At 39.6% G+C, this 47,563-nt stretch carries 47 protein-coding genes, 11 tRNA genes, 1 rRNA gene and 4 pseudogenes; 56 read left to right on the top strand and 7 right to left on the bottom strand.

Annotated features, from left to right (window positions below):
- The first annotated feature begins 24 nt into the window (after positions 1-24).
- The 10 genes from HT728_RS09345 to HT728_RS09300 all read left to right on the top strand — a co-directional run bounded on the left by HT728_RS09345 (position 25) and on the right by HT728_RS09300 (position 974).
- Positions 25-95: transfer RNA gene (locus tag HT728_RS09345), tRNA-Gly, on the top strand.
- Between the two features lie 35 nt (positions 96-130).
- Positions 131-204, top strand: a tRNA-Ile gene (locus HT728_RS09340).
- 87 nt (positions 205-291) lie between these two features.
- Positions 292-381 (top strand) — tRNA-Ser (locus tag HT728_RS09335).
- A gap of 10 nt (positions 382-391) precedes the next feature.
- A tRNA-Met gene (locus tag HT728_RS09330) sits at positions 392-465 on the top strand.
- Positions 466-468: 3 nt separating this feature from the next.
- Positions 469-541: transfer RNA gene (locus HT728_RS09325), tRNA-Phe, on the top strand.
- 12 nt (positions 542-553) lie between these two features.
- Positions 554-634, top strand: a tRNA-Tyr gene (locus HT728_RS09320).
- Between the two features lie 4 nt (positions 635-638).
- Positions 639-709: transfer RNA gene (locus HT728_RS09315), tRNA-Trp, on the top strand.
- A 14-nt stretch (positions 710-723) separates the two neighbouring features.
- Positions 724-796 (top strand) — tRNA-His (locus HT728_RS09310).
- 13 nt (positions 797-809) lie between these two features.
- A tRNA-Gln gene (locus tag HT728_RS09305) sits at positions 810-881 on the top strand.
- A 9-nt stretch (positions 882-890) separates the two neighbouring features.
- Positions 891-974, top strand: a tRNA-Leu gene (locus tag HT728_RS09300).
- A gap of 72 nt (positions 975-1,046) precedes the next feature.
- On the opposite strand, the pseudogene HT728_RS09295 reads toward HT728_RS09300, so the two are convergent.
- From HT728_RS09295 to HT728_RS09275, 5 genes and pseudogenes are all read right to left on the bottom strand, one after another.
- Positions 1,047-2,179, bottom strand: a pseudogene (locus HT728_RS09295) (tyrosine-type recombinase/integrase).
- 3 nt (positions 2,180-2,182) lie between these two features.
- On the bottom strand, positions 2,183-2,377 hold the full coding sequence (locus HT728_RS09290) for a DUF3173 domain-containing protein (RefSeq protein WP_000598356.1): 195 nt from the start codon (positions 2,375-2,377) through the stop codon (positions 2,183-2,185).
- 59 nt (positions 2,378-2,436) lie between these two features.
- Positions 2,437-2,823 (bottom strand): hypothetical protein, encoded by a 387-nt coding sequence (locus HT728_RS09285; protein ID WP_164226432.1) that lies wholly within the window; start codon positions 2,821-2,823, stop codon positions 2,437-2,439.
- Between the two features lie 2 nt (positions 2,824-2,825).
- Positions 2,826-4,028 carry a replication initiation factor domain-containing protein gene (locus HT728_RS09280; RefSeq protein WP_164226431.1) on the bottom strand — a complete coding sequence of 401 codons (1,203 nt, stop codon included), beginning with the start codon at positions 4,026-4,028 and terminating at the stop codon, positions 2,826-2,828.
- 40 nt (positions 4,029-4,068) lie between these two features.
- Positions 4,069-4,541 (bottom strand): annotated as a pseudogene (locus tag HT728_RS09275) (hypothetical protein).
- 320 nt (positions 4,542-4,861) lie between these two features.
- Between HT728_RS09275 and HT728_RS09270 the strand changes: the two are divergent.
- The 11 genes and pseudogenes from HT728_RS09270 to pcp all read left to right on the top strand — a co-directional run bounded on the left by HT728_RS09270 (position 4,862) and on the right by pcp (position 14,486).
- Positions 4,862-5,314 (top strand): helix-turn-helix domain-containing protein, encoded by a 453-nt coding sequence (locus HT728_RS09270; RefSeq protein ID WP_164226430.1) that lies wholly within the window; start codon positions 4,862-4,864, stop codon positions 5,312-5,314.
- Between the two features lie 63 nt (positions 5,315-5,377).
- A pseudogene (locus tag HT728_RS09265) lies at positions 5,378-5,596 on the top strand (tetratricopeptide repeat protein); the annotation flags it as partial.
- A gap of 196 nt (positions 5,597-5,792) precedes the next feature.
- Positions 5,793-6,215 (top strand): annotated as a pseudogene (locus tag HT728_RS09260) (transposase); the annotation flags it as partial.
- Between the two features lie 366 nt (positions 6,216-6,581).
- The gene (locus HT728_RS09255) at positions 6,582-7,859 is read left to right on the top strand and encodes a gamma-glutamylcysteine synthetase (RefSeq protein ID WP_173234910.1); all 1,278 of its coding nucleotides are present in this window, start codon (positions 6,582-6,584) and stop codon (positions 7,857-7,859) included.
- A 75-nt stretch (positions 7,860-7,934) separates the two neighbouring features.
- A complete protein-coding gene (thrC, locus tag HT728_RS09250; RefSeq protein ID WP_173234909.1) occupies positions 7,935-9,419 on the top strand; it encodes a threonine synthase in 1,485 nt (494 codons plus the stop codon).
- 60 nt (positions 9,420-9,479) lie between these two features.
- Entirely contained in the window at positions 9,480-10,760 is a 1,281-nt protein-coding gene (locus tag HT728_RS09245) for an MATE family efflux transporter (RefSeq protein WP_000473974.1), read from the top strand.
- Positions 10,761-10,763: 3 nt separating this feature from the next.
- Positions 10,764-11,387: an HAD family hydrolase gene (locus HT728_RS09240; RefSeq protein WP_173234907.1), complete on the top strand. Its 624-nt coding sequence runs from the start codon at positions 10,764-10,766 to the stop codon at positions 11,385-11,387.
- A 162-nt stretch (positions 11,388-11,549) separates the two neighbouring features.
- Positions 11,550-12,728, top strand: a complete 1,179-nt coding sequence (locus HT728_RS09235; RefSeq protein WP_173234904.1) for a LysM domain-containing protein — start codon at positions 11,550-11,552, stop codon at positions 12,726-12,728.
- 197 nt (positions 12,729-12,925) lie between these two features.
- Positions 12,926-13,351, top strand: a complete 426-nt coding sequence (locus HT728_RS09230) for a MarR family winged helix-turn-helix transcriptional regulator (RefSeq protein ID WP_173234902.1) — start codon at positions 12,926-12,928, stop codon at positions 13,349-13,351.
- 10 nt (positions 13,352-13,361) lie between these two features.
- Positions 13,362-13,724, top strand: coding sequence for a DUF1304 domain-containing protein (locus HT728_RS09225; RefSeq protein ID WP_173234900.1), 363 nt, complete (start codon positions 13,362-13,364; stop codon positions 13,722-13,724).
- A 117-nt stretch (positions 13,725-13,841) separates the two neighbouring features.
- Positions 13,842-14,486 (top strand): pyroglutamyl-peptidase I, encoded by a 645-nt coding sequence (pcp, locus tag HT728_RS09220; RefSeq protein WP_173234898.1) that lies wholly within the window; start codon positions 13,842-13,844, stop codon positions 14,484-14,486.
- 28 nt (positions 14,487-14,514) lie between these two features.
- Here pcp and HT728_RS09215 read toward each other — a convergent pair whose 3' ends face one another.
- Positions 14,515-15,372: a DUF975 family protein gene (locus HT728_RS09215; RefSeq protein WP_173234896.1), complete on the bottom strand. Its 858-nt coding sequence runs from the start codon at positions 15,370-15,372 to the stop codon at positions 14,515-14,517.
- A 116-nt stretch (positions 15,373-15,488) separates the two neighbouring features.
- Between HT728_RS09215 and tgt the strand changes: the two genes are divergently transcribed.
- The 28 genes from tgt to gap all read left to right on the top strand — a co-directional run bounded on the left by tgt (position 15,489) and on the right by gap (position 42,064).
- On the top strand, positions 15,489-16,631 hold the full coding sequence (gene tgt / locus HT728_RS09210; protein WP_001285237.1) for a tRNA guanosine(34) transglycosylase Tgt: 1,143 nt from the start codon (positions 15,489-15,491) through the stop codon (positions 16,629-16,631).
- 100 nt (positions 16,632-16,731) lie between these two features.
- On the top strand, positions 16,732-18,549 hold the full coding sequence (locus tag HT728_RS09205; protein ID WP_173234894.1) for an acyltransferase family protein: 1,818 nt from the start codon (positions 16,732-16,734) through the stop codon (positions 18,547-18,549).
- A 151-nt stretch (positions 18,550-18,700) separates the two neighbouring features.
- Complete coding sequence (gene nagA / locus HT728_RS09200; protein ID WP_173234892.1) at positions 18,701-19,852, top strand: N-acetylglucosamine-6-phosphate deacetylase; 1,152 nt, start codon at positions 18,701-18,703, stop codon at positions 19,850-19,852.
- Between the two features lie 162 nt (positions 19,853-20,014).
- The gene (locus tag HT728_RS09195; protein ID WP_000649461.1) at positions 20,015-21,073 is read left to right on the top strand and encodes a zinc-dependent alcohol dehydrogenase family protein; all 1,059 of its coding nucleotides are present in this window, start codon (positions 20,015-20,017) and stop codon (positions 21,071-21,073) included.
- Positions 21,074-21,223: 150 nt separating this feature from the next.
- Positions 21,224-21,589, top strand: a complete 366-nt coding sequence (locus HT728_RS09190) for a DUF1033 family protein (RefSeq protein WP_000286413.1) — start codon at positions 21,224-21,226, stop codon at positions 21,587-21,589.
- 76 nt (positions 21,590-21,665) lie between these two features.
- Positions 21,666-22,607: a competence type IV pilus ATPase ComGA gene (gene comGA, locus HT728_RS09185; protein WP_173234890.1), complete on the top strand. Its 942-nt coding sequence runs from the start codon at positions 21,666-21,668 to the stop codon at positions 22,605-22,607.
- A complete protein-coding gene (gene comGB / locus HT728_RS09180; RefSeq protein WP_173234916.1) occupies positions 22,555-23,571 on the top strand; it encodes a competence type IV pilus assembly protein ComGB in 1,017 nt (338 codons plus the stop codon). The genes comGA and comGB overlap by 53 nt, the downstream gene beginning before the upstream one ends.
- Position 23,572: 1 nt before the next feature.
- Positions 23,573-23,899 (top strand): competence type IV pilus major pilin ComGC, encoded by a 327-nt coding sequence (comGC, locus tag HT728_RS09175; RefSeq protein ID WP_173234888.1) that lies wholly within the window; start codon positions 23,573-23,575, stop codon positions 23,897-23,899.
- Positions 23,892-24,296 (top strand): competence type IV pilus minor pilin ComGD, encoded by a 405-nt coding sequence (gene comGD, locus HT728_RS09170; RefSeq protein ID WP_275690530.1) that lies wholly within the window; start codon positions 23,892-23,894, stop codon positions 24,294-24,296. The genes comGC and comGD overlap by 8 nt, the downstream gene beginning before the upstream one ends.
- Entirely contained in the window at positions 24,259-24,561 is a 303-nt protein-coding gene (gene comGE / locus HT728_RS09165; protein ID WP_188113899.1) for a competence type IV pilus minor pilin ComGE, read from the top strand. Before comGD ends, comGE begins: the two co-directional genes overlap by 38 nt.
- Entirely contained in the window at positions 24,524-24,985 is a 462-nt protein-coding gene (comGF, locus tag HT728_RS09160; RefSeq protein ID WP_173234886.1) for a competence type IV pilus minor pilin ComGF, read from the top strand. The genes comGE and comGF overlap by 38 nt, the downstream gene beginning before the upstream one ends.
- A complete protein-coding gene (gene comGG / locus HT728_RS09155; protein ID WP_173234884.1) occupies positions 24,963-25,376 on the top strand; it encodes a competence type IV pilus minor pilin ComGG in 414 nt (137 codons plus the stop codon). Before comGF ends, comGG begins: the two co-directional genes overlap by 23 nt.
- 32 nt (positions 25,377-25,408) lie before the next feature.
- Complete coding sequence (locus tag HT728_RS09150) at positions 25,409-25,996, top strand: class I SAM-dependent methyltransferase (RefSeq protein WP_173234882.1); 588 nt, start codon at positions 25,409-25,411, stop codon at positions 25,994-25,996.
- A gap of 59 nt (positions 25,997-26,055) precedes the next feature.
- Positions 26,056-27,009: a class I SAM-dependent methyltransferase gene (locus HT728_RS09145; protein WP_173234880.1), complete on the top strand. Its 954-nt coding sequence runs from the start codon at positions 26,056-26,058 to the stop codon at positions 27,007-27,009.
- A gap of 49 nt (positions 27,010-27,058) precedes the next feature.
- Positions 27,059-28,249 (top strand): acetate kinase, encoded by a 1,191-nt coding sequence (locus HT728_RS09140; RefSeq protein WP_173234878.1) that lies wholly within the window; start codon positions 27,059-27,061, stop codon positions 28,247-28,249.
- A gap of 149 nt (positions 28,250-28,398) precedes the next feature.
- Positions 28,399-28,770: a ribonuclease P protein component gene (gene rnpA / locus HT728_RS09135; RefSeq protein WP_000739243.1), complete on the top strand. Its 372-nt coding sequence runs from the start codon at positions 28,399-28,401 to the stop codon at positions 28,768-28,770.
- Positions 28,745-29,569, top strand: coding sequence for a membrane protein insertase YidC (locus HT728_RS09130; protein ID WP_345890046.1), 825 nt, complete (start codon positions 28,745-28,747; stop codon positions 29,567-29,569). The genes rnpA and HT728_RS09130 overlap by 26 nt, the downstream gene beginning before the upstream one ends.
- 17 nt (positions 29,570-29,586) lie before the next feature.
- The gene (gene jag / locus HT728_RS09125) at positions 29,587-30,576 is read left to right on the top strand and encodes an RNA-binding cell elongation regulator Jag/EloR (RefSeq protein WP_173234874.1); all 990 of its coding nucleotides are present in this window, start codon (positions 29,587-29,589) and stop codon (positions 30,574-30,576) included.
- 50 nt (positions 30,577-30,626) lie between these two features.
- On the top strand, positions 30,627-31,250 hold the full coding sequence (locus tag HT728_RS09120; protein ID WP_173234872.1) for a ribonuclease P: 624 nt from the start codon (positions 30,627-30,629) through the stop codon (positions 31,248-31,250).
- A 116-nt stretch (positions 31,251-31,366) separates the two neighbouring features.
- Positions 31,367-33,343: a transketolase gene (tkt, locus tag HT728_RS09115; RefSeq protein WP_173234870.1), complete on the top strand. Its 1,977-nt coding sequence runs from the start codon at positions 31,367-31,369 to the stop codon at positions 33,341-33,343.
- 116 nt (positions 33,344-33,459) lie between these two features.
- Complete coding sequence (gene yajC, locus HT728_RS09110; protein ID WP_000445811.1) at positions 33,460-33,759, top strand: preprotein translocase subunit YajC; 300 nt, start codon at positions 33,460-33,462, stop codon at positions 33,757-33,759.
- Between the two features lie 46 nt (positions 33,760-33,805).
- Positions 33,806-34,249 carry a low molecular weight protein-tyrosine-phosphatase gene (locus HT728_RS09105; protein WP_173234868.1) on the top strand — a complete coding sequence of 148 codons (444 nt, stop codon included), beginning with the start codon at positions 33,806-33,808 and terminating at the stop codon, positions 34,247-34,249.
- The gene (locus HT728_RS09100) at positions 34,236-34,646 is read left to right on the top strand and encodes an MORN repeat-containing protein (RefSeq protein WP_050142215.1); all 411 of its coding nucleotides are present in this window, start codon (positions 34,236-34,238) and stop codon (positions 34,644-34,646) included. Before HT728_RS09105 ends, HT728_RS09100 begins: the two co-directional genes overlap by 14 nt.
- Before the next feature lie 299 nt (positions 34,647-34,945).
- Complete coding sequence (adhE, locus tag HT728_RS09095; protein WP_023945660.1) at positions 34,946-37,597, top strand: bifunctional acetaldehyde-CoA/alcohol dehydrogenase; 2,652 nt, start codon at positions 34,946-34,948, stop codon at positions 37,595-37,597.
- A 110-nt stretch (positions 37,598-37,707) separates the two neighbouring features.
- Positions 37,708-38,619 carry an XRE family transcriptional regulator gene (locus HT728_RS09090; RefSeq protein WP_173234866.1) on the top strand — a complete coding sequence of 304 codons (912 nt, stop codon included), beginning with the start codon at positions 37,708-37,710 and terminating at the stop codon, positions 38,617-38,619.
- A 304-nt stretch (positions 38,620-38,923) separates the two neighbouring features.
- The gene (locus tag HT728_RS09085) at positions 38,924-39,607 is read left to right on the top strand and encodes an ABC transporter ATP-binding protein (protein ID WP_138704846.1); all 684 of its coding nucleotides are present in this window, start codon (positions 38,924-38,926) and stop codon (positions 39,605-39,607) included.
- Positions 39,576-40,877, top strand: coding sequence for an ABC transporter permease (locus tag HT728_RS09080; protein ID WP_173234864.1), 1,302 nt, complete (start codon positions 39,576-39,578; stop codon positions 40,875-40,877). The genes HT728_RS09085 and HT728_RS09080 overlap by 32 nt, the downstream gene beginning before the upstream one ends.
- Positions 40,878-41,053: 176 nt before the next feature.
- A complete protein-coding gene (gene gap / locus HT728_RS09075) occupies positions 41,054-42,064 on the top strand; it encodes a type I glyceraldehyde-3-phosphate dehydrogenase (protein ID WP_000260662.1) in 1,011 nt (336 codons plus the stop codon).
- A gap of 71 nt (positions 42,065-42,135) precedes the next feature.
- Here gap and HT728_RS09070 read toward each other — a convergent pair whose 3' ends face one another.
- A complete protein-coding gene (locus tag HT728_RS09070) occupies positions 42,136-43,011 on the bottom strand; it encodes an RluA family pseudouridine synthase (RefSeq protein ID WP_345890045.1) in 876 nt (291 codons plus the stop codon).
- A gap of 86 nt (positions 43,012-43,097) precedes the next feature.
- On the opposite strand from HT728_RS09070, the gene pbp2a reads away from it, so the two are divergent.
- The 7 genes from pbp2a to HT728_RS09035 form a co-directional block, all read left to right on the top strand.
- The gene (gene pbp2a / locus HT728_RS09065) at positions 43,098-45,293 is read left to right on the top strand and encodes a penicillin-binding protein PBP2A (RefSeq protein ID WP_173234862.1); all 2,196 of its coding nucleotides are present in this window, start codon (positions 43,098-43,100) and stop codon (positions 45,291-45,293) included.
- A 52-nt stretch (positions 45,294-45,345) separates the two neighbouring features.
- Positions 45,346-45,498: a 50S ribosomal protein L33 gene (rpmG, locus tag HT728_RS09060; protein ID WP_014017356.1), complete on the top strand. Its 153-nt coding sequence runs from the start codon at positions 45,346-45,348 to the stop codon at positions 45,496-45,498.
- 9 nt (positions 45,499-45,507) lie between these two features.
- Entirely contained in the window at positions 45,508-45,684 is a 177-nt protein-coding gene (gene secE, locus HT728_RS09055; protein WP_001210991.1) for a preprotein translocase subunit SecE, read from the top strand.
- 54 nt (positions 45,685-45,738) lie between these two features.
- Entirely contained in the window at positions 45,739-46,275 is a 537-nt protein-coding gene (nusG, locus tag HT728_RS09050; protein WP_000376739.1) for a transcription termination/antitermination protein NusG, read from the top strand.
- Between the two features lie 120 nt (positions 46,276-46,395).
- Positions 46,396-46,875 carry a sigma-70 family RNA polymerase sigma factor gene (locus HT728_RS09045; RefSeq protein WP_173234860.1) on the top strand — a complete coding sequence of 160 codons (480 nt, stop codon included), beginning with the start codon at positions 46,396-46,398 and terminating at the stop codon, positions 46,873-46,875.
- Between the two features lie 92 nt (positions 46,876-46,967).
- Positions 46,968-47,039 (top strand) — tRNA-Glu (locus HT728_RS09040).
- A 243-nt stretch (positions 47,040-47,282) separates the two neighbouring features.
- Positions 47,283-47,563 (top strand): 16S ribosomal RNA (locus tag HT728_RS09035); the annotation flags it as partial.

Below are 47,563 nucleotides of genomic sequence, written 5' to 3'. Positions count from 1 at the left end.
TCGATCCCGTTAACTCCCATTTTAGCGGGTGTAGTTTAGTGGTAAAACTACAGCCTTCCAAGCTGTTGTCGCGAGTTCGATTCTCGTCACCCGCTTTGAACTTTGTTTAAATTACCAAGTTTTTTAACTTGGGCGCGTAGCTCAGGTGGTTAGAGCGCACGCCTGATAAGCGTGAGGTCGGTGGTTCGAGTCCACTCGTGCCCATAGTGTTTAGTCCATTACTAGAGAATTGAAATATTGTCTTTTCACTTCACTAAGAGGACACGGGTTTGTTCCCGTATAAACTATTTTGGAGGATTACCCAAGTCCGGCTGAAGGGAACGGTCTTGAAAACCGTCAGGCGTGTAAAAGCGTGCGTGGGTTCGAATCCCACATCCTCCTTTTTTATTAACGCGGGATGGAGCAGTTCGGTAGCTCGTCGGGCTCATAACCCGAAGGTCGTAGGTTCAAATCCTGCTCCCGCAATAAGGCTCGGTAGCTCAGTTGGTAGAGCAATGGATTGAAGCTCCATGTGTCGGCGGTTCGATTCCGTCTCGCGCCATTTATATATTTTGGAAGGGTAGCGAAGAGGCTAAACGCGGCGGACTGTAAATCCGCTCCTTCGGGTTCGGGGGTTCGAATCCCTCCCCTTCCATTTTACGGGCATAGTTTAAAGGTAGAACTAAGGTCTCCAAAACCTTCAGTGTGGGTTCAATTCCTACTGCCCGTGTTAATAGAATTATGGCGGGTGTGGTGAAGTGGTTAACACACCAGATTGTGGCTCTGGCATGCGTGGGTTCGATCCCCATCACTCGCCTATTTTATATTATTGGGGTATAGCCAAGCGGTAAGGCAAGGGACTTTGACTCCCTCATGCGTTGGTTCGAATCCAGCTACCCCAGTTACTATTTGCCGGCGTGGCGGAATTGGCAGACGCGCTGGACTCAAAATCCAGTGTCCGCAAGGACGTGCCGGTTCGACCCCGGCCGCCGGTATAGTAATAAAGACAAGGTTTTCGGACCTTGTCTTTTTTTTCTCTGTTTTTTGAGTTACCAATTTTTTCCATTTTAAAATAAATCGTCAAGTTTATTAGCCAATGTTTTCTGTTTGCTAGGGTACAAATGAGAATAAGTATCAATTGTTGTTGTAATAGATGCGTGTCCTAATCTTTCTTTGACAATAAGGTAATCTTCTCCTTGATTTATTAGTAATGATGCATGAGAGTGTCTCAAATCATGAATTCTTATTTTCTTTAAATCTTTATCCCTTTCTAGTATTTGCTTAAACTTTTTATCAATCATATTTTTTGTAATTGTTATTGGTGTACTCTGTATTATTTGTAGTTCGTCTGTATTTTTCGTAAATTCCTCAAGTTTTTCTTTTTGTTTTACTTTCCAATCTTTTAGCATTTCTACTAATTTCTGATTTATTGTAATATTTCTAGTTCCTGAACGTGTTTTTGTTGTATTAATGTAGCTTGTATTATTGACAAAGTATACCGTTTTGGTAACGTAAATCGTATTTGTTAAAAGATTTATATCATTCCAGTTTAATGCGAGGATTTCTCCCATTCTCATCCCAGTAAAGAAAGCAATTACGAAAAACAGGTCATAGCTTATTTCATCATCTCGAATAAGTTCTCTAAATCTCGTGAATTCTTCTATACTCAAAATTTGATATTAGGCTTCCTAATTGGTAATTTTCTCAGATTCTCAACAGGATTTTTATCAATGAGGGATTTTCTTATACCAGTATCAAAAATTTTTTTAAGTAGAATTAGAATTTTATTAATTGTATTATAACTTAATGTTTCCTTTTCATTTTGTTTTTTAGGTTTTGTTTTTAGGTATTCACGAAATTCGAATATATGGTCATACGTTAATTTATTTAAATTTGTATCTTTAAAATAAGGCTTAATATGACGCTCATAATTGTTTCTTTGTGTACTTGTGTAGCTTACTTTTCTGCCATTTTTCAAATCATCTTCTTCAAGTAAGTCGAATAACATATCCGTTGTCACTACAAAGTCAAATTGTTTTTCTTTTAATTCTACAACTCGAATATGTTGTTCTAGTTCTAGGGCTTCCTTTTTAGATTTTAATCCTTTTCGAATGATACGTATTCTTTTTTGTGTGATGGGGTGGAAACCATTAGAAACATCAACAGTCCATTTACCACTTTTAGTTTTACGAATAGTCATTCATTATGCTTCTTTCTGGAGTTCAATTCCTAGTAGTTCTTCAGCGACACTGGCTGGAATTGTACCAATCCGTTTGTTATCGTAGATATTAAAACCACGATTCACTAATAGTAATTTGCCAGTATGGATAATCTTTCTTGCAGTTCCTGGAGCAAATCCAAGTTCGATAAGGTCATCTTTTGTTACAGTTTTAATCATGTGATCTCCTTTTCTAATTAGATTAAGTAAGGGGAGGATTAACTCCCCTTGTCTTATACTTATTTTTGTTTTACATCTACTAAATGGATAGCATCCGCCTTGTAATACATTGTCGTGCTAATCATAGTAGCTTGTAAATTGTCAAATGTAACTGGTACTTGATCCATTGCTTGGGTATAGTCATTATCGACTAAAGCATCTGGATTGTCTACTGAGACTTGGGTTGATTTCTTTTTGAATTGTCCATCCTTGATTGTTACATTGTATTTCCAACCAATGATTTTATCGGTATTAAAACGTCTTTCGCTACCATCTCGGTTTTTGATAATTTCTCCGTTTGCATCAGCTCGGACTTCCGTTTCAAATTTTGGAATGACTTCATCCAATTCAAATTTTGTTCCAATGTTATTAAAATTCCAGTCATTTTGTGAAAGCATTTTTGCCATAGTTAATTTCTCCTTTTGATATTTTCTTTGATTGTAGGGATCAAATCCTCTCTTTTAAAGAGTATTGCCCTTTCTATTAATCCACTTGCTAAATCTGGTGGATATTCCATATTGTTGAGTGCAAGATAGTTAGATTTCTCATACTCATGCAGTAAATTATTGTCGTATAGAAATTTATACGCTTTTAGAATAGCCCCTGAACCTTTATAAGTAAACCATTCTAATTTTTGTTCTAGTTCTGTTTTTGATTTTGAAATAATGATAGAGACAGGTTTTGAGTGACCTAAAAACTTCTCCCAAGTTCTCAAAGGTTTTGAGAAGTGACTATCACTATAGAACCTCACTTTTTCCTTGAGATATCCCTTGGTAAAGTTGAGAAGGTCTATTTCTGAATGCAACCATTCTTGAATGAAGTAGTGAGCTTTTTCTTTCCTAAGTTCTAACTCAGTTCTTATCCAATTTTCTATATACCGCTTGCTGATGCCGAGCTTCTCAGCTCGTTCTAAGCGCTTATCGTAAATTCTAAGTCTTTCATCATCATTGGGTTTTCTTAAATATAAGGTCTGGCCGATTGTTTCATCTCCGTAGGTATTGTAGTAGGTGCTTTTTCCATATAGAAAGCGTTTCTTCTGACAAATCTTTAGAAGCTGATTAGGAGTGAAATAGGGCGTTTCATTAAAATCATCTATTGCAATATCAATTCGTCTTACTGAAAATTGATTGTAATTGTAATTGTAGTAGAGGTTGTTCAGAAACTGTCTTTCGGACAGACTATTTGGATCTAATACCATATCTCTATAGAACTCGAGTGCCTGTCCTGACATGACAAGCATGTAGGACGACTCTTTCGCTCCATAGTAGATACGGATATTCCCATAATGAAGCTGGCTATCATAGTTATAGTATTTAAGGCTCCCCTTATTCTCAACAAATAGGTCAAAGTCAAGAAATAGGATGTCTTCGATTATTTCTCTTGGCGAAAATTCAGTCTTATCAAACTGAATTTGAATCCAGTCAAATACAGAACGTAAATGTTCATTTTTTGCCATAGATTTTGATTCAACTTTTTGCCTAATTTTGCCACCCTTAAAATCTCCGAAACCCTTGGAAATACTGAATTCTTTCGATGGTACACCTAACTTGCAGAGGGTGGTGTTACTACACACCCTATCGGTCAAAAATGGTCCGTCCGCATCTACGCTCATTTTCGGCTTTCTGCCTCATGGCTCAGCCGAAAACTCGCTATTAGCCGGACCTATTTTTTGACCTCTTCTGAACAAACCCTAGTAAGCCGGTTTGCATCGACTCTTCAATATCTTGGATTTTCTTTTTTAGGTTGGTATTCTCAATTTTTATCAGTCGCATTTCTCGCTTAAATTCCTGTTTTAAGGCGCTCAGTTCATCGTAGAGCGCATCTATTACTTGGTTTAGGGATTCATGATCATTATCTGCTATACTCCCAAATACGACTTGTATAGCTCTTTTAGACCTATTTCAAGTTTTAGTTTAGCTAACTTTTGAAATTGTATAAGGTCTTCGTCTGTAAAGTCATAGGCAACAGTATAACTTAATTGATGAGTTCTTTGGTTTCTACTGATAGGAATTTTAATTTTCTTAAATTCCTTGCCACTTATCTCTTTAATCAGTTGAATCCAATTTTTAAGAGTAGAGGTAGAGTTTAGGCCAGAAATTTGATTGACTAACTCTTTATTAGTCATCTTTTTATGAACCCTCCGAAATTTTATTCTGCAACTGAAGAGTTTTCTGTGGTATAATTGTTACATACTATATTTTGATCTTGGAACGAACGGCACATTTGTTTCAAGATTTTTTTATTTTGTTGAATCTTACCTCCTTTATTAAAAATTTTTAAATAGACTATTATTTACATACGCTTTTACCTCCTTTTATGCTATAATATTCTCAATGGAATATTTAATCTTAAAATAAATATTCCTTATGGAATAATTCTATTTTATACTGTTTAGAATATTTTGTCAAGCTAAAATATGCAGAATCGAATATTAAAGAGGATACAATGTTTAATAATAATTCTTTTGGAGATCGTCTTAAAGAACTGAGAAAGAGTAAGAAGTTAACACAGGTACAAGTTTCTGAGATGATTGATGTACAACAAGGTACTTATTCTCGTTGGGAAAACGGAACTTTAGAGCCTAATTTAGAAGCGGTTGTCAAATTAGCAAAATTATTTGATACCACGACAGATTATTTATTAGGAAAAACGATTTATAGTACTCTAGATGTTGTCCCACATCCAATCACTAGAATTGATTTGAAGAAGTTAAAAGAGTTTAATAAAACTGAACTAGATGATCTAAAATTTGCAATTGTCATGAATGGAATTAAAAACTATTCTACTTTACCTAAGTATTTGGATGATCTAGTATCTGAAAATAATTTAGATGAAGAGGAGCAAGAAATATTACAAACTCTCTTTAAAGAGGTTTATGATTATATTAATGCAGATTGATGGTTTATAAGATTAAGTCTCAATAAGTAGAGATTAGTATATTCTTGTTGAATAATTTTGTTTAATGAAGCACTTACATTCATGAATCTGTCATTGGAACAATCTTTAGAGACTGATGATGTGATTTCTCAAGCTTGTAGCTATAGAGGGTTAGGTGAAATCTATTTAGCCTTGGAAGATACGGAATTATCCAATAGACATTTCAAACGAGCTATAGAACTTTTCGAAAGTGTTGAAGAGTTTGAAGGGATAAAGGAAATTGAGGAATTTATTAATGAATGATTTGGCATTTAGATTTTGACATTAGTTTGTTTTTGCTTTGAAACTATGTTAGTCTAAGTTGCTAGTATTTTAAAAAGACAAGGTGTTTTATCCTTGTCTCAGATTGAAGACAAAGTCCTTGGAACACAAGTTTCCAAGGGCTTTTCTTTGTGCAAAATCGTATAATAGAGCTAAGAAGAGTTGTGAGGTATTTCCTATGTTTCACAAAGAAAAACCAGATTATAATCGACGCCAATATGGTTTCTATATGATAGACGAATTAGTCCCAAAGGATCACTTTCTTCGACAAGTGGACTCAGAGGTTGATTTTGACTTTATCTATGATTTGGTAGAAGATACCTATAGTCCAGATAATGGTCGTCCTAGTCTAGATCCTGTCATGTTAGTCAAAACCCCTTTGATTCAATGCTTCTATGGCATTCGCTCCATGCGCCAAACCATTAAAGACATTGAAGTAAATGTGGCTTATCGCTGGTTTTTTGGACTAACCTTAGACGACAAGGTTCCTCATTTTACTACATACGGAAAGAATTACAGCCGTCGTTTTCAAGATAAAGAGCTCATTTCTGAGATTATTTCACAGGTTCTCAATCAAGTTTTGTGTGCTGGTTTAATTGATCGTTATCTTTTGTTTTGAATACCTTTGTATGAATATGACCGGTTGGGACATATCCTCTATTCTCTGATGATGCTCTTAGGACGATAAGGTATGAAGTGTTACCAAAAAGTTACTAAAATTTGAAAAATAAGCCTATTTTGCAAGATTCAAAATTCTTAAAACCCTATTAAATCAAGGTTATAAGATTTAAAAAATGTAGTTATGGAACTCAAAATCCAGTGTCCGCAAGGACGTGCCGGTTCGACCCCGGCCGCCGGTATAGTAAAGAGCTAAGGAACGTAGTTAATCTTCGTTCCTTTTTTATATTATTTTTGCTATAATAATAGTTATTCAAATTTTATTTAGATTATGAAAGTGTAGGGAAGTATGTCTCGTTCTATCGATTTATTAAAACATCGGTATTTGAAAAATATTAAAGAAAACCCTGAATTGTTTGTTGGGATTGAGCTGGAATATCCTGTTGTAAACTTGGAAGGGGATGCTACAGATGTTGAAGTTATAAAAGATTTATTTCATTATTTACTTTCCTCTCTGGATTTCACTGTAGAAAAGGTAGATGATTTTGGCAATCCGATCCAGTTAGTGGATCCGATAAGTCAGGATGCTATTTTATTTGAAGTTTCCTATACAACGATTGAGTTTGCATTTGGTAAGGCTGAAACAATTCAAGAGGTCGAAAATCGTTTTAACAATTATATGGTAGTGATCCAGAAAAAGTTAGCTGAATCAAATCATGCTATCGTTGGCTGCGGTATTCATCCTAACTGGGATAAAAATGAGAATTGTCCAGTGGCTTATCCACGGTATCGCATGCTGATGGACTATTTGAATTTGAGTAGAAATGTGACTAAATCAGACTTGCATCATTTCCCTGAATATGGTGCTTTTATCTGCGGGAGTCAGGTTCAGCTGGATGTTTCAAAATCCAATTACTTACGTGTGATGAATGCTTTTACCCAAATTGAAGCAGTTAAGGCTTATTTATTTGCCAATTCTGAGTTTTCAGGTGCGGATTGGGATACCAAAATTTCAAGGGATATTTTCTGGGAAGAATCGATGCATGGTATCTATCCAGAGAATGTTGGTGTCAATGCTAGCCTCTTTAAAGATGAGGATGATTTTTTTGATTATCTAGATCATTCTGCAATTTTTACTGCGGAACGTGATGAACAAACCTTTTATTTTTATCCGATTCAGGCAAGGGCCTATTTGGCTACACCTGAAATCCAAGCATATGCACTTAATGGGGATGTGGTTCTGATTTATCCTCAAGAGAAGGATTTTGAAACCCATCGTAGTTATCAGTACCAAGACTTAACGACTCGCGGAACAGTTGAGTTTCGTAGTGTGTGTACTCAGCCTTTTGATAGAACTTTTGCTTCTGCAGCTTTTCACTTGGGATTATTAGTTAATTTAGAGAAACTTGAATCTTACTTAGAAATCGCACCTTTCTTTAAAGCATTTGGAAGAAATTATAAGTCTTTAAGGCGACAATTTTCTAAGAAAAAGCTAACATATGAGGAGAAAACTGCGATTATTGAATTTTCCAAAGACTTACTCCTGCTAGCTGAGGAAGGGCTAGTGATGAGAAATAAGCAAGAAACGACTTATTTACAGCCTTTGAAAGAAGAATTGAGCCTATAATTTTTCTTATAAAGGGAGAATTTTCTGAAAAATCATGATATAATGGATGAGACTATAGATAAAGGATAGAGAGTAATGACATTAGTTTATCAATCAACGCGTGATGCCAATAATACAGTAACTGCTAGCCAAGCTATTTTGCAAGGTTTGGCGACGGACGGCGGTTTGTTTACACCGCTTACTTATCCAAAGATAGATTTGGACTTTGACAAATTGAAAGATGCTTCTTACCAGGAAGTTGCTAAGATAGTTTTGTCAGCATTTTTAGATGACTTTACAGCTGAGGAGTTGGACTACTGTATCAACAATGCCTACGATAGCAAGTTTGATACTCCAGCTATCGCGCCTTTGGTGAAATTAGACGGCCAATACAACTTGGAACTGTTCCATGGTTCAACGATTGCCTTTAAGGATATGGCCTTGTCTATTTTGCCATACTTTATGACGACTGCTGCTAAGAAACATGGTTTGGAGAACAAGATTGTTATCTTGACAGCGACATCTGGTGATACTGGAAAAGCTGCTATGGCGGGATTTGCGGATGTACCTGGTACTGAGATTATCGTCTTTTATCCAAAGGATGGTGTCAGTAAGGTACAAGAGTTGCAAATGACCACTCAGACTGGCGACAATACTCATGTTATTGCTATTGATGGTAACTTTGACGATGCGCAAACAAATGTGAAGCACATGTTTAACGACGTGGCTCTTCGTGAAAGATTAGCGGCCAACAAGTTGCAATTTTCATCTGCTAACTCTATGAACATTGGTCGTTTGGTGCCACAGATTGTCTACTATGTGTATGCTTACGCTCAGTTGGTCAAGACTGGTGAGATTGTGGCTGGTGATAAGGTCAATTTCACAGTACCAACAGGAAACTTTGGAAATATTTTGGCTGCCTTTTATGCCAAACAAATCGGTCTCCCAGTTGGTAAATTGATCTGTGCTTCAAATGACAACAATGTTTTGACAGACTTCTTTAAAACTCGTGTCTATGATAAGAAACGTGAGTTTAAAGTAACAACTAGTCCATCTATGGATATTTTGGTATCTTCAAACTTGGAGCGCTTGATTTTCCATCTTTTAGGAAATGATGCGGTTAAGACAGCTGAACTTATGAATGCCTTGAACACGCAAGGACAATATGAGTTGACAGACTTTGATGCAGAGATTCTTGACCTCTTTGCAGCTGAATATGCGACTGAGGAAGAAACAGCGGCAGAAATCAAGCGAGTTTATGAGTCAGATTCTTATATCGAGGATCCACATACGGCGGTTGCCTCTGCAGTTTATAAGAAATACCAAACGGCTACTGGCGATGCGACTAAGACAGTGATTGCATCAACAGCTAGTCCATACAAGTTCCCAGTAGTTGCAGTAGAAGCTGTAACAGGGAAAGTTGGCTTGACTGACTTTGAAGCCTTGGCTCAATTACATGAAATCTCAGGAGTGGCTGTGCCACCTGCAGTTGATGGGCTTGAAACAGCTCCTGTTCGTCATAAGACAACAGTGGCAGCTACTGATATGCAAGCAGCAGTTGAGGATTATCTAGGACTTTAAGACAGAGGGAGTAAACTCGGTTGGGAAACCAACTGAGTTTCTTTTCATAAGGAGGAAGGATTGTTTAAGAAAAATAAAGACATTCTTAATATTGCCTTACCAGCTATGGGCGAAAACTTTTTGCAGATGCTCATGGGGATGGTGGATAGTTACTTGGTAGCCCACTTGGGTTTGATAGCTATTTCGGGTGTATCAGTAGCTGGCAATATTATCACGATTTATCAGGCGATTTTCATCGCTCTGGGAGCTGCTATTTCCAGTGTTATTTCAAAGAGTTTAGGGGAGAAGAATCAGTCTAAGCTAGCCTACCATGTGACTGAGGCGTTGAAGATTACCTTACTATTAAGTTTCCTTTTAGGATTTTTGTCCATTTTCGCTGGGCAAGAGATGTTAGGACTTTTGGGAACTGAACAGACTGTGGCCGAAAGTGGAGGACTCTATCTATCTTTGGTAGGTGGTTCGATTGTTCTCTTAGGTTTGATGACGAGTCTGGGAGCCTTGATTCGTGCAACGCATAATCCACGTCTGCCCCTCTATGTGAGTCTTTTATCCAATGCTTTGAATATTCTTTTTTCAAGTCTAGCTATTTTTGTTCTGGATATGGGGATAGCTGGTGTTGCTTGGGGGACTATTCTGTCTCGTTTGGTTGGTCTTGTGATTTTGTGGTCACAATTAAAACTGCCTTATGCGAAGCCAACTTTTGGTTTAGATAAGGAACTGTTGACCTTGGCTTTACCAGCAGCTGGAGAACGTCTCATGATGCGGGCTGGAGATGTCGTGATCATTGCCTTGGTTGTTTCTTTTGGGACGGAGGCAGTGGCTGGAAATGCAATCGGAGAAGTTTTGACCCAGTTTAACTATATGCCTGTCTTTGGCGTAGCTACGGCAACGGTCATGCTGGTGGCCCGAGCAGTTGGAGAGAATAATTGGAAAAGAGTCGCTAGTTTGAGCAAACAAACCTTTTGGCTTTCTCTGATTCTCATGTTGCCTTTGACCTTTAGTATCTATGCCTTGGGTGTACCATTAACTCATCTCTATACGACTGATCCTCTAGCGGTGGAGGCCAGTGTTCTAGTAACACTTTTTTCACTACTTGGAACCCCTATGACGACAGGAACAGTCATCTATACGGCAGTCTGGCAGGGTTTGGGCAATGCTCGGCTTCCCTTTTATGCGACAAGTATAGGAATGTGGTGTATCCGCATTGGAACAGGATATCTGATGGGAATTGTGCTTGGTTGGGGCTTGCCCGGTATTTGGGCCGGAACTCTTTTGGATAATGGTTTTCGTTGGTTATTTCTACGTTACCGTTACCAGCGTTATATGAGCTTGAAAGGATAGGAAATGCAAAAAACAGCTTTTATTTGGGATTTAGACGGGACTTTATTGGACTCTTACGAAGCGATTTTGTCAGGGATTGAGGAGACTTTTGCTCAGTTTGCTATTCCTTATGATAAGGAGAAGGTGAGAGAGTTTATCCTCAAGTATTCGGTGCAAGATTTGCTTGTGCGGGTGGCAGAAGAGAGAAAGTTGTATGTGGAAGTGCTAAATCAGGTGCGTGCCCAGAGTTTGGCTGAGAAGAATGCTCAGGTAGTTTTGATGCCAGGTGCGCGTGAGGTGTTGAATTGGGCAGACCAAGTAGGGATTCAGCAATTTGTTTACACTCATAAGGGAGACAATGCTTTTACCATTCTAAGAGACTTGGGGTTGGAATCCTATTTTACGGAGATTATAACCAGTCAGAGTGGCTTTGCGCGCAAGCCAAGTCCAGAAGCAGCTACCTATCTGATAGACAAGTATCAGTTGAATCTTGATAATACTTATTATATAGGAGATCGAACTTTGGATGTGGAATTTGCCCAGAATAGTAGGATTCAAAGTATCAATTTTTTAGAGTCGACTTATGAAGGCAATCACAGGATTCAAGCCTTAGCAGATATTTCCCGTATTTTTGAGGCTGAGCGATAAAAAGATTGTGTCAGTTTTGTGACAGAGACCTAACAAACTATTTCAAGTAATCGAGTTTATTACAAGGAATAGACAGTTCTGTTAAATAGGCCCGAGAGGGCTTTTTTTCTGCATTTTTTGTGTTATCATAGTCAGGTACTCATTTGAAAGGAATTTGAAAGAATGAAGAAAAGAATGTTATTAGCCTCAACAGTAGCCTTGTCATTTGCCCCAGTATTGGCAACACAAGCAGAAGAAGTTCTTTGGACTGCACGTAGTGTTGAGCAAATCCAAAACGATTTGACTAAAACGGACAACAAAACAAGTTATACCGTTCAGTATGGTGATACCTTGAGCACCATTGCAGAGGCCTTGGGTGTAGATGTCACAGTTCTTGCGAATTTGAATAAAATCACGAATATGGACTTGATTTTCCCAGAAACTGTTTTGACAACGACTGTCAATGAAGCAGAAGAAGTAACGGAAGTTGAAATCCAAACTCCTCAAGCAGACTCTAGTGAAGAGGTGATAACTGCGACAGCAGATTTGACAACCAATCAAGTAACCGTAGATGATCAAACTGTTCAAGTTGCAGATCTTTCTCAACCGATTGCAGAAGCTCCAAAAGAAGTAGCATCAAATTCAGAAGTTGCAGAGACAGTGACTGCTGCAGAAGAAGTAGCACCATCTACAGAGACTTTTACCCCAGAGGAGCAAACAACCGAAACAAGTAGTGCAGTTGCAGAAGCAGCTCCTCAGGCAACGACTCCAGCTGAGAAAGATGAAACTCAAGCAAGCCCTCAGGCTGAGTCAACAGTGGAAACAACTACAACTCCAGTAGAAGAAAAAGCAATAGAAACAACTGCAACAAGTTTAGAAGAAGTAAAAGAAGTAGCATCAAGTGAAGCTACACCAGCAGTTTCTACTTATCAACCAGAAGAGAAGAAAACAGTTTCAACAACTTACGCAGCTCCAGCTGCGCCCGATTATGCTGGACTTGCGGTAGTGAAATCTGAAAATGCAGGCCTCCAACCACAAACAGCTGCCTTTAAAGAAGAAATCGCCAACTTGTTTGGCATCACATCCTTTAGTGGTTACCGTCCAGGAGACAGCGGAGATCACGGAAAAGGTTTGGCTATCGACTTTATGGTACCAGAAAGCTCAGAACTAGGGGATAAGATTGCAGAATACGCTATTCAAAATATGGCTAGCCGTGGAATTAGTTACATCATCTGGAAACAACGTTTCTATGCTCCATTCGATAGCAAATATGGACCAGCTAATACTTGGAATCCAATGCCAGACCGTGGTAGTGTGACAGAAAACCACTATGACCATGTTCACGTTTCAATGAATGGATAAACCAGACTTGGTAATATCATTTTGACGAATGAGATCTAGCTTTCGTGATAGGGAGCAAGTCTCGTTCGTTTTTTCTTTGTCAATTTGAATGAAAGTTACCATTTTGTAATGATTGAAGCAACATTCTTGCAATTTATTTTACTTCGTATTATAATTGATTAGTCAACTATTGATAAATCAAGAAAAAGAGGAAAGAAATGTTAGAGATTCAAGATTTACTGTATCAACTCCGCTTGTCTGAGCAAGCGAGTACGCAATTGTTTGAAAAAAGACTTGGTATTAGTTTGACACGGTATCAGATTTTACTGTTTTTACTGGAGAATTCTCCCTGTAATCAAATGGCAGTTCAGGAGCGTTTGCAGATTGATCAGGCTGCCTTGACACGACATTTCAAGATTTTGGAAAAGGAAGGTTTGGTGGAGCGTCATCGCAATCCTGACAATCAGCGAGAAGTGTTGGTAGAGGCTACGAAGTATGCCAAGGAGCAGTTAGTGATGAATCCGCCTCTGCAGCATATCAAGGTTAAGGAAGCGATGGAAAGTATCTTAACAGATTCTGAGAGAACAGATCTCAGCCGTTTATTAAATAAATTGGTTTTAGGTATTGAAAATATAGAAATTTAAGAAGAAATAGATGTCAATTATGACAATCATTTTAGCAACGGTTGTTGCTTTGGAGCATTTTTACATTTTTTATTTGGAAAGTATTGCAACGCAATCAGATGCGACTAGTCGTGTCTTTAACATGGAAAAGGAAGAACTGGCTCGTCGGTCAGTAAGTTCATTGTTTAAAAATCAAGGGATTTATAATGTTCTGCTAGGAGTCTTTCTCCTGTATGGGATTTATTTCTCACAGAATTTAGAAATTGTGACTATTTTTGTTTTATTTGTGATTGGGGCGGCGGCTTATGGCTCTCTCACAGCAGATAAAAAAATTATTTTAAATCAAGGAGGGCCAGCTATTTTGGCCTTGATTAGTATTTTTCTCTTTAAATAAGTTTAAAGATCAATCTTAGTCTCTCTAGTCCTTTTTACTCCAGAATAAGGGAAATATGTTATACTTGTTTTATTGTCGGAAAAAGAGTTTCATGGAATTGGTTGTAAGGAGTTAGAAATGAAAGTATTGGTGACAGGTTTTGAGCCCTTTGGAGGGGAAAAGGTTAATCCAGCTTTAGAGGCCGTTAAAGGTTTACCAGCTGAAATCCATGGCGCTGAGGTCCGTTGGCTAGGAGTGCCAACAGTCTTTCACAAATCGGCCCAAGTGTTGGAAGAAGAGATGAGTCGTTATCAACCTGATTTTGTCCTTTGTATCGGGCAAGCGGGTGGAAGAACTAGCTTGACGCCTGAACGAGTGGCCATTAACCAAGACGATGCACGCATTCCTGATAATGATGGCAATCAACCGATTGACCTTCCCATTCGCCCAGATGGTGCTTCGGCCTACTTTAGTAGTTTGCCGATTAAAGCGATGGTTCAAGCTATAAAAAAAGAGGGATTGCCGGCCTCTGTTTCCAATACGGCAGGTACTTTTGTCTGCAATCATTTGATGTATCAGGCCCTCTATTTGGTAGAAAAGAAATTTCCACATGTTAAGGCAGGTTTTATGCATATTCCTTATATGATGGAACAGGTGGTGAATCGACCGACTACTCCAGCTATGAGTTTAGTGGATATTAGGCGAGGGATAGAAGCGGCAATCGGCGCCATGATAGAACATGGAGATCAGGACCTCAAGTTGGTAGGCGGAGAAACTCATTGATAGAAAAAAGCGGCTTGAGGGGTTACCTTCAAGCTTTTGGACGTTTTCGAGCCAGTACTGCTCGGTAAAAAATCATTTTATTGATTTGAATGTAGGGTAGGAGTGAGAAACTAGCAATTCCAAAGGTAATCCAATTGAGGAAATACCAAGGAAGGAGTTGTAAGTCTAGGACAAAGCGTTGAAACTTGTAGCCTTTCATTAAGAAACGGCTGGTTTTTAGGATTTGTCCTGGTTTGGCTTGTCCTAAGTCTAGGGTGTCACAGAGGAGAAATTCTACCTGCGAATAGGCATAGTATTGTGGAATATAGAGACTATTTCCTACAACCATCAAGAGGATACTTGCTAGAAAGTAAAGACCAAAGGTCATGAGGAAGCGTTCCGTTTCAACTGATGAGAGATCTAGATTTGGAAACTCAGGATGTAGGGTGACGAATTTTTTGGCTAAAAAGCTACTATAAAAGAGGAAGTAAATCCCAAGTAAATTAGGGATACTCCATAAAAAGAGATAGAAACGTTTGAGAAGTAGGGTCAAAAAGGTTTGAGAAAAGAGCTCCTCATCAAAGAGAGCTAGGCTGTTTTTTACAGATGGCTCCGTTTTAGAATCTTTCATGAGTGTCAGTGTTGCATAGACGGAACTGGTCAAAAGAATAGTCCCGATAAAGGAGACTAGTAGAGGAAAGAGGTAGGCTTGAAGTATTTGACCAAGTATGCTGAAAAATGGTTGTTCTAAAACAGTCCCGTGGATCCGAGATAAGGGATTAAGAAAACCAGATAAGATGACCAGCATACTGGGAAGGATATAGAGGAGAAAGAGACGGGGGGTGTCAGCCTGAAAATGTTTTGACTCCTGACGAATTGTTTTTAAATCAATTTTTGGATAGTTCATTCTCTTATTATACCATAGTTCGTGACAGTTCCGGCTTTTTTTGATAAAATCATACAGTATGCCCTTGGGCACAAAGTATGAACTGGGACTGTCTTTCCCAGCTTCGGAGGTAAAAAATGTCAGATTCACCAATCAAATATCGTTTGATTAAGAAAGAAAAACACACGGGAGCTCGTCTGGGGGAAATCATCACTCCCCACGGTACCTTCCCAACACCTATGTTTATGCCAGTTGGAACTCAAGCCACTGTCAAAACTCAGTCGCCTGAAGAATTGAAGGAGATGGGTTCGGGAATTATCCTATCAAACACCTATCATCTCTGGCTTCGCCCTGGAGATGAACTCATCGCACGCGCAGGTGGTCTCCACAAGTTCATGAATTGGGATCAACCAATTTTGACAGATAGTGGTGGTTTTCAGGTTTATTCCTTAGCAGATAGCCGTAATATCACAGAAGAAGGCGTAACTTTTAAAAACCATCTCAATGGTTCTAAGATGTTCCTATCACCAGAAAAAGCCATCTCTATTCAGAATAATTTGGGCTCAGACATCATGATGTCCTTTGACGAATGTCCTCAGTTTTATCAGCCTTATGACTACGTTAAGAAATCAATCGAGCGTACCAGTCGTTGGGCTGAGCGTGGTTTGAAGGCTCACCGTCGTCCACATGACCAAGGTTTGTTTGGGATTGTGCAGGGGGCAGGATTTGAAGACTTGCGTCGCCAATCAGCTCATGACCTTGTCAGCATGGACTTTCCAGGTTACTCTATCGGTGGTTTGGCGGTGGGAGAAACCCACGAAGAGATGAATGCAGTCTTGGACTTTACAACTCAACTGCTGCCTGAAAATAAACCTCGCTATTTGATGGGTGTGGGAGCGCCAGATAGCTTGATTGATGGGGTGATTCGTGGTGTAGATATGTTTGACTGTGTCTTGCCGACTCGTATCGCTCGTAATGGGACTTGTATGACCAGTCAGGGACGTTTGGTTGTCAAAAATGCCCAGTTTGCTGAGGACTTTACGCCACTGGATCCTGAGTGTGATTGCTACACATGTAAGAACTACACACGCGCTTATCTTCGTCACCTGCTCAAGGCTGATGAAACCTTTGGTATCCGCTTGACTAGCTACCACAATCTTTACTTCTTGCTTAACCTGATGAAGCAAGTACGACAAGCCATCATGGATGACAATCTCTTGGAATTCCGTGAGTATTTTGTGGAAAAATATGGCTATAATAAGTCAGGCCGTAATTTCTAAAATGGAATTGATATAAGCTAAAAATCCTAAGTTTTCTCTTGGGATTTTTCTTCTTTTTTTGATAGAATAAAGTGTATAATGAAAGGGAGAATAAACTCGTATGCGCATTAAATGGTTTTCCTTGATTAGGATTACAGGTTTACTACTGGTACTCTTGTATCATTTCTTTCAGACCATCTTTCCTGGAGGATTTTTCGGGGTGGATGTCTTTTTCACATTTTCAGGATTTCTGATTACGGCTCTACTCATCGAAGAATTTTCTAAAAAACATGAGATTGATTTGATAGGATTTTTTAGGAGACGATTTTATCGGATTGTGCCACCTGTGGTTTTGATGGTCTTGGTAACCATGCCCTTTACCTTCCTAGTTCGCCAAGACTATGTTGCTGGAATTGGAGGTCAGATTGCGGGTGTCTTAGGCTTTATGACCAACTTCTACGAACTCCTAACAGGTGGGAGTTATGAATCTCAGTTCATTCCTCATTTGTTTGTTCATAATTGGAGTTTGGCTGTGGAGGTTCATTACTATATTCTATGGGGATTAGCAGTTTGGTTCTTATCCAAACAGGCTAAATCAAATGGTCAGTTGAGGGGAATGGTCTTTCTTTTATCTGCCGCTGCCTTCTTGATTAGCTTCTTCTCCATGTTTATTGGTAGTTTTCTAGTGACCTCTTATTCCTCTGTTTACTTCTCCAGTTTAACTCATGTCTATCCATTCTTTTTGGGAAGTATCCTAGCAACTATCGTAGGCGTGCGTCAGACTACTTCCCTAGTTAAGCAGTTGGATAAAATCTGGGATTTACGAAAGACCCTGTTGATTTTTGCAGGAGGTTTTGGCTTCTTACTCATTTTGACCTTCTTTGTCAAATTCACCTATCTTTTTGCCTATCTTATAGGCTTCTTGCTTGCCAGTCTTGCAGCCCTTGCTATGATTCTGGCGGCGCGTGTCTTACATGAAAAGACTCCTCATGTGCAGGAACCAAAGATGATCAGTTTTTTAGCAGATACTAGCTATGCGGTTTATCTCTTCCATTGGCCTTTCTATATCATATTCTCACAGTTGACATCAAATCTTTTTGCTGTGTTATTAACTTTGATTTGTTCTTATGGATTCGCCAGTCTTTCATTTTATGTATTGGAGCCGTGGATTGCAGGCAAGAACACACCTGTTTTACAAACTCTTCGTCCCCTGCCTTATATTCACACAATTCTTGCGACAAGTACAGGAATCTTGGCCTTCATTGTCCTCTTAGTGACTTTCTTGGCACCACAAGTGGGAGCGTTTGAGACAGACTTAACTGTCAATGGTTTGAAGCAAGCTGCTAGTAATATTGCCCAAACAAAAGTGATGGCAGAACGAGCAGAAGCTGATAGTTTGGGGATTGCTGATGGCACTATGTTAATTGGTGACTCGGTGGCTTTAAGGGCAAATACAGCTTTGCAGACAGCCCTTCCAGGAGCACAGATAAATGCTCAGGTCAGCAGAACAACCAAGAATGCCAATGAAATCATGCTAAACAATAGCCAGAATAAATTTTTACCTAAGATGGTGGTCATTGCGACTGGGGTAAATAATCCTGAAAATTACAAGGAAGACTGGGACAGTATCGTGAAAAATCTTCCTAAGGGCCATCATATGGTTTTGGTGACTCCTTATGAGGGAGATAAGACAAAAGAGACCTATGCCATCGTTGAGAAGGCGGCTGCATATATGAGAGAATTGGCAGAGAAGACTCCTTACGTCACGATAGCAGATTGGAATCAAGCCGCTAAGGAACATCCAGAAATCTGGGCAGGAACAGACCAAGTCCATTTCGGAAGTGACACTAGCACTATTGAAGCAGGAGCTAAATTGTATGCAGATACCATTGCTACAGCCTTGCAAACAGCTCAAGACAAACCAGTCAAATCAAAATAACGTGTATTTAAAAGAAAAGAGTTGGAGAAATCCAGCTCTTTTAAAATATCTCCAGAAAATAGGTCTATACCATTTACAAATGAATCAGAAAGGTTTATAATGTAATTGACATAATAAATATCAAAAGTAATCTTTTAAGGAGGTCATTATTATGCCTAATTACGTTAAAGCGGATCAGTTTTTTTATCCATTTGGCATTCGTCGCGGTGGGTACCTGGAACTTGTTGATGGCAAATTTGGGAAACATGTGGATCAAATTCCTGAAGGAGCAGAGGTTCTTGACTATACTGGTTATAGCATTGCACCAGGTCTTGTGGATACTCATATTCATGGATATGCAGGTGTAGATGTGATGGACAACAACATTGAAGGTACATTGCATACTATGAGTGAAGGACTTCTTAGTACCGGTGTTACCAGTTTCTTGCCCACAACTTTAACAGCCACTTATGAACAATTGCTTGCAGTCACTGAAAATCTTGGAAACCATTATAAAGAAGCAACAGGTGCTAAGATTCGTGGGATTTATTATGAAGGTCCATATTTCACAGAAACTTTTAAGGGGGCACAAAATCCAACTTATATGAGAGACCCGGGTGTTGAGGAGTTTCATTCTTGGCAGGATGCTGCAAAAGGGATGCTAAATAAAATCGCTATTGCACCAGAACGTGATGGGGTGGAAGATTTTGTACGTACTATTACAGGTGAAGGTGTGACAGTTGCACTTGGACACTCAGATGCGACATTTGAACAAGCTAAGAAGGCAGTTGATGCTGGAGCTAGTGTATGGGTACATGCCTATAATGGGATGCGTGGGTTGACTCACCGCGAACTGGGTATGGTTGGAGCCATGTATCAATTACCTCATACCTATGCAGAGTTGATCTGTGATGGCCATCACGTAGATCCAAAAGCCTGCGAAATTCTTATCAAACAAAAAGGGACAGAAAACATTGCCCTTATTACAGACTGTATGACAGCTGGTGGATTGGAAGACGGAGACTACATGTTGGGAGAATTCCCAGTTGTCGTTGCCAATGGAACTGCACGTCTCAAATCGACAGGTAATTTGGCAGGTTCTATCCTCAAACTCAAGGACGGTTTGAAGAATGTGGTTGAATGGGGAATTGCGAATCCACATGAAGCAGTCATGATGGCCAGCCTTAACCCAGCAAAATCTGTTCACATTGATGATGTTTGTGGCCAAATCCGTGAAGGCTATGACGCGGACTTTATCGTACTAGATAAAGATTTGGAATTGGTAGCAACCTACCTAGACGGTGTGAAACGTTATCAAGCATAAGAGAGAAGGCAGAAGTTAGAGACTAGCTTCTGCTTTTTTATGTATGGTGCTTTACTGGTAAACAAAAAAGTTAAAAAAATCACAAAAAATCTTGAACAAGCAAATGAAAAGGTTTACAATTGTATTATAAATAGTACAAATAAAAAAACGGAGGAGTGCTTTATGAAAGCCTATACTTATGTTAAACCAGGACTTGCTTCTTTTGTTGATGTAGACAAACCAGTTATTCGCAAGCCAACAGACGCTATTGTGCGTATCGTAAAAACCACTATTTGTGGAACAGACCTCCATATTATCAAAGGGGATGTTCCTGCTTGCCAAAGTGGTACCATTCTTGGTCACGAAGGGATTGGGATTGTTGAAGAAGTTGGGGAAGGAGTTTCTAACTTCAAAAAAGGCGACAAGGTCTTGATTTCTTGTGTTTGTGCCTGTGGTAAATGCTACTACTGTAAAAAAGGAATTTATGCCCACTGTGAAGACGAAGGGGGTTGGATTTTCGGTCACTTGATTGATGGTATGCAGGCTGAGTATCTACGTGTCCCTCATGCAGATAACACTCTTTACCACACTCCAGAAGACTTGTCAGATGAAGCCTTGGTTATGCTATCAGACATTCTGCCTACTGGATATGAAATTGGTGTCTTAAAAGGGAAAGTGGAACCTGGTTGCAGCGTAGCTATTATTGGTTCAGGACCAGTTGGATTAGCTGCTCTTTTGACAGCTCAATTCTATTCACCAGCTAAATTGATTATGGTAGACTTAGACGATAACCGCTTGGAAACTGCTGTATCATTTGGTGCGACTCACAAGGTTAATTCTTCAGACCCTGAAAAAGCCATTAAAGAAATTTATGATTTGACAGATGGCCGTGGTGTAGATGTCGCTATCGAAGCTGTTGGTATTCCTGCAACATTTGATTTCTGTCAAAAGATTATCGGTGTAGACGGAACAGTTGCCAACTGTGGTGTGCATGGTAAACCAGTCGAATTCGATTTGGACAAACTTTGGATTCGCAACATCAATGTAACAACTGGTTTGGTATCTACAAATACGACTCCACAATTGTTGAAAGCACTTGAAAGTCATAAGATTGAACCAGAAAAATTGGTAACTCACTATTTCAAACTCAGTGAAATTGAAAAAGCCTATGAAGTCTTCAGTAAGGCAGCAGACCACCATGCGATTAAGGTCATTATCGAAAACGACATTTCTGAAGCTTAGGAAATGAAAAATTTTTATCACATAAGCAAATAGAAATTCAGTCATCCATAAGATGGCTGGATTTTTTATCAAAAAATTAAGAAATGAGCATATTTCTTTCCTTGTTTAGCGGAATTGGTTATAATATACGGTACAAAGGAATGAATGAATATGTATCGTGTTATAGAAATGTACGGAGATTTTGAACCCTGGTGGTTCTTAGAAGGTTGGGAAGAAGACATTGTAGCAAGTAGAAAATTTGACCAGTATTATGATGCTCTCAAATACTACAAAACTTGCTGGTTTAGATTGGAACAAGAATCCCCTCTTTATAAAAGCAGAAGTGACTTGATGACCATTTTTTGGGATCCAGAAGACCAACGCTGGTGCGATGAATGTGATGAATATTTACAACAATACCATTCTTTGGCTCTTTTACAGGATGAGCAGGTTATTCCAGATGAAAAACTACGCCCAGGCTATGAAAAACAAACAGGTAAGGAAAGGCACCGTTCTTGCCGTATGAAATTAAAATAGAGAAAAAGTAACTTTTTTGGAGTTGCTTTTTTTATTTTCCCAAATCTTTGCGAATAGTATAGGTGAGGAGGTAAGTATGGTTCAAGAAATTGCACAAGAAATCATTCGTTCGGCCCGGAAAAAAGGAGCGCAAGACATTTATTTTGTTCCTAAGTTAGACGCTTATGAGCTTCATATGAGGGTGGGAGACGAGCGCTGTAAAATCGGTTGTTATGATTTTGAAAAATTTGCGGCAGTCATCAGTCACTTTAAGTTTGTGGCGGGTATGAATGTTGGAGAAAAGCGACGTAGTCAACTTGGTTCCTGTGATTATGCCTATGACCAGAAAATGGCGTCCTTACGTTTATCTACTGTAGGTGATTATCGAGGGCATGAGAGTTTAGTCATTCGCTTGTTGCATGATGAGGAGCAGGATTTGCATTTTTGGTTTCAGAATATTGACGAATTGGGTAAGCAGTACAGGCAACGGGGGCTCTATCTCTTTGCTGGTCCGGTCGGAAGTGGCAAGACGACTCTGATGCACGAATTGGCCAAGTCACTTTTTAAGGGACAACAAGTCATGTCCATTGAAGATCCGGTTGAGATCAAGCAGGACGACATGCTCCAGTTGCAGCTAAATGAAGCAATTGGACTGACCTATGAAAATCTGATTAAGCTTTCCTTACGTCATCGTCCTGATCTTTTGATTATCGGAGAAATTCGTGACAGCGAGACGGCGCGTGCAGTGGTCAGAGCTAGTTTGACAGGTGCGACAGTCTTTTCAACCATTCATGCCAAGAGTATTCGAGGTGTTTATGAGCGCCTGCTGGAGTTGGGTGTGAGTGAGGAGGAATTGGCAGTCGTTCTGCAAGGAGTCTGCTATCAGAGATTAATCGGGGGAGGAGGAATCGTTGACTTTGCAAACAAAGACTATCAAGAACACCAGCCAACTAGCTGGAATGAACAGATTGACCAGCTTCTTAAAGATGGACATATCACAAGTCTTCAGGCTGAAACGGAAAAAATTAGCTACAACTAAGCAAAAAAATATTATCACCTTGTTTAACAATCTTTTTTCCAGCGGTTTTCATCTGGTGGAGACCATCTCCTTTTTAGATAGGAGTGCTTTGTTGGACAAGCAGTGTGTGACTCAGATGCGCACGGGCTTGTCTCAGGGGAAATCATTCTCAGAAATGATGGCTAGTTTGGGATTTTCAAGTGCCATTGTCACTCAGTTATCCCTAGCGGAAGTCCATGGAAATCTCCACCTGAGTTTGGGAAAGATAGAAGAGTATCTGGACAATCTAGCCAAGGTCAAGAAAAAATTAATTGAAGTAGCGACCTATCCCTTGATTTTGCTGGGTTTTCTTCTCTTAATCATGCTGGGACTGCGGAACTACCTACTACCACAACTGGATAGTAGCAATATTGCCACCCAAATCATTGGTAATCTGCCACAAATCTTTCTAGGAATGGTAGGGTTTATTTCAGTAGGTGTCCTTTTAGCACTAACTTTTTATAAAAGAAGTTCTAAGATGCGCGTCTTTTCTATCCTAGCACGCCTTCCCTTTTTTGGAATCTTTGTGCAGACCTATTTGACAGCCTATTATGCGCGTGAATGGGGTAATATGATTTCGCAGGGGATGGAGCTGACGCAGATTTTTCAAATCATGCAGGAACAAGGCTCTCAGCTATTTAAAGAAATCGGTCAAGATCTAGCTCAAGCTCTGCAAAATGGTCGGGAATTTTCTCAAACCATAGCAACCTATCCTTTCTTTAGGAAGGAATTGAGTCTCATCATCGAGTATGGGGAAGTCAAGTCCAAGCTGGGTAGTGAGTTGGAAATCTATGCTGAAAAAACTTGGGAAGCCTTTTTTACCCGAGTCAATCGTACCATGAATCTGGTGCAGCCACTGGTCTTTATTTTTGTGGCTCTGATTATCGTTTTACTTTATGCGGCAATGCTAATGCCCATGTATCAAAATATGGAGGTAAATTTTTAACATGAAAAAAATGATGACATTCTTGAAAAAAGCTAAGGTTAAAGCTTTCACTCTGGTAGAGATGTTGGTGGTCTTGCTCATCATCAGTGTGCTTCTCTTGCTCTTTGTACCTAATTTGACCAAGCAAAAAGAGGCGGTCAATGACAAAGGAAAAGCTGCTGTTGTTAAGGTGGTGGAAAGCCAGGCAGAGCTTTATAGCTTAGCTAAAAATGAAGAGGCTAGCCTAAGAAAGTTACAAGACGATGGACGCATCACAGAAGAACAGGCTAAAGCTTATAATGAATACTATGCTAAAAATGGAGGAGCAAATCGTAAAATCAATGATTAAGGCTTTTACTATGCTGGAAAGTCTTCTAGTTTTGGGACTTGTAAGTATGATTGCCTTGGTCTTGTCAGGCTCTGTACAGTCCACTTTTGCGGCGGTAGAGGAGCAAATTTTCTTTATGGAGTTTGAAGAACTCTATAGGGAAACCCAAAAACGCAGTGTAGCCAGTCAGCAAAAGACTAGTCTGAACTTAGATGGGCAGACGATTAGCAATGGCAGTCAAAAGCTGACAGTTCCTAAAGGAATTCAGGCGCCATCAGGACAAAGTATCACATTTGACCGTGCTGGGGGCAATTCGTCCCTGGCTAAGGTTGAATTTCAGACCAGTAAAGGAGCGATTCGCTATCAATTATATCTAGGAAATGGAAAAATTAAACGCATTAAGGAAACAAAAAATTAGGGCAGTGATTTTACTGGAAGCAGTGGTTGCTTTAGCTATCTTTGCCAGCATTGCGACCCTCCTTTTGGGACAAATTCAGAAAAATAGGCAAGAAGAAGCAAAAATCTTGCAAAAGGAAGAAGTCTTGAGGGTAGCTAAGATGGCTCTGCAGACAGGTCAAAATCATGTAAGCATCAACGGAGTTGAGATTCAGGTATTTTCTAGTGAAAAGGGATTGGAGGTCTACCATGGTTCAGAACAGTTGTTGGCTATCAAAGAGCCATAAGGTCAAGGCTTTCACCTTGTTGGAATCCCTGATTGCCCTCATTGTCATCAGTGGAAGTTTACTCCTATTTCAGGCCATGAGTCAGCTCCTCATTTCAGAAGTTCGTTACCAGCAGCAAAGCGAGCAAAAAGAGTGGATCTTGTTTGTGGATCAGTTGGAGGCGGAATTAAATCGTTCGCAATTCGAAAAAGTGGAGGGCAATCGCTTATACATGAAGCAAGATGGCAAGGACATCGCCATCGGTAAGTCAAAGTCAGACGATTTTCGGAAAACCGATGCCAGTGGACGGGGTTATCAACCTATGGTTTATGGCCTCAAATCCGCTCAAATTACAGAGGACAATCAAGTGGTTCGTTTTCGTTTCCAGTTTCAGAAAGGCTTAGAAAGGGAGTTCATCTATCGTGTGGAAAAAGCAAAAAGTTAAGGCAGGAGTTCTCCTCTATGCAGTCACTATGGCAGCCATCTTTAGTCTTTTGTTGCAATTTTACTTGAACCGACAAGTCGCCCACTATCAAGACTATGCTTTGAATAAAGAAAAATTGGTTGCTTTTGCTATGGCTAAACGAACCAAGGATAAAGCCGAGCAAGAAAGTGGAGAACAGGTCTTTAACCTAGGTCAGGTAAGCTATCAAAACAAGAAAACAGGCTTGGTGACGACGGTTCGTACGCCTAAGAGCCAATATGAGTTCCTATTTCCTTCAGTCAAAATCAAAGAAGAGAAAAGAGATAAAAAGGAAGAAGTAGCGACTGATTCAAGCGAAAAAGCGGAGAAGAAAAAATCAGACGAGAAGTCTGAAAAGAAAGAGAATTCCTAGCCAATCAAGCTACTTTGTGCTAAACTAAAGATATGAAACATGATTTTAACCACAAAGCAGAAACTTTCGATTCCCCTAAAAACATCTTCCTTGCAAACTTGGTTTGTCAAGCAGTCGAGAAACAGATTGATCTTCTATCAGACAAAGAAATTTTGGATTTCGGTGGAGGAACGGGTCTGTTAACCTTGCCTCTGGCAAAACAAGCCAAGTTCGTCACTCTTGTAGATATTTCGGAGAAAATGCTGGAGCAAGCTCGTTTGAAAGCGGAGCAGCAAGACATCAAGAATATCCAGTTTTTGGAGCAAGATTTACTGGCAACTCCCTTGGAGCAAGAGTTTGATCTTATTGTTGTTTGTCGGGTTCTTCATCATATGCCTGATTTGGATGCGGCTCTCTCACTGTTTCATCAACATCTGAGGGAAGATGGACAACTCCTACTTGCTGACTTTACCAAGACAGAAGCTAACCATCATGGATTTGAATTGGCTGAACTGGAAAACAAGCTAACCCAGTTTGGTTTTTGGAGCATTGACAGTCAGATTCTTTACAGTGCTGAAGACCTGTTTCAAGGAAATTACTCAGAACTCTTTTTAACAGTAGCCCAAAAATCACTCGCCTAGTCAGGAAGTGATTTTTTATAACGATGGAAAAAAGAAGGGAAATTTGATAAGATAGGAATATGGATTTTGAAAAAATTGAACAAGCTTATACCTATTTACTAGAGAATGTCCAAGTCATCCAAAGTGATTTGGCGACCAACTTTTATGACGCCTTAGTGGAGCAAAATAGCATCTATCTGGATGGCGAGACTGAGCTAAATCAGGTCAAAGACAACAATCAGGCTCTTAAGCGTTTAGCACTACGCAAAGAAGAATGGCTCAAGACCTACCAGTTTCTCTTGATGAAGGCTGGGCAGACAGAGCCCCTGCAGGCCAATCACCAGTTTACACCAGATGCTATTGCTTTACTTTTGGTGTTTATTGTGGAGGAGTTGTTTACAGAGAAGGAAATCACTATCCTCGAAATGGGTTCTGGGATGGGAATTTTGGGCGCTACTTTCTTGACCTCGCTTGATAAAAAGGTGGATTATTTGGGAATGGAAGTGGATAATTTGCTGATTGATTTGGCAGCTAGCATGGCAGATGTAATTGGTTTGCAGGCTGGCTTTGTCCAAGGAGATGCCGTTCGTCCACAAATGCTCAAAGAAAGCGATGTGGTCATCAGCGACTTGCCGGTCGGCTATTATCCTGATGATGCCGTTGCGTCGCGCCATCAAGTTGCTTCTAGTCAAGAACATACTTACGCCCATCACTTGCTCATGGAACAAGGACTTAAGTACCTCAAGTCAGACGGATACGCTATTTTTCTAGCTCCGAGTGATTTGTTGACCAGTCCTCAAAGTAATTTGTTGAAAGGCTGGTTGAAAGAGGAAGCGAGTCTGGTTGCTATGATTAGTTTACCTGAAAATCTCTTTGCTAATGCTAAACAATCTAAGACTATTTTTATCCTACAGAAGAAAAGTGAAACAGCAGTAGAGCCTTTTGTTTATCCACTTGCTAGCTTGCAAGATGCAAGTGTTTTAATGAAATTTAAAGAAAATTTTCAAAAATGGACTCAAGGTACTGAAATATAAAATAGATTTTGTTATAATAGTTGAAAACGCTTAAAAGAGGTAATTGATAATGACAAAAACAATCGCAATAAATGCAGGAAGTTCAAGTTTGAAATGGCAATTATACTTAATGCCAGAAGAAAAAGTATTGGCGAAAGGTTTGATTGAACGTATCGGTTTGAAAGATTCAATTTCAACTGTAAAATTTGACGGCCGTTCTGAACAACAAATTTTAGATATTGAAAATCATACACAAGCTGTTAAAATCTTATTGGATGACTTGATTCGTTTCGATATTATCAAGGCTTATGATGAGATTACAGGTGTTGGACACCGTGTTGTTGCAGGTGGAGAATATTTCAAAGAATCAACAGTTGTTGAGGGGGATGTTTTAGAAAAAGTTGAAGAGTTGAGTTTGTTAGCTCCTCTACACAACCCAGCCAATGCAGCAGGTGTTCGTGCCTTCAAGGAATTGTTGCCAGACATTACCAGTGTAGTTGTGTTTGATACTTCCTTCCACACAAGTATGCCAGAGAAAGCTTATCGCTACCCTCTACCAACAAAATATTACACAGAAAACAAGGTTCGTAAATACGGTGCCCACGGCACAAGTCACCAGTTTGTAGCAGGAGAAGCTGCAAAACTATTGGGACGTCCATTAGAAGACTTGAAATTGATTACTTGCCACATCGGTAATGGTGCTTCTATTACAGCTGTTAAGGGTGGTCAATCTGTCGATACATCAATGGGCTTCACTCCACTTGGTGGTGTGATGATGGGTACTCGTACAGGGGATATTGACCCAGCTATCATTCCTTACTTAATGCAATATACAGAGGACTTTAATACTCCTGAAGACATTAGTCACGTCCTTAATCGTGAATCAGGACTAATGGGTGTTTCAGGTAAATCTAGTGATATGCGTGATGTGATTGCTGCGAAAGAAGCAGGAGATCATGATGCTACCTTGGCCTATGAAATCTATATTGATCGTATCCAAAAACATATCGGTCAGTACCTTGCAGTACTAAACGGAGCAGATGCCATTGTTTTCACAGCAGGTGTTGGTGAAAATGCAACCGATGTACGTGAAGATGTTATTTCAGGTATCTCTTGGTTTGGCTGTGATGTTGATCCAGAAAAGAATGTCTTTGGCGTGACAGGAGACATCTCAACAGATGCAGCTAAAATCCGTGTATTGGTTATTCCAACAGATGAAGAGCTAGTTATTGCCCGTGACGTTGAACGCTTGAAAAAATAAGTAAAACTAGTAAAAATATTCCGTACAAGGAGTTGGGAAAGTTATTTTTCCAGCTTCTTTTTCTGATGAAATTGTCCAAAACCTTGCTATGATTGGCTTTTTTGAAAAATATGGTATAATAGTAGTAATTTAATAGATGGAGTTGAGTTTTGAAGAAAAACTTTCGTGTAAAAAGAGAGAAAGATTTTAAGGCGATTTTCAAGGAGGGGACAAGTTTTGCTAATCGCAAATTTGTGGTCTACCAATTAGAAAACCAGAAAAACCATTTTCGAGTAGGTCTATCAGTTAGCAAGAAACTGGGGAATGCCGTCACTAGAAATCAAATCAAGCGACGGATTCGGCATATTATCCAGAATGCAAAAGGGAGTCTGGTAGAAGATGTCGACTTTGTTGTCATTGCTCGGAAAGGGGTCGAAACCTTGGAATACGCAGAGATGGAGAAAAATCTACTCCACGTATTAAAATTATCAAAGATTTACCAGGAAGGAAATGGGAGTGAAAAAGAAACTACAGTTGACTAGTTTGCTAGGTCTGTCTCTATTGATCATGACAGCCTGTGCGACTAATGGGGCAACTAGTGATATTACAGCCGATTCGGCTGATTTTTGGAGTAAATTTGTTTACTTCTTTGCGGAAATCATTCGCTTTTTATCGTTTGATATCAGTATCGGAGTGGGGATTATTCTCTTTACGGTCTTGATTCGTACAGTTCTCTTGCCAGTCTTTCAAGTGCAAATGGTGGCTTCCAGAAAAATGCAGGAAGCTCAACCACGTATTAAGGCGCTTCGAGAACAATATCCAGGTCGAGATATGGAAAGCAGAACCAAGCTAGAGCAAGAAATGCGTAAAGTCTTTAAAGAAATGGGTGTCAGACAGTCAGATTCACTTTGGCCGATTTTGATTCAGATGCCGGTTATTTTGGCCTTGTTCCAAGCTCTATCAAGGGTTGACTTTTTGAAGACAGGTCATTTCTTATGGATTAACCTTGGTGGTGTAGATACAACCCTTGTTCTCCCGATTTTAGCAGCAGTATTTACCTTTTTAAGTACTTGGCTGTCCAACAAAGCCTTGTCTGAGCGTAATGGGGCTACAACTGCGATGATGTATGGGATTCCAGTCTTGATCTTTGTTTTTGGAGTCTATGCTCCGAGCGGAGTCGCTCTCTACTGGGCAGTGTCCAATGCTTACCAAGTCTTGCAAACCTATTTCTTGAACAATCCATTCAAGATTATCGCAGAACGTGAGGCGGTAGTACAGGCACAGAAAGATTTGGAAAATAGAAAAAGAAAAGCCAAGAAAAAGGCTCAGAAAACGAAATAATAAGGAGGAATCTGGTAATGGTAGTATTTACAGGTTCAACTGTTGAAGAAGCAATCCAAAAAGGATTGAAAGAATTAGATATTCCAAGGAAGAAGGCACATATTAAAGTCATTTCTCGTGAGAAAAAAGGCTTTCTTGGTTTATTTGGTAAAAAACCAGCCCAGGTTGACATTGAAGCGATTAGTGAAACGACAGTTGTCAAAGCAAACCAACAGGCAGTAAAAGGCGTTCCGAAAAAAATCAATGATTTGAACGAGCCTGTGAAGACGGTGAGTGAAGCAACTGTTGATTTGGGTCATGTTGTAGAAGCAATTAAAAAGATTGAAGAGGAAGGCCAAGGTATTTCTGATGAAGTCAAGGCTGAAATCTTAAAACATGAAAGACATGCCAGCACTATCTTAGAAGAAACTGGTCACATTGAGATTTTAAATGAATTACAACTTGAAGAAACTGACCTCGAAGAAGTAGTAGAAACTCCTAATATTGAAATCCAAGCTGAGCAAACTGAAAGTCAAGAACTAGAAGACTTGGGCTTGAAAGTTGAACCTAGCTTTGATATTGAACAAGTAGCTACGGAAGTAACGACTTATGTTCAAACAATTATTGATGATATGGATGTTGAGGCCACGCTTTCAAATGATTATAACCGTCGTAGCATCAATTTGCAAATTGATACTAACGAACCAGGTCGTATTATCGGCTACCATGGTAAAGTCTTGAAGGCCTTGCAACTGTTGGCTCAAAATTATCTTTACAACCGCTATTCAAGAACCTTCTACATTACAATCAATGTCAATGATTATGTCGAACACCGTGCAGAAGTCTTGCAGACCTATGCGCAAAAATTGGCGACTCGTGTTTTAGAAGAAGGGCGCAGTCATCAGACAGATCCAATGTCGAATAGCGAACGCAAGATTATTCATCGTATTATTTCACGTATGGATGGCGTGACGAGTTACTCTGAGGGTGATGAGCCAAATCGTTATGTCGTTGTAGATACAGAATAAGTAAAATCAGGGTTATCCTGATTTTTTGCTAGCTAGAGGAGATTAAACTAATGTTGAATAAGATAAGAGACTATCTAGACTTTGCAGGTTTGCAGTACCGTAATCCAGATAAAGCTGGGGAAGAACGAGAGAAAATGCTGGAATTCCGTCATAAAGGCCAAGAGGCTCGAAAGGCTTTTACAGAACTGACTAAAGCATTTCAAACCAGTCATCCAGAATGGCAACTCCAACAGACTAGCCAGTGGATGAATCAGGCCCAGCGTTTGAGACCACATTTTTGGGTTTATCTACAACGTGAGGGGAAAGTGACTGAACCTATGCTAGCCTTACGTTTGTACGGGAATCCTTCTGATTTTGGTATTTCCTTAGAAGTCAGTTTCATCGAGCGCAAGAAAGATGAGCAAACTCTAGGTAAGCAGGTCAAAGTTTTAGAAATTCCAACCGTTGAAGGGATTTATTATCTAGTCTACTCTGATGATCAAAGTCAACGGTGGGATGCGAACGAAGAAAATCGTCAAATTTTAAGAAATAAACTATCCAATCAGGAAGTCCGAAAAGTTTTAGTGAAGATAGATGTTTCTATCATAGAAAATCAATCATTAGAAGTGATTTTAGAAAAATTAGAAGAAGCTTATGATCGCTTGTTTCCTTACTATCAGGCGACCAGAGAGTAGAAAATAGATGACTTATCTAGCGTCGAATTGTTTAATTGCTATTCTATGTATTTTTTCATATAATAGTAAAATAGAATGTGTGATCTAATAATCACCTCAAATAGAAAGGAAATTCTATGTCAAATCTATCTGTTAATGCAATTCGTTTCCTAGGTATTGACGCCATCAATAAAGCCAACTCAGGTCACCCAGGTGTGGTTATGGGAGCGGCTCCGATGGCTTACAGCCTCTTTACAAAACAACTTCGTATCAATCCAGCTAAACCAAACTGGATTAACCGCGACCGCTTTATTCTTTCAGCAGGCCATGGTTCAATGCTTCTTTATGCCCTTCTTCACCTTTCTGGTTTTGAAGATGTCAGTATGGATGAGATCAAGAGCTTCCGTCAATGGGGTTCAAAAACACCAGGTCACCCAGAATTTGGTCATACAGCAGGGATTGATGCTACGACAGGTCCTCTAGGTCAAGGGATTTCAACTGCCACTGGTTTTGCCCAAGCAGAACGTTTCTTGGCAGCCAAATATAACCGTGAAGGCTACAATATCTTTGACCACTATACTTATGTTATCTGTGGAGACGGAGACTTGATGGAAGGTGTTTCAAGTGAGGCAGCTTCATACGCAGGTTTGCAAAAACTGGACAAGTTGGTTGTTCTTTACGATTCAAATGACATCAACTTGGATGGTGAGACAAAGGATTCATTTACAGAGAGTGTTCGTGACCGTTACAATGCCTACGGTTGGCATACAGCCTTGGTTGAAGATGGAACAGACTTAGAAGCAATCCATGCTGCTATCGAGACAGCTAAGGCTTCAGGCAAGCCATCTTTGATTGAAGTGAAAACTGTTATTGGATACGGTTCTCCAAATAAACAAGGAACTAATGCCGTACACGGTGCTCCTCTTGGAGCAGATGAAACTGCAGCAACTCGTCAAGCTCTCGGTTGGGACTACGATCCGTTTGAAATCCCAGAACAAGTATATGCTGATTTCAAAGAACATGTTGCAGACCGTGGCGCATCAGCTTATGAAGCTTGGGTAAAATTAGTTGCTGATTATAAAGAAGCTCATCCAGAACTGGCAGCAGAAGTAGAAGCCATTATTGATGGACATGATCCAGTTGAAGTGACTCCAGCAGACTTCCCAGCTTTAGAAAATGGCTTCTCTCAAGCAACTCGTAATTCAAGCCAAGATGCCTTGAATGTAGTGGCAGCTAAGTTACCAACTTTCTTGGGTGGTTCAGCTGACCTAGCTCACTCAAACATGACTTATATCAAGACTGATGGACTTCAAGATGATGCCAATCGCTTGAACCGCAACATTCAGTTTGGTGTTCGTGAATTTGCAATGGGAACGATCTTGAACGGGATGGCTCTTCATGGTGGACTTCGTGTATACGGTGGAACTTTCTTCGTCTTCTCTGACTATGTGAAGGCAGCTGTCCGCTTGTCAGCCTTGCAAGGTCTTCCTGTGACTTATGTCTTTACTCACGATTCAATTGCAGTTGGGGAAGATGGTCCAACGCACGAACCAGTTGAGCATTTAGCAGGTCTTCGTGCTATGCCAAATCTAAATGTTTTCCGTCCAGCAGATGCGCGTGAAACTCAAGCAGCTTGGTATCTTGCAGTGACAAGTGAGAAAACGCCAACTGCCCTTGTCTTGACACGTCAAAACTTGACTGTCGAAGAAGGAACGGACTTCGACAAGGTTGCTAAAGGTGCCTATGTTGTCTATGAAAATGCATCCGACTTTGATACTATCTTGATTGCAACAGGTTCAGAGGTCAATCTTGCTGTCTCGGCTGCCAAAGAATTGGCTAGTCAAGGAGCAAAAGTCCGCGTAGTCAGCATGCCATCTACAGATGTCTTTGATAAACAAGATGCAGCATACAAGGAAGAAATTCTTCCAAATGCAGTTCGCCGTCGTGTTGCAGTCGAAATGGGTGCAACTCAAAACTGGTACAAATATGTTGGTCTCGATGGTGCTGTTCTCGGTATTGATACCTTCGGAGCCTCTGCTCCAGCACCAAAAGTATTGGCAGAATATGGCTTTACTGTAGAAAATCTTGTAAAAGTCGTTCAAAACTTGAAATAATCCTAAAAATCAGGGCGCAGGCTCTGATTTTTCTTACTAGAAAAGCAAGGTACAATCTTGTAAAAGTAGCTGAAATTTGATATAGTAGTCCTATGTAAAAGACAAAGGAGAATATAATGGAATCACAATATACATTTTTAATCATTCTTGTGGCTATGGTTGGCTTGATGTTCTTTACGCAACGCTCTCAAAAGAAACAAGCACAAAAACGTATGGAAAGTTTAAACAAACTGCAAAAAGGCTATGAAGTTATTACAATCGGTGGACTTTACGGAACAGTCGATGAAGTAGATACGGAGAAGAGAACGATTGTTCTTGATGTAGATGGAGTTTACTTGACTTTTGAATTAGCTGCTATCAAGACAGTATTACCGCTGAAAGAAACAGCTTCACTCGAAGGCGCAATTGAAAAATAAGACGGGATTACTAACTCCCGTTTTTCTATAGAAGAAAGGAAATGGGATGAAAAAACTAGTCTTTGTCTGTCTGGGAAATATTTGCCGTAGCCCTATGGCTGAGTTTGTTATGAAATCAATGACAGATAACTACGAAATCCAAAGTCGAGCGACTTCCTCTTGGGAACATGGTAATCCGATTCATAAGGGCACTCAAGGGATTTTTCAACAGTATCAGATTCTGTATGACAAGAACAAAACATCGCTTCAGATTAGTAAGGAAGATTTTGAAGACTTTGATTATATTATCGGAATGGATGCTTCAAATGTTTCTGACTTACGTCAGATGTGTCCAGCAGACTGTCAAGATAAGATTTACTCATTCGCATCAGAAAGTGTTCCAGACCCTTGGTATACAGGAGATTTTGAGGAAACCTATCGACGTGTTCAAGAGGGTTGTCAAACTTGGCTAGAACGTTTAGAAAAGGAGAGTGAAGATGGAAAATCTTAAGAATTTTTACGAAAAGTACCGTGTCTATCTGACTCGTCCACGTTTAGAGCTTTTAGCAGTAGTTGTCATTGTTTTCTGTGCTCTACTCGTCTTTTTTCTAAATATTCCTGGAAAAGGTGTTTTAAAGCTTGATAATGGAACCATTGTTTACGACGGCAGTCTTGTACGTGGTAAAATGAATGGACAAGGTACCATTACTTTCCAAAATGGAGACCAATATACAGGTGGTTTCAACAATGGAGCCTTCAACGGAAAAGGTACCTTTCAATCCAAAGAAGGCTGGACCTACGAAGGTGATTTTGTAAATGGTCAAGCTGAAGGAAAAGGAAAACTAACAACAGAACAAGAAGTCGTTTATGAAGGGACTTTTAAACAAGGCGTTTTTCAACAAAAATAAAGCCTCCTTATCAAAGGAGGTATTGTTAGAATGTTTAAGTAAGCGCTTACCTGCAAATCCCTTTCTTTCCAAGATTCTCTTCCAAATGAGTTTGTGAAATAAAAAATATTTGAAATAAATTTCACAAACTTTAAAGAAAAAGCTTGCTAAGAAAAGAAAATGACAAACATTTCACAAGGTGCTAAAAATTCTTTGTGAAATGTTTATGAAATTGTTTACAAAGTTGAAATAATGCGTTATAATAAACTTGTGAAAAAATTAACAAAGGATGTCAATCCTTGAAAGCTATGGAGGAAAATATGGCTGATAAAAAAACTGTGACACCAGAGGAAAAGAAACTCGCTGCTGAAAAGCATGTCGACGGCTTGGTGCAAAAAGCTCTAGTTGCCCTTGAGGAAATGCGTAAATTGGATCAAGAGCAAGTTGACTACATCGTAGCTAAAGCGTCAGTGGCAGCTTTGGATGCCCACGGAGAATTGGCTTTACATGCCTTTGAAGAAACAGGACGTGGTGTATTCGAAGATAAGGCAACTAAGAACTTGTTTGCTTGTGAACACGTAGTAAACAACATGCGCCACACTAAAACAGTTGGTGTTATTGAAGAAGACGATGTAACAGGATTGACCCTGATTGCTGAACCAGTTGGTGTTGTTTGTGGTATCACTCCAACAACAAACCCAACATCAACAGCAATCTTCAAATCATTGATTTCATTGAAGACACGTAACCCAATCGTCTTTGCCTTCCATCCATCAGCACAAGAATCATCTGCTCATGCAGCTCGTATCGTCCGCGATGCAGCTATCGCAGCTGGTGCTCCTGAAAACTGTGTGCAATGGATTACTCAACCATCTATGGAAGCAACAAGTGCCCTTATGAACCACGAAGGCGTTGCGACAATTCTTGCAACTGGTGGTAATGCCATGGTTAAAGCCGCATACTCATGTGGTAAACCAGCTCTTGGGGTAGGTGCCGGAAACGTTCCAGCTTATGTTGAAAAATCAGCAAACATCCGTCAAGCAGCACACGATATCGTCATGTCTAAATCATTTGATAACGGTATGGTCTGTGCCTCAGAGCAAGCGGTTATCATTGACAAAGAAATTTACGATGAATTTGTAGCAGAGTTCAAATCTTACCACACTTACTTTGTAAACAAAAAAGAAAAAGCTCTTCTTGAAGAATTCTGCTTCGGCGTGAAAGCAAACAGCAAAAACTGTGCTGGTGCAAAATTGAACGCTGACATCGTTGGTAAACCGGCAACCTGGATTGCAGAACAAGCAGGATTTACAGTTCCAGAAGGAACAAACATTCTTGCTGCAGAATGTAAAGAAGTTGGTGAAAATGAGCCATTGACTCGTGAAAAATTGTCACCAGTTATCGCAGTTTTGAAATCTGAAAGCCGTGAAGATGGTATTACTAAGGCTCGTCAAATGGTTGAATTTAACGGTCTTGGCCACTCAGCAGCCATCCACACAGCTGACGAAGAATTGACTAAAGAATTTGGTAAAGCTGTTAAAGCTATTCGTGTTATCTGTAACTCACCTTCTACTTTCGGTGGTATCGGGGACGTTTACAATGCCTTCTTGCCATCATTGACACTTGGATGTGGTTCTTACGGACGCAACTCAGTTGGGGATAACGTTAGTGCCATTAACCTCTTGAATATCAAAAAAGTCGGAAGACGGAGAAATAACATGCAATGGATGAAACTTCCTTCAAAAACATACTTTGAACGTGATTCAATTCAATACCTTCAAAAATGTCGTGACGTTGAACGTGTCATGATCGTTACTGACCATGCCATGGTAGAGCTTGGCTTCCTTGATCGTATCATCGAACAACTTGACCTTCGTCGCAATAAGGTTGTTTACCAAATCTTTGCTGATGTAGAACCAGATCCAGATATCACAACTGTAAACCGTGGTACTGAGATTATGCGTGCCTTCAAACCAGATACAATCATCGCTCTCGGTGGTGGATCTCCAATGGATGCTGCTAAAGTAATGTGGCTCTTCTACGAACAACCAGAAGTAGACTTCCGTGACCTTGTACAAAAATTCATGGATATCCGTAAACGTGCCTTCAAATTCCCATTGCTTGGTAAGAAGACTAAATTCATCGCAATCCCAACAACATCTGGTACAGGATCTGAAGTAACACCATTTGCCGTTATCTCTGATAAAGCAAACAACCGTAAATACCCAATCGCTGACTACTCATTGACACCAACTGTGGCAATCGTAGACCCTGCCTTGGTATTGACAGTTCCTGGATTTGTTGCTGCGGATACTGGTATGGACGTATTGACTCACGCGACTGAAGCTTACGTATCACAAATGGCTAGCGACTACACTGATGGTCTTGCACTTCAAGCCATCAAACTTGTATTCGAAAACCTTGAAAGCTCAGTTAAGAATGCAGACTTCCACTCACGTGAGAAAATGCATAACGCTTCAACAATCGCTGGTATGGCCTTTGCCAATGCCTTCCTAGGTATTTCTCACTCAATGGCCCATAAGATTGGTGCGCAATTCCACACAATCCACGGTCGTACTAATGCTATCTTGCTTCCATACGTCATCCGCTACAACGGTACACGTCCAGCTAAGACAGCAACATGGCCTAAGTACAACTACTACCGTGCAGATGAAAAATATCAAGATATCGCACGCATGCTTGGACTTCCAGCTTCTACTCCAGAAGAAGGTGTGGAATCTTATGCAAAAGCTGTCTACGAACTTGGTGAGCGCGTAGGTATCCAAATGAACTTCAAAGCACAAGGAATCGATGAAAAAGAATGGAAAGAACATTCACGTGAATTAGCCTTCCTTGCTTACGAAGACCAATGTTCACCAGCTAACCCACGCCTTCCAATGGTTGACCATATGCAAGAAATCATCGAAGATTCTTACTATGGTTACAAAGAAAGACCAGGACGTCGTAAATAATTGTTATCAGCCTAGAGGCAGGAATTTCCTGTCTCTTTTTTGTCGTTTTCACCAAACTATGATAGAATATAAAAAATTATATTTTTAAAATATAGGAGAAAGTCGAAGGAATGAACAGTTTTGGTGAAAAAGTAAGAGGTTTAAGAGAGGAAAAAGGGCTTAGTCGCCCAGTATTTTGCGGGGATGAGTCTGAATTATCAGTCCGTCAACTGGTGCGGATAGAAAAAGGAGAATTTCGCCCGACTATAAAAACACTAGAATATATTGCAGAACGATTAGAAATTCCGTCCTACGTCTTGATGCCAGATTATAAGGAATTACCGAAGCGTTACCAAGAATTAAAGTACTTTCTTTTACATCACCCTGACTACGGAGACAAGGAGTTGCAGGAACAGAAGGAAGAATATTTTGATGAGATTTTTGAGAATTTTTATGATGATTTGCCACGTGATGAGAAGATGATAGTGGATTGTCTTCAAGCAATAGATGAAGTGAGAGCGACTAGTAATTCCTTATACGGAAGCGGTGTGATTGAGGACGCTCTTCAAGACTTACTATCCAGAGATGTATATAAAGCCGAGGACTTGTTGAAATTGAGACTGTATTTCAACTGTCAGTTAATGGATGGTTTAAATATGGGTGAGATAAAAGAATCTGAGCATGAAACCATTCTTTGTTTTCATGACAAACTAAGTTCTCAGGTTGATAAGATAGAGTTCGATTGTTTGAACTTGCTTAGAGATTCCTTGTTAGCTTCTTTAGCTTGTATAGAAATTATGGGGCTGTTTCATTATTTTAAGAGAGCAGTTGAGGCCTTAAATAAAATAGGGCAGAAAACACGAGATTTTCAAAAACAACCGATTGTCTTGATGGTAGAATGGAAATATTATATTCAGACGGATTATGAAACAGCCAAACAAAAGTATGAAGAAGCAAAAATGATGGCAAGAATGTTTGGCAATGAGAAGTTAATCGTTAGTTTAGATAAGGAATGGGCTGAGGACTTAGAAAGGTATAGTTAAATGCTTTATAGGAGTGACATTTCTGTCATTGAGGGAATGCCGCTTTTTTGTTACAATGAATTTTATACTCAATGAAAATCAAAGAGCAAACTAGGAAACTAGCCGCAGGCTGTACTTGAGTACGGCAAGGCGACGTTGACGTGGTTTGAAGAGATTTTCGAAGAGTATTACTTGATATACATCCAGAAGCAAACGAGGCAATAGAGAGAAAATTCTAAGTAGTAGGCCTATAGGGTCAATCAACTTGAAGGATTTTCTATAAGTGTGATGTATGACGATAACAGTTTTAAACAAGGGGGAAAGAATGTCCATTTTATCCATTAAAAATATTTCAAAGTTTTACACTTTGGACGGTAAACATCAAGAGCAGGCTCTAAGAAATGTTAACCTGCAGATTGCAAAAGGTAAAATTACAGCGATTTACGGTCCATCAGGCTGTGGCAAAACCAGTCTACTCAATATCATCAGCGGTTTAGATAGACAATATGAAGGAGATTTAGAGTTTAAAGGGGAATCCCTCCGTGACTTATCAGAGATTGAACTAACTCAATTTCGTAAAGATAAGATTGGATTTGTGTTTCAAAACTTTAACCTCATTCCTCATCAGTCTGTTTTGGACAATGTCAAGCTACCTCTCTATGTCAAAGATTTATCTGACAGGGAGATGACAATGGTTGCAAAGGAGCAATTAAGTAACTTGGGCATGGAGCCTTTTGTAGCTAAAAATGTTAAACAACTTTCTGGTGGGCAAAAGCAACGTGTAGCAATCGCGCGTGCACTGGTAAATCAGCCTGATATGATTGTAGCAGATGAGCCAACGGGTTCGCTGGATTCTCAATCCCAAGAAATGGTATTGGAAGTATTTAAAAATTTAGCCCAAACAGGGAAAACAGTATTGATCGTAACCCATAATCCAGAGGTTGCCGAGTATGCAGATGTGATTATCAAAATGAAGGATGGTGAAGTTGTTGAAGAAGTCAAAAAATAAAGGATTATCATTGAAAAACAAATTCAAACTTTCTTTAAATAACTTTATGGAAAGAAAGTGGCGTAACCTATTGATTGCGCTAGCAACCTCAATCGGTTTTGTAGGAGTCTTAATTTCTTTCGGCTTGGGAAATGCATTGATTTCGATGATTGATGAAAATACGAATGGAGGTCAAATCCCTTCACAAGTTCAGATTGCTTTAAACACAAAAAATGTTGGACGAGGCTTTTTGAACCAAGATGATAAGAACTATATCACGGATACAGTTGGCAAAGAAACTATTAAATATTTGGAGAGTCCTTTTGGGATGATCATGTCAAATATTACTATAGATGGTCAAGAAATGGATCTGAGTCAAACGATGCCTTCTTATGCTCAAGTGGTGAGTCTCTATGAGGATACAAGTATCTCTGTTAGTAGTAATGAAGTGGACAAAGTATTAGCCGGTTCCCTCTATACTGATTCAAATGAACAGGGATTGACGATTCCAAGCAGTTTACTAAAAAATTGGAATGAACAGACAGGAAACAATCTGACAGCTAGTGATATTATTGGCAAATCAGTCTCAGCCAGCATTGTAGAAAATGATGCTGAAGCTAGCAAGACTGCTCAATTTCAAACAAAGATTGTACGTGTAATCAATGATGAAGATGACTTGGAGGACAGCAACAGTTTCATGCCGTCTCATCAAATGGAAACGATTTTGAAAGAGGCTGGATTTACAAAAGCTGTATCTTATTTTATCTTGGAACTCAAAGATCCATCACAAACAAAAGCGATAACAGAAGAATTGCAGAAAAACAAGAAGTATACTGTTCTTTCTCAACAGAAGGTTCTTGATATTGTGATTACTTTTATTCGTGTCATTCAGGGATTGTTGATTGTACTTTCATCACAAGCTATTGTAGTAGCAGCGGTCATGATTGGTATCATCATTTACATCAATATCATGCAACGTTCTAAGGAAATAGGTGTCATGAAGGCAGTTGGTTATCAGAATCGTGATGTCAAAGGAATTTTTATTTACGAGGCTATCTGGATTGTAGGAATCGCCTTGCTGCTGGCATTTTTGGTTGCACAAGGGGTGGGAAGTTTGGCGAATGCGATTGTAAGTCACTTTTACCCATCCATCACTAAGGTTTTTGAATTAAATCTTTTATCTGTTTTAGGAACTCTAGTTTTCGCTCTATTACTTGGTTATGTCTCAGCCTACTTCCCAGCGCGTAAAATTAGTAAAATGGATCCTGTAGAATCGCTACGATATGAATAGTAAGGGATTCCTTGATTTACAGTTTAAAAAAGAAACTAACATAGAAAAACAATGCCCGTACTTGCAATTCAACTCAAATAGTTATATAATAGGTTTGTTGAAAGGTGATTTGTAGTGATTCAAGTTACTCTTTTCACAATAAAAATTTCATGATTTTCATAAGGAGGAAATCACTAATGGTAGTTAAAGTTGGTATTAACGGTTTCGGACGTATCGGTCGTCTTGCTTTCCGTCGTATCCAAAACGTAGAAGGTGTTGAAGTTACTCGTATCAACGACCTTACAGATCCAGTTATGCTTGCACACTTGTTGAAATACGACACAACTCAAGGTCGTTTCGACGGTACTGTTGAAGTTAAAGAAGGTGGATTTGAAGTTAACGGTAAATTCATCAAAGTTTCTGCTGAACGTGATCCAGAACAAATCGACTGGGCTAACGACGGTGTAGAAATCGTTCTTGAAGCTACTGGTTTCTTTGCTAAGAAAGCAGCTGCTGAAAAACACTTGCACGCTGGTGGAGCTAAAAAAGTTGTTATCACTGCTCCTGGTGGAAACGACGTTAAAACAGTTGTATTCAACACTAACCACGACGTTCTTGACGGTACTGAAACAGTTATCTCAGGTGCTTCATGTACTACAAACTGCTTGGCTCCTATGGCTAAAGCTCTTCAAGATAACTTTGGTGTTGTTGAAGGATTGATGACTACTATCCACGCTTACACTGGTGACCAAATGATCCTTGACGGACCACACCGTGGTGGTGACCTTCGCCGTGCTCGCGCTGGTGCTGTAAACATCGTTCCTAACTCAACTGGTGCTGCAAAAGCTATCGGTCTTGTAATCCCAGAATTGAACGGTAAATTGGACGGAGCTGCTCAACGTGTTCCTGTTCCAGCAGGTTCTGTAACTGAGTTGGTAGCAGTTCTTGAAAAGAACGTTACTGTTGACGAAGTGAACGCAGCTATGAAAGCAGCTTCAAACGAATCATACGGATACACTGAAGATCCAATCGTATCTTCAGATATCCTAGGTATGTCTTACGGTTCATTGTTTGACGCAACTCAAACTAAAGTTCTTGACGTTGACGGTAAACAATTGGTTAAAGTTGTATCATGGTACGACAACGAAATGTCATACACTGCACAACTTGTTCGTACTCTTGAATACTTCGCAAAAATCGCTAAATAATTCTTGAGTCGATAAAAAGCAGGGCCTCTTGGTCTTGCTTTTCTTATATGGAAAAATGGATGACACCACAATCATCCATTCTTTTTTAATTCTGTTTCAAAAGTATCTGAAAGGGTAGTGAAGCTTAATTTCTCTAAAGTAAGCGGATGGGTAAAGGATAGTCGAAAGGCATGAAGCATAAGACGACTCGTCTTTGAATTGCTGTTATAGAGAGGGTCGCCCAAAATAGGGAAGTTATGATGCGAAAGGTGCACACGAATCTGATGGGTTCGCCCTGTCTTTAGTTTACAACGGACAAGGGTCGTTTTGTTTGGGAATTGCTTTAATCTGCTTACATGCGTTTCAGCATATTGCCCATTTTTTGTATCAACTATTCGTTTTCTGTGGTCATGGCGATCACGCCCAATTTTGTCTTTGAAAACAAGTTCTTTGCTGTTGATATTTCCGTCAACAAGCGCCCAATATTCCCTAGCAATCTCTTTTTTCTCCAATAAGCGGTTGAGAATGGGCAGGATAAAAGGATTTTTGGCAAAGAGAACCAAGCCACTGGTTTCCATGTCCAGACGATGAACGACATAGCAGGTTTGACCAACATAGGCACTGACATGGTTGAGAAGGGCGATTTCGTTTGGCTGATTACCATGCGTTTTCATCCCCTCTGGTTTGTTTACAATAATCAAGTGTTGATCTTGATAAACTTCCTGCACTAAGTCTGGGTTGCCCCAAGGGATTTCTTTTTCGGGATAATCTTCCTCGTCAAAAGTCAACTGGCAAACATCTCCAGGACTTACCATCTCGTTCCAATGAACTTCTCGCTGATTAATCAAAATATGTTTCTTGATTCTCAAAAAATGCCGAATTTTTCTAGGAATGAGGAGTTGTTCCTCCAGTAATTGCTTAACCGTCATTTGAGATAGAGAGTCTGGTAAAGTAAAAGTGAATTTCATACAGATATTGTAACAAAAAAAGCCCTATTTGGATAGGAAATAGCTAAATTCTTGTCTTCCTATGATGAAGATGATAAAATAAACGCATGAAATTAGATAAATTATTCGAGAAATTTCTTTCTCTTTTTAAAAAAGAAACAAGTGAACTAGAGGATTCTGATTCTACTAGCTTACGTCGTTCTCGCAGTGATCGAAAAAAATTAGCCCAAGTGGGTCCTATTCGAAAATTCTGGCGTCGCTATCATCTAACAAAGATTGTCCTTATACTAGGTTTGAGTGCAGGCTTGTTAGTAGGAACCTATTTGTTTGCTGTAGCCAAGTCAACCAATGTCAATGATTTGCAAAACGCCTTGAAAACTCGGACTATCATTTTTGACCGTGAAGAAAAGGAGGCTGGTGCCTTGTCTGGTCAAAAAGGAACCTATGTTGAACTGACTGACATCAGTAAAAACTTGCAGAATGCCGTTATTGCGACAGAAGACCGTTCTTTCTATAAAAATGACGGGATTAACTATGGTCGTTTCTTCTTGGCGATTGTCACTGCTGGTCGTTCAGGTGGTGGCTCTACTATTACCCAACAGTTGGCTAAAAACGCCTATTTGTCACAGGATCAAACTGTTGAGAGAAAAGCGAAAGAATTTTTCCTTGCCTTAGAATTAACAAAAAAATATAGTAAGGATCAGATTTTAACCATGTACCTTAACAACGCCTATTTTGGAAATGGTGTGTGGGGTGTAGAAGATGCGAGTAAGAAATACTTTGGAGTTTCTGCATCAGAAGTGAGTTTGGATCAAGCTGCGACTCTGGCAGGGATGCTCAAGGGGCCGGAACTGTATAATCCTTTGAATTCCGTAGAAGATTCAACCAATCGTCGTGACACTGTCTTACAAAATATGGTTGCAGCAGGATATATTGATAAAAACCAAGAAACCGAAGCTGCGGAAGTTGATATGAATTCGCAATTGCACGATAAATATGAAGGGAAAATCTCAGATTACCGCTATCCTTCTTACTTTGATGCGGTGGTTAACGAAGCCGTTTCTAAGTATAATCTAACAGAGGAAGAAATTGTCAATAATGGCTACCGCATTTATACAGAGCTGGACCAAAACTACCAAGCAAATATGCAGGTTGTTTATGAAAACACAGCGCTATTTCCGAGGGCAGAGGATGGAACATTTGCTCAATCAGGAAGTGTAGCTCTTGAACCGAAAACAGGAGGAGTTCGTGGAGTTGTCGGTCAAGTTGCTGACAATGATAAAACTGGATTCCGGAATTTCAACTATGCAACTCAATCAAAACGTAGCCCTGGTTCTACAATTAAGCCTTTAGTTGTTTATACGCCAGCAGTTGAGGCAGGTTGGGCTTTGAATAAGCTCTTGGATAACCATACCATGCAGTATGACAGCTATAAGGTTGATAACTATGCAGGAATCAAAACGAGTCGAGAAGTTCCTATGTATCAAGCCTTGGCAGAATCGCTTAATTTACCTGCTGTTGCCACTGTTAATGATTTGGGCCTTGATAAGGCTTTTGAGGCAGGAGAAAAATTCGGACTCAACATGGAAAAAGTCGACCGTGTTCTTGGTGTCGCCTTGGGAAGCGGTGTCGAAACCAATCCTCTTCAAATGGCTCAAGCATATGCTGCCTTTGCAAATGAAGGTTTAATGCCTGAAGCTCATTTTATTAGTAGAATTGAAAATGCTAGTGGTCAGGTCATTGCGAGCCATAAAAATTCACAAAAACGGGTGCTTGATAAGTCTGTAGCTGACAAGATGACCAGTATGATGTTGGGAACATTTACAAACGGAACAGGTATTAGTTCATCGCCTGCAGACTATGTCATGGCAGGAAAAACTGGTACAACCGAAGCAGTTTTTAATCCTGAATACACAAGTGACCAGTGGGTAATTGGCTATACTCCGGATGTGGTGATTAGTCATTGGCTTGGTTTTCCGACCACTGATGAAAATCACTATCTAGCAGGATCTACTTCAAACGGTGCAGCCCATGTTTTTAGAAATATTGCAAATACCATTTTACCTTATACGCCAGGAAGTACCTTCACAGTTGAAAATGCATATAAGAAAAATGGAATTGCACCAGCTAACACAAAAAGACAAGTACAAACCAATGATAATAGCCAGACAGATGATAATTTGTCTGATATTCGAGGACGTGCGCAAAGTCTAGTAGATGAGGCTAGTCGGGCTATCTCGGATGCTAAGATTAAGGAAAAAGCTCAAACAATATGGGATTCGGTAGTCAATCTATTTCGCTAAGATGCTTGTCAAAGCCTAGCTTTCTTGTTATAATAGATAGGATGGAGGCGTTATGGCACTAAAAAAAGCAAGCCTAGCTTGTGCGGTTTGTGGTTCGAGAAACTATTCAATCAAGATTAGTGGAACCCCCAAGCCTACACGACTAGAAGTAAATAAATTTTGTAAGCATTGTGGCAAGTACACTACACACAGAGAAACGAGATAGGAGAGAGCGATGCGTTTTATTGGAGATATTTTTAGACTTCTTAAAGACACAACATGGCCAACTCGCAAGGAAAGCTGGAGAGATTTTCGTTCTATCATGGAATACACAGCTTTCTTTGTAGTAATTATTTACATTTTTGACCAGTTGATTGTTTCAGGTTTGATTCGATTTATTAACATTTTTTAGAAGGTTAGTGGAGTTAATTACACTAGAAATCTTCTATTTATGAAAGGAAATATCATGGATAGTTTTGATAAAGGGTGGTTTGTTTTACAAACTTATTCTGGTTATGAAAATAAGGTAAAAGAAAATCTATTACAACGTGCACAAACCTATAATATGTTGGATAATATTCTACGCGTTGAAATTCCAACACAAACAGTGCAAGTTGAAAAAAATGGAAAGAGAAAAGAAGTAGAAGAAAATCGCTTTCCAGGTTATGTTCTTGTAGAAATGGTCATGACAGATGAAGCTTGGTTTGTTGTGCGAAACACACCAAATGTTACAGGATTCGTAGGATCTCACGGAAATAGATCAAAACCAACACCATTATTGGAACAAGAAATTCGTGACATTTTGGTATCTATGGGACAAACTGTTCAAGAATTTGATTTCGATGTTGAGGTTGGTCAAACTGTACGTATTATTGATGGCGCTTTTGCAGACTACACTGGTAAGATTACAGAAATTGATAATAACAAAGTAAAAATGATTATCTCTATGTTTGGTAATGACACAGTTGCAGAAGTAAACCTAAACCAAATCGCAGAATTATAACCCTGAGAGAGGCAAGACCTCTCTTTTTTGTGCAGTTAAGACGGTGTAGAGAACAGAATGGATGAAATGTGTCAAAAGTGTGTTTGAATCTGTTAGACTGTACACAGAAAGGGGAAGACTATGCTTAAAGAATTGTATGAAGAAGTCCAGGGGAGTGTGTACAAGTGTAGAAATGAATATTACTTGCATTTATGGGAACTATCGGATTGGGACCAAGAGGGCATGATTTGCTTATATGAATTGATTAGTAGAGAAGAAGGGCTAGTAGAAGATATTCCACGTTTAAGGAAATATTTCAAAACCAAGTTTCGAAATCGAATTTTAGACTATATCCGTAAGCAAGAAAGCCACAAACGAAGATATAATAAAGAACCTTATGAAGAAGTAGGCGAGATCAGTCATCGTATAAGTGAGGGAGGTCTGTGGCTAGATGACTATTATCTCTTTCATGAAACACTAAGAGATTATAGAAACAAACAAACTAAAGAGCAACAAGAAGAGCTAGAACGCATTTTAAGAAATGAACGATTCCGAGGGCGTCAAAGAGTCCTAAAGGACTTACGTATTGTGTTTAAGGAGTTTGACATCCGTACCCATTAGGAATTCATGCAAAAAAATAAAAAAAGTTTAAAAAAGGTGTTGACAAAGTTTGAAAAGTCGGTATAATAGTAAGAGTTGAAAATAACAACTCTGGTCCGTTGGTCAAGGGGTTAAGACACCGCCTTTTCACGGCGGTAACACGGGTTCGAATCCCGTACGGACTATGGGTATGTTGCGGTTGGAACACTTGATGAAAAAAGTTTAAAAAAGTTTCAAAAAAGTGTTGACAAGCGAAAGCGACTGTGATATACTAATATAGTTGTCGCTTGAGAGAAGTAAGTGACAAAGACCTTTGAAAACTGAACAAGACGAACCAATGTGCAGGGCACTACAACTAAGGTTGTAGTACTGAACAATGAAAAAAACAATAAATCTGTCAGTGGCAGAAATGAGTGAGAACTCAAACTTTTAATGAGAGTTTGATCCTGGCTCAGGACGAACGCTGGCGGCGTGCCTAATACATGCAAGTAGAACGCTGAAGGAGGAGCTTGCTTCTCTGGATGAGTTGCGAACGGGTGAGTAACGCGTAGGTAACCTGCCTGGTAGCGGGGGATAACTATTGGAAACGATAGCTAATACCGCATAAGAGTAGATGTTGCATGACATTTACTTAAAAGGTGCAATTGCATCACTACCAGATGGACCTGCGTTGTATTAGCTAGTTGGTGGGGTAACGGCTCACCAAGGC

This window comes from Streptococcus sp. 544, assembly GCF_013277385.1.
In the GTDB taxonomy this organism is placed as follows: Bacteria; Bacillota; Bacilli; order Lactobacillales; family Streptococcaceae; genus Streptococcus; species Streptococcus mitis_BA.
This window is presented reverse-complemented; position numbering and strand designations above follow the sequence as displayed.

Coding starts and splice junctions, on each gene's coding strand:
- HT728_RS09290 (WP_000598356.1), bottom strand. CDS start 2,377: ATGATTAAAACTGTAACAAAAGATGACCTTATCGAACTTGGATTTGCT.
- HT728_RS09285 (WP_164226432.1), bottom strand. CDS start 2,823: ATGGCAAAAATGCTTTCACAAAATGACTGGAATTTTAATAACATTGGA.
- HT728_RS09280 (WP_164226431.1), bottom strand. CDS start 4,028: ATGAGCGTAGATGCGGACGGACCATTTTTGACCGATAGGGTGTGTAGT.
- HT728_RS09270 (WP_164226430.1), top strand. CDS start 4,862: ATGTTTAATAATAATTCTTTTGGAGATCGTCTTAAAGAACTGAGAAAG.
- HT728_RS09255 (WP_173234910.1), top strand. CDS start 6,582: ATGTCTCGTTCTATCGATTTATTAAAACATCGGTATTTGAAAAATATT.
- thrC (WP_173234909.1), top strand. CDS start 7,935: ATGACATTAGTTTATCAATCAACGCGTGATGCCAATAATACAGTAACT.
- HT728_RS09240 (WP_173234907.1), top strand. CDS start 10,764: ATGCAAAAAACAGCTTTTATTTGGGATTTAGACGGGACTTTATTGGAC.
- HT728_RS09235 (WP_173234904.1), top strand. CDS start 11,550: ATGAAGAAAAGAATGTTATTAGCCTCAACAGTAGCCTTGTCATTTGCC.
- HT728_RS09230 (WP_173234902.1), top strand. CDS start 12,926: ATGTTAGAGATTCAAGATTTACTGTATCAACTCCGCTTGTCTGAGCAA.
- HT728_RS09225 (WP_173234900.1), top strand. CDS start 13,362: ATGTCAATTATGACAATCATTTTAGCAACGGTTGTTGCTTTGGAGCAT.
- pcp (WP_173234898.1), top strand. CDS start 13,842: ATGAAAGTATTGGTGACAGGTTTTGAGCCCTTTGGAGGGGAAAAGGTT.
- HT728_RS09215 (WP_173234896.1), bottom strand. CDS start 15,372: ATGAACTATCCAAAAATTGATTTAAAAACAATTCGTCAGGAGTCAAAA.
- tgt (WP_001285237.1), top strand. CDS start 15,489: ATGTCAGATTCACCAATCAAATATCGTTTGATTAAGAAAGAAAAACAC.
- HT728_RS09205 (WP_173234894.1), top strand. CDS start 16,732: ATGCGCATTAAATGGTTTTCCTTGATTAGGATTACAGGTTTACTACTG.
- nagA (WP_173234892.1), top strand. CDS start 18,701: ATGCCTAATTACGTTAAAGCGGATCAGTTTTTTTATCCATTTGGCATT.
- HT728_RS09195 (WP_000649461.1), top strand. CDS start 20,015: ATGAAAGCCTATACTTATGTTAAACCAGGACTTGCTTCTTTTGTTGAT.
- HT728_RS09190 (WP_000286413.1), top strand. CDS start 21,224: ATGTATCGTGTTATAGAAATGTACGGAGATTTTGAACCCTGGTGGTTC.
- comGA (WP_173234890.1), top strand. CDS start 21,666: ATGGTTCAAGAAATTGCACAAGAAATCATTCGTTCGGCCCGGAAAAAA.
- comGB (WP_173234916.1), top strand. CDS start 22,555: ATGGACATATCACAAGTCTTCAGGCTGAAACGGAAAAAATTAGCTACA.
- comGC (WP_173234888.1), top strand. CDS start 23,573: ATGAAAAAAATGATGACATTCTTGAAAAAAGCTAAGGTTAAAGCTTTC.
- comGD (WP_275690530.1), top strand. CDS start 23,892: ATGATTAAGGCTTTTACTATGCTGGAAAGTCTTCTAGTTTTGGGACTT.
- comGE (WP_188113899.1), top strand. CDS start 24,259: ATGGAAAAATTAAACGCATTAAGGAAACAAAAAATTAGGGCAGTGATT.
- comGF (WP_173234886.1), top strand. CDS start 24,524: ATGGTTCAGAACAGTTGTTGGCTATCAAAGAGCCATAAGGTCAAGGCT.
- HT728_RS09150 (WP_173234882.1), top strand. CDS start 25,409: ATGAAACATGATTTTAACCACAAAGCAGAAACTTTCGATTCCCCTAAA.
- HT728_RS09145 (WP_173234880.1), top strand. CDS start 26,056: ATGGATTTTGAAAAAATTGAACAAGCTTATACCTATTTACTAGAGAAT.
- HT728_RS09140 (WP_173234878.1), top strand. CDS start 27,059: ATGACAAAAACAATCGCAATAAATGCAGGAAGTTCAAGTTTGAAATGG.
- jag (WP_173234874.1), top strand. CDS start 29,587: ATGGTAGTATTTACAGGTTCAACTGTTGAAGAAGCAATCCAAAAAGGA.
- HT728_RS09120 (WP_173234872.1), top strand. CDS start 30,627: ATGTTGAATAAGATAAGAGACTATCTAGACTTTGCAGGTTTGCAGTAC.
- tkt (WP_173234870.1), top strand. CDS start 31,367: ATGTCAAATCTATCTGTTAATGCAATTCGTTTCCTAGGTATTGACGCC.
- yajC (WP_000445811.1), top strand. CDS start 33,460: ATGGAATCACAATATACATTTTTAATCATTCTTGTGGCTATGGTTGGC.
- HT728_RS09105 (WP_173234868.1), top strand. CDS start 33,806: ATGAAAAAACTAGTCTTTGTCTGTCTGGGAAATATTTGCCGTAGCCCT.
- HT728_RS09100 (WP_050142215.1), top strand. CDS start 34,236: ATGGAAAATCTTAAGAATTTTTACGAAAAGTACCGTGTCTATCTGACT.
- adhE (WP_023945660.1), top strand. CDS start 34,946: ATGGCTGATAAAAAAACTGTGACACCAGAGGAAAAGAAACTCGCTGCT.
- HT728_RS09090 (WP_173234866.1), top strand. CDS start 37,708: ATGAACAGTTTTGGTGAAAAAGTAAGAGGTTTAAGAGAGGAAAAAGGG.
- HT728_RS09085 (WP_138704846.1), top strand. CDS start 38,924: ATGTCCATTTTATCCATTAAAAATATTTCAAAGTTTTACACTTTGGAC.
- HT728_RS09080 (WP_173234864.1), top strand. CDS start 39,576: ATGGTGAAGTTGTTGAAGAAGTCAAAAAATAAAGGATTATCATTGAAA.
- gap (WP_000260662.1), top strand. CDS start 41,054: ATGGTAGTTAAAGTTGGTATTAACGGTTTCGGACGTATCGGTCGTCTT.
- HT728_RS09070 (WP_345890045.1), bottom strand. CDS start 43,011: ATGAAATTCACTTTTACTTTACCAGACTCTCTATCTCAAATGACGGTT.
- pbp2a (WP_173234862.1), top strand. CDS start 43,098: ATGAAATTAGATAAATTATTCGAGAAATTTCTTTCTCTTTTTAAAAAA.
- rpmG (WP_014017356.1), top strand. CDS start 45,346: ATGGCACTAAAAAAAGCAAGCCTAGCTTGTGCGGTTTGTGGTTCGAGA.
- secE (WP_001210991.1), top strand. CDS start 45,508: ATGCGTTTTATTGGAGATATTTTTAGACTTCTTAAAGACACAACATGG.
- nusG (WP_000376739.1), top strand. CDS start 45,739: ATGGATAGTTTTGATAAAGGGTGGTTTGTTTTACAAACTTATTCTGGT.
- HT728_RS09045 (WP_173234860.1), top strand. CDS start 46,396: ATGCTTAAAGAATTGTATGAAGAAGTCCAGGGGAGTGTGTACAAGTGT.